This is a genomic window from Alloalcanivorax balearicus MACL04, from assembly GCF_025532145.1.
Lineage (GTDB): Bacteria > Pseudomonadota > Gammaproteobacteria > Pseudomonadales > Alcanivoracaceae > Alloalcanivorax > Alloalcanivorax balearicus.
Map to the genome: position 1 here is coordinate 1 of NZ_ARXS01000033.1, position 50,118 is coordinate 50,118.

Annotated in this window: 30 protein-coding genes; 15 read left to right on the forward strand and 15 right to left on the reverse strand. The window is 59.0% G+C overall.

Annotated elements, in window-relative coordinates:
* Together MA04_RS19340 and MA04_RS19345 are read right to left on the reverse strand one after the other, a co-directional pair.
* Positions 1-730, reverse strand: a 730-nt coding sequence (locus MA04_RS19340) for a helix-turn-helix transcriptional regulator (RefSeq protein WP_262462293.1), incomplete at its 3' end; no start/stop codon positions are given.
* 224 nt (positions 731-954) lie between these two features.
* Positions 955-1,209, reverse strand: coding sequence for a hypothetical protein (locus MA04_RS19345; protein WP_262462294.1), 255 nt, complete (start codon positions 1,207-1,209; stop codon positions 955-957).
* A gap of 524 nt (positions 1,210-1,733) precedes the next feature.
* On the opposite strand from MA04_RS19345, the gene MA04_RS19350 reads away from it, so the two are divergent.
* The 8 genes from MA04_RS19350 to MA04_RS19385 all read left to right on the forward strand — a co-directional run bounded on the left by MA04_RS19350 (position 1,734) and on the right by MA04_RS19385 (position 19,574).
* Positions 1,734-2,396 (forward strand): HEPN domain-containing protein, encoded by a 663-nt coding sequence (locus tag MA04_RS19350; RefSeq protein ID WP_262462296.1) that lies wholly within the window; start codon positions 1,734-1,736, stop codon positions 2,394-2,396.
* 61 nt (positions 2,397-2,457) lie between these two features.
* Positions 2,458-3,804 (forward strand): hypothetical protein, encoded by a 1,347-nt coding sequence (locus MA04_RS19355; RefSeq protein ID WP_262462298.1) that lies wholly within the window; start codon positions 2,458-2,460, stop codon positions 3,802-3,804.
* Positions 3,795-6,671: a helicase-related protein gene (locus MA04_RS19360; protein WP_262462300.1), complete on the forward strand. Its 2,877-nt coding sequence runs from the start codon at positions 3,795-3,797 to the stop codon at positions 6,669-6,671. Before MA04_RS19355 ends, MA04_RS19360 begins: the two co-directional genes overlap by 10 nt.
* A gap of 82 nt (positions 6,672-6,753) precedes the next feature.
* Positions 6,754-6,969 (forward strand): hypothetical protein, encoded by a 216-nt coding sequence (locus MA04_RS19365; protein WP_262462302.1) that lies wholly within the window; start codon positions 6,754-6,756, stop codon positions 6,967-6,969.
* Positions 6,970-7,047: 78 nt separating this feature from the next.
* Positions 7,048-8,172, forward strand: a complete 1,125-nt coding sequence (locus MA04_RS19370; protein WP_233925919.1) for a metallophosphoesterase family protein — start codon at positions 7,048-7,050, stop codon at positions 8,170-8,172.
* A complete protein-coding gene (locus MA04_RS19375; RefSeq protein WP_262462305.1) occupies positions 8,169-10,805 on the forward strand; it encodes an AAA family ATPase in 2,637 nt (878 codons plus the stop codon). Before MA04_RS19370 ends, MA04_RS19375 begins: the two co-directional genes overlap by 4 nt.
* A gap of 1,251 nt (positions 10,806-12,056) precedes the next feature.
* Positions 12,057-16,727 carry a DUF3320 domain-containing protein gene (locus MA04_RS19380; RefSeq protein ID WP_262462306.1) on the forward strand — a complete coding sequence of 1,557 codons (4,671 nt, stop codon included), beginning with the start codon at positions 12,057-12,059 and terminating at the stop codon, positions 16,725-16,727.
* A 234-nt stretch (positions 16,728-16,961) separates the two neighbouring features.
* On the forward strand, positions 16,962-19,574 hold the full coding sequence (locus MA04_RS19385; RefSeq protein WP_262462307.1) for an AAA family ATPase: 2,613 nt from the start codon (positions 16,962-16,964) through the stop codon (positions 19,572-19,574).
* Positions 19,575-20,095: 521 nt separating this feature from the next.
* Here MA04_RS19385 and MA04_RS19390 read toward each other — a convergent pair.
* The 5 genes from MA04_RS19390 to MA04_RS19410 are packed head-to-tail and all read right to left on the reverse strand — an operon-like array spanning position 20,096 to position 27,389.
* Positions 20,096-20,926 (reverse strand): WYL domain-containing transcriptional regulator, encoded by an 831-nt coding sequence (locus MA04_RS19390; RefSeq protein ID WP_233925915.1) that lies wholly within the window; start codon positions 20,924-20,926, stop codon positions 20,096-20,098.
* Positions 20,923-21,783 carry a DUF7281 domain-containing protein gene (locus MA04_RS19395; protein WP_262462310.1) on the reverse strand — a complete coding sequence of 287 codons (861 nt, stop codon included), beginning with the start codon at positions 21,781-21,783 and terminating at the stop codon, positions 20,923-20,925. The genes MA04_RS19390 and MA04_RS19395 overlap by 4 nt, the downstream gene beginning before the upstream one ends.
* A complete protein-coding gene (locus MA04_RS19400; protein ID WP_262462312.1) occupies positions 21,773-23,095 on the reverse strand; it encodes a hypothetical protein in 1,323 nt (440 codons plus the stop codon). Before MA04_RS19400 ends, MA04_RS19395 begins: the two co-directional genes overlap by 11 nt.
* Positions 23,092-23,721, reverse strand: coding sequence for a condensin complex protein MksE (locus MA04_RS19405; protein WP_262462314.1), 630 nt, complete (start codon positions 23,719-23,721; stop codon positions 23,092-23,094). The genes MA04_RS19400 and MA04_RS19405 overlap by 4 nt, the downstream gene beginning before the upstream one ends.
* Positions 23,721-27,389: an ATP-binding protein gene (locus MA04_RS19410; RefSeq protein ID WP_262462316.1), complete on the reverse strand. Its 3,669-nt coding sequence runs from the start codon at positions 27,387-27,389 to the stop codon at positions 23,721-23,723. The genes MA04_RS19405 and MA04_RS19410 overlap by 1 nt, the downstream gene beginning before the upstream one ends.
* A gap of 265 nt (positions 27,390-27,654) precedes the next feature.
* Between MA04_RS19410 and MA04_RS19415 the strand changes: the two genes are divergently transcribed.
* Complete coding sequence (locus tag MA04_RS19415; protein ID WP_233925910.1) at positions 27,655-28,068, forward strand: DUF6088 family protein; 414 nt, start codon at positions 27,655-27,657, stop codon at positions 28,066-28,068.
* Complete coding sequence (locus MA04_RS19420) at positions 28,034-28,969, forward strand: nucleotidyl transferase AbiEii/AbiGii toxin family protein (RefSeq protein ID WP_262462318.1); 936 nt, start codon at positions 28,034-28,036, stop codon at positions 28,967-28,969. Before MA04_RS19415 ends, MA04_RS19420 begins: the two co-directional genes overlap by 35 nt.
* A 129-nt stretch (positions 28,970-29,098) precedes the next feature.
* Here the strand turns inward: MA04_RS19420 and MA04_RS19425 are convergent, their stop codons facing one another.
* The 4 genes from MA04_RS19425 to MA04_RS19440 form a co-directional block, all read right to left on the reverse strand.
* The gene (locus MA04_RS19425) at positions 29,099-29,914 is read right to left on the reverse strand and encodes a hypothetical protein (protein ID WP_262462320.1); all 816 of its coding nucleotides are present in this window, start codon (positions 29,912-29,914) and stop codon (positions 29,099-29,101) included.
* A gap of 91 nt (positions 29,915-30,005) precedes the next feature.
* Complete coding sequence (locus MA04_RS19430; RefSeq protein ID WP_262462322.1) at positions 30,006-30,455, reverse strand: hypothetical protein; 450 nt, start codon at positions 30,453-30,455, stop codon at positions 30,006-30,008.
* An 87-nt stretch (positions 30,456-30,542) separates the two neighbouring features.
* Positions 30,543-31,454 (reverse strand): DUF4238 domain-containing protein, encoded by a 912-nt coding sequence (locus tag MA04_RS19435; RefSeq protein WP_262462323.1) that lies wholly within the window; start codon positions 31,452-31,454, stop codon positions 30,543-30,545.
* 576 nt (positions 31,455-32,030) lie between these two features.
* Positions 32,031-33,407: a tyrosine-type recombinase/integrase gene (locus MA04_RS19440; RefSeq protein ID WP_262462324.1), complete on the reverse strand. Its 1,377-nt coding sequence runs from the start codon at positions 33,405-33,407 to the stop codon at positions 32,031-32,033.
* 787 nt (positions 33,408-34,194) lie between these two features.
* Between MA04_RS19440 and MA04_RS19445 the strand changes: the two genes are divergently transcribed.
* The 4 genes from MA04_RS19445 (at position 34,195) to MA04_RS19460 (ending at position 38,677) form a co-directional block, all read left to right on the forward strand.
* Positions 34,195-36,801: a YdbH domain-containing protein gene (locus MA04_RS19445; protein ID WP_262462325.1), complete on the forward strand. Its 2,607-nt coding sequence runs from the start codon at positions 34,195-34,197 to the stop codon at positions 36,799-36,801.
* Entirely contained in the window at positions 36,798-36,998 is a 201-nt protein-coding gene (locus tag MA04_RS19450) for a YnbE family lipoprotein (RefSeq protein ID WP_022993674.1), read from the forward strand. Before MA04_RS19445 ends, MA04_RS19450 begins: the two co-directional genes overlap by 4 nt.
* A gap of 39 nt (positions 36,999-37,037) precedes the next feature.
* Complete coding sequence (locus MA04_RS19455) at positions 37,038-37,364, forward strand: YdbL family protein (protein ID WP_240342819.1); 327 nt, start codon at positions 37,038-37,040, stop codon at positions 37,362-37,364.
* 212 nt (positions 37,365-37,576) lie between these two features.
* Positions 37,577-38,677, forward strand: a complete 1,101-nt coding sequence (locus MA04_RS19460; RefSeq protein WP_163127236.1) for an OmpA family protein — start codon at positions 37,577-37,579, stop codon at positions 38,675-38,677.
* Positions 38,678-38,818: 141 nt separating this feature from the next.
* On the opposite strand, the gene recD is transcribed toward MA04_RS19460, so the two are convergent.
* The 4 genes from recD to MA04_RS19480 form a co-directional block, all read right to left on the reverse strand.
* A complete protein-coding gene (recD, locus tag MA04_RS19465) occupies positions 38,819-40,747 on the reverse strand; it encodes an exodeoxyribonuclease V subunit alpha (RefSeq protein WP_262462329.1) in 1,929 nt (642 codons plus the stop codon).
* The gene (recB, locus tag MA04_RS19470; protein ID WP_262462331.1) at positions 40,737-44,360 is read right to left on the reverse strand and encodes an exodeoxyribonuclease V subunit beta; all 3,624 of its coding nucleotides are present in this window, start codon (positions 44,358-44,360) and stop codon (positions 40,737-40,739) included. The genes recD and recB overlap by 11 nt, the downstream gene beginning before the upstream one ends.
* On the reverse strand, positions 44,357-47,770 hold the full coding sequence (recC, locus tag MA04_RS19475) for an exodeoxyribonuclease V subunit gamma (RefSeq protein ID WP_262462333.1): 3,414 nt from the start codon (positions 47,768-47,770) through the stop codon (positions 44,357-44,359). The genes recB and recC overlap by 4 nt, the downstream gene beginning before the upstream one ends.
* A gap of 62 nt (positions 47,771-47,832) precedes the next feature.
* Positions 47,833-48,435, reverse strand: coding sequence for a LysE family translocator (locus tag MA04_RS19480; protein WP_163127240.1), 603 nt, complete (start codon positions 48,433-48,435; stop codon positions 47,833-47,835).
* Between the two features lie 163 nt (positions 48,436-48,598).
* On the opposite strand from MA04_RS19480, the gene MA04_RS19485 reads away from it, so the two are divergent.
* Positions 48,599-49,996, forward strand: coding sequence for an aminotransferase-like domain-containing protein (locus MA04_RS19485; protein ID WP_163127241.1), 1,398 nt, complete (start codon positions 48,599-48,601; stop codon positions 49,994-49,996).
* Positions 49,997-50,118: the final 122 nt, after the last annotated feature.

Here is a 50,118-nt window from a genome sequence, read left to right on the forward strand (position 1 = left end):
ACGCATGCACCGATTTTAGGGGATGGTTACACTCGCCGATGGTGGAGCTGGTGTCCAGCACTTTGGCTTGCTGGATGCGGTGCAAGGCGAAGCGGCGCAGGTCCTGGTAGCCGTCCACGTTGGCAATCAGATAAGTGATGCTGTGGCGGTTGACCAGGCCGGCCGGATTGAGGATCAGTTCGTTGACTTTGGACTGGCTGCGACTGTGGTAGGTCACCGTCAGCTGCTTTTGTTCCGCCACGGCGGTGGAGACGCTCTCCCAGACCTGGGGTTGGAGTGTCGCGGGCAGCAAGGCCTTGCCGTTGGGCAGGCTACGCACACGTTTGCTCCATTGCTGCATGGGGTGTTGCTTCAGACCTTCCAGGTAGTGCCGGGCGGTTCGGAATCGGGGTGCCAGGTAATCAAGCACATTTTGAGGCAATAGCCTGTCCAGATGCTGCTCGACCAGGTAATAGGCGAGAGCGCCCGGTGGACTTTGGGCTAATTCGGGGCGATCAAGATCCGTATTCTCGGCTTTGAACCAGCGATAAGGGGTTTGCTCGTCGTGGCAGCCTATTGGGAAATACTGAGCGAGTTTCTTGAGATCCCGCTGCACCGAGCGTCCGCTGATCCGGAAGCCCCGTTCCCGCAGTTTTTCTTCCAGAGTGCCGGTGCTGATGCCTACGTCATTGCGAGGAATCAAGGCATAGAGAACCAGCATTCTAGCTAGGGTGTCTGAGGGTGAAGCCATGTTCATGGATATCCCTGTTGTTCTTTAACAACGTCCTTTCTGAGACGTGGATCACATTTATACCGGCTTCGATACGAAAAAACCAGCACACAAGAACTGCGCTCTTGCCGTTCCGCCTTGGTCTTGTGGCGGAAGGGATACCGGTAAGGCGATGGTGTCATGGTGCCGCGACAAATCGTGTCGCGGGAGCCGAATATGCGGGGTGCATTCGGGAGAGCGGAAGCTCATCTTTGCTTTACCCCGCCCCTGGAGCCTGACTTCAAAAAGTCGTCTATCAGACCTCTAATCACGGCATCCGCCTCGTCGTCGTCCGGCAACTGGCCTCCGTTCAAAATCAAGTGGTAACCCAGTAGCTCACCAAACCGCGCCACCACTTCCTCTTCGAAAACGCCATCGGTGCCGGGGAGGTGCAATAGGCAGGCGGGAAGGCGGTTCCAAATTCGTGCCAGGTAACCACTGCTATGGGTGATCAACGCCATGCGTGTGTCTTTCCAGCGGAGAAGAACATCCCGGGCCCGGTCCGGGTTGCGGCGCGATGTCATCAATCCTTCATAAAGAAACGCACCCCAGATAGCGCTTAGAGACGGAGAGAGGGGCGGTCTTTCTTGGCCAGCGTTGGTGTTGGCTCCTGGGCGGTGGAGGCGTTTGGCGCCCATTCTCATTGTCATCCCGAATGCAATGGCTGGTTCCGTGGTGCTGAAATCCCCGTGGCGAGAGAGAATCCTTCGCATCGAATTGTGGAGCATCGTTCTTATCCATCCCGGTTGTTTGTCGTCTGCTAATGGCATCGCCGGCCGGTGGCGGAACATGATTCGGCTCGGATGCGATAATGAGAGTATGAGTGGTGGGGGCGACAGTTCCTGTCGCGAAGAAAGTGGGAGCTGCCGGACTAGCTCAAATCAACGTATGTGATAAAGTTCACACTCGTACAACGAAAAGCCCCGCGCCAGACAGGCGCCCCCAGGCCGCGATTGGGGACGGCATGGCAAGAAGGGACAGCAACATGGAAAGCCGACACCACAATCTGAAAACCCGACAACGCCGGGAGCGTCATGGCTACCCGGACAGTCTTTCCCTGCGTGTCCACCGGGCCCTGAGCTGGCTCGACCGTGCCGAGCAGGAAGCCGACCCGGACAGCCGCTTCATTTTCCTGTGGATTGCTTTCAACGCCGCCTACGCCACCGGCATCGACGATCGCGTTCATCTCAACGAGCAAGCCACCTTCAACGCCTTCCTAGAAAAGCTCTGCGACTTGGATGGCGAAAAGCGCCTCGATGAGCTGGTGTGGGAAGCCTACCCGAACGCCATCCGCGTGCTGCTGGACAACCCCTATGTGTTCTCCTGTTTCTGGGACCACCAGAAAGGTGTCCTGACCGAGGCCCAGTGGAAGCGCAGCTTTGATGGTGCAAAGAAGGCGGCGCACACCGCTCTGGCTCGGCAGAAGACCCCAGCCGTGCTCTCCATCGTCTTCAGCCGCATCTATACCCTGCGCAATCAGATCATCCACGGTGGCGCCACCTGGAACGGCCGCGTTAACCGCGACCAGATCCGCGACTGCGTGGCGATTCTGGCGGATCTGGTGCCGGTGGTGATTGGCATCATGATGGATAACCCCCGTACGCTCTGGGGAGCGGCGAGTTATCCGGTGGTTTTACACGAAGGATGATGGACATGGGTTGCCCTAAGTCGGTATGGCGTCAAGCGAAGTACCCAAGGCTGGCTTGATCATGAATACCGCGATTCTTCAACAAGCAGAACAACTGTTCCGGGCAGGCCGCCGGCAGGCCGCTGTGGACATGCTCGAAGAGCATATGCACTCCTGCCCCGCCGATCGCCAGGCGGCAACTGTGCTGGGTCGCATATACGTGAACCTCCGCCAGCCTGAGAGGGCGGCGTACTGGTTGCGACTTTCGCTTCAAATGGACCGCCAGGGTGTGTTGCGCGCACGCGGCTCGGAACAGCCGCTGGATGAGCCTCTGGGGGTCGACGAGCTCGACCATATCCATGCCAGCACTGACACCCCTGCCGAATTCGACTTCGCTCACGAGTATGGTTTCGATGCCAACCCGTCAGATCAGGTTGGTACCCCCACGGAGCCGAGGAGAGAGACAGATCCGGCGCCCAGCGGGCTACCCCTAATTACGGCTGACGATGATGAGGTAGCGTCAGAAGACGGGGCGGACTTTACAGAGGAAGACCTGGCTTTTTTCGCCGCCTGTGAGGAGAGCCAGAATGGCGATCAGGAGGTGCTACCTAAAGCCACTGCAGATCCGCTGGAAGGTGATTACGATTCATACCCCTCGAGCGAAGGCGGCGCGTTGCTCGACGATGAGGACCTGGATGAGCTCCCCCCCGCTCTTGAGGATGCTGCTCAGGCGGACGAAGACACGGACTGGGTAATACATACCCTCAGTTTCGATCCGCTGGATACCTCTGAAGAGGACACACTCGAAGAGCTTCCGGTGAGTGCCGCAGTGGTTAGCGACTACCGCAAGGCGCGGCAGGTCGCCGCCGAGCTCGCCACGGAGGCTGGCTGGTCACTCGATGATTTGGCGAAGCTGGTTGAGGTGCTGCTTCATCATCGCAGCAATGCTAAGACCCGCGCGGCCCTGCGTCAGCTGCTTATAAAAGACGACGTCACCCCGGATGAGCTGACCATAATGCATGACTTGCGGCTTCAGTGGGGTGGAGGGGGGTACAACCGTTGTTTTCGCAGCGGAAAGGCGGAGGATGGCTGGCCGAACGTCTCCTGGCAGCTCGCTCTGCGTCTTCTGCGTGAGCTGCAGGCGGACTCTGCCGAGGAAATCCTGCTGTTTGTGGAAGATTGCTTTCAGCAATGGAATGACTCGCCCCGGATGCTGAACGCGTTTCCTATATTCGCTTATTACCTGAACAATGTTATCGAACACATGCGTCGTGTTGCCGAAAACTGTGGTGAGCGGATGCCGCCCTACGTTGATTTCGACCTGTTCCCTGACTATGAGGGCGATTACGACAGTTGGCGACTGGGGGGGTCTCGTTTCCCCTTTGGCTATAGCATTGATACGGTCATCCCGGAAAGTGAGTGGTTGTGATCATGATTACACCAGTTCTCGATGCCTTCGTTCGGCTGGAAACGGATACTGCGGGCCAGTCGCCCGGTTTGGTGCGGTCTGTTGGTGAGCAGGGAAGTGAAAAGGTCAAGGTATATTGGCCGAGAAAGAAAAACACCAGCTGGCACCGGGCCGACGAATTGACTTCCGGTTTCCTTGCCAAAATGGAAGTGTTGCATGAGCCAGTGAGCCGAGCACAGCAGTCGTTGGGCTGGGGCGTCGTGGTGGCCACCCGCGACGTGGCCGGATTCGCTCAGGTCCTCGTTGAGTTTCCGGACGCAGGCGAGCGCCGCTGGCTACCCTGGCAGCGCCTGCGCATGGTGCGGGGGATCGCTCACGCTTTCAATACCGTCCGCTTCGAGCAGGGTGATGCCGCTGAACGCCAGCGGCTACGCCTTCTCGCCTGGGCAACCCGCTTGTGGAATGAAAATACAGGCGCGCTCGCCACCTTCGATATTGACCCTTTGCCGCACCAGATACACCTAGTCCACCACATACTGGCTTCCGGGCAATATAACTGGCTGATCGCGGATGACGTCGGCCTCGGCAAGACCGTTGAAGTCGGTTTGCTTCTGTCGGCCTTACGACAGCGGGACGAGGCTCGCCGGGTATTGATCATTACCCCGGCCGGTCTAACCCGCCAGTGGCAGGAGGAAATGTCTGGAAAGTTCGGTCTGGATGAGTTTCGTATTTACGGCGATGACTTTCTTATCAATGAGCCCCGTCACTGGAAAATGTACGACAACGTGATTGGCTCCATGGACCGCCTGAAGCAGGAAAAACACCTAGAATCCCTCCTGCAGGCAGAGTCTTGGGATCTGATCATTGTCGATGAAGCCCATCGCCTCTCGCGCCGTCAATATGGTAATCAACTCGATGCCAGCCAACGCTATGACATGCTCGAAAAACTGCGTCAACACACTGAATCAGTGCTGCTCCTCTCAGCGACCCCGCACCAGGGTAAGCAGGACAGCTTCGTCGGGCTGCTGGAGTTGTTGCACCCGGAACGCAAGGAAGAGTTCGATACCCTCTCCCTCAACCCCGAGATAATCGGCGAAATGGTGTTCCGCAACTACAAAGCGGATGTCACCGATATGGAGGGCAAGTTCATTTTCCATGGCAAAACCGTGAAGCAGATCGAGGTGCCACTCTCCGAGCAGGCGCGGGCCTTTGATGAAAATCTGCGTGGCTACCTGCGCCGTGGCTATGCGGCAGAAGCAGCAGATGGTCGAACCACCAGCCGCGCTATTGGCTTTGTGATGACCGTATACAGGAAACTGGCCGCCTCCAGCGTGGCAGCTATCCATACCGCGCTGCTTCGGCGTCAGGCGCGCTTGCGAGGCGAACTGCTGGAACAACGTTGCCGCGAGGAGGACGAGCGTTACCAGGGCGAACTGGAGGAGCTGGAAGCCGAACTGACTCAGGCCACCCCCTTCTTCGACGGCGAGGAGGAGCTTTTGCAGGACCTCATCGACGAGGCCGGGGCCCTGGCCCAGCATGACATCAAGCTTCAGGCCTTTATGGACGGCCTTGTAAGCACTGTCCTGGGCCAGAATTCGTCGGAAAAGATCCTGATCTTTACCGAGTACCGCAGCACCCAGGCCTGGGTGCAAGACGCACTCAAGCAGCGCTTTGGTGAGCAAGCTAGTGTGCTCATCCACGGCGGCATGGCTATGGATGAGCGCCGGGAGGCGATTACCAGTTTTGAGGAAGAAGCAGGCGCTCAGTTCCTGGTTTCCACCGAAGCGGGCGGCGAAGGCATCAACCTCCAAGAGCGCTGCTATATCATGGTCAACTATGACCTGCCCTGGAATCCGATGCGTCTGGTGCAGCGTATCGGTCGCCTGTACCGCTATGGCCAGAAGAACCGCGTCGTGGTGTTTAATGTTCACCAGTCTGACAGCGCCGATGAACAGATTCTAGATATCCTCTATAAGCGGCTGGACAGAGTGGCTGAAGACATGGCTACGGTCCAGCGCCACGAATTCAACGAAGCCATGAAGGAAGACATTCTCGGCGAACTCGCCGATTTGGTGGATATTGAAGAGGTGCTGGCCACCGCCAGTCGCGAGCGTGTAGAGCGTACCGCCGAGCGTATCGATGAAGCACTGGGTCGTGCCCGCGATGCGGCCGGCAAGCAGCAGGAACTGTTCCAGCATGCCGCGGGCTTCGACCCTGAGGAAACCCGTGGTGAGCTGGCAATCACCGTTGTTCACCTGCAGGCCTTTGTCGAAGGCATGGCGAACCTGTTGGGCATCGACATCGTCGAGCGCACACACAAGAACCTGGTGTGGGACCTGCGCTTGCCCGAGGCACTACGCGAAAGCTTCGGTGTCAGCAAGACCCGCTGGAAAATCACCTTCGACCGCATGTTGGCGGCGCGCAACCAGGATTGGATGCCGATCAACATGGATAACTGGTTCTTCCGCCGTTTGCTGGACATCGCTGTGCGCTACGACTTTGGCGGCACGGCGGCACTTACCGACGGCCTGCAAGGTCAGGCCCTGTTTGCCGGTGTGGCCCGCTGGCAAAATGATCGCGGCCGCCGTGCGCGCCAGGAGCTCGCCCTGATCAGCATTGACAGCGAGCGGGCGCATCTCAACCCCGCCTGGGCGAGTGATTGGCTGGTGACAGCCCGCAGCTCGGTAAATGGCCAGATCCCCGACAAACATGAGGCAACGGCCGCTTTCGAGCTTGCTGCTGCCCGTCTTGAAAAGATGCTGGCCAACCAGGCCGGCAGGACACTTTTGCCCGACCAGCCTCAGTGGCTGGCTGGCGGCTGGCAGACAACTGGCCAGCAAAGCCCACAGACAAACGCATCACAGGAACCACCCGATGAGCAATATTGAGCAGATTAAGGCCGCCATCCTTGCCCAACTGCCGGAGGACGGCACTCAGATCGGCAACCGGAAGATGTAGACCCAGCTGGTGATGGTGGATGAGCTGAAGCTCACCATTGTTTTCGGTCGCATCTACACCCTGCGCAACCAGATCATTCATGGTGGCGCTACCTGGAACGGCCGCGTTAACCGCGACCAAATCCGCGACTGCGTGGCGATGCTGGCGGATCTGGTACCGGTGGTGATTGAAATCATGATGGATAACCCCCGTACGCTCTGGGGAGCTGCGAGTTATCCGGTTGTTTGAGGTGAAGGGTGATGGATATGCGTTGGCCTGAGCCTGAGCGGCATCAAGAAAAGGCTCAGGCAGTGGAAGGAGATAGAGATGTCTCGATTTCTTCATACCGCTGACTGGCAGGTGGGCCGTCAGTATTCCAATTTCGCACCCGATGACGCGGTAGCGCTGGCCGAGGCCCGTCTCTCCGTCATTGAGCGGATCGCCGATTTAGCCAGTGAAGAAGCTGTGGACGCGGTGCTGGTCGCGGGCGATGTTTTTGACGCGCAGACGGTTTCAGACAGAACCATCCGGCGCCTGTTCAATGCGATGAGCCCCTACACCGGTCCATGGATTCTGATTCCGGGTAATCACGACGCGGCTCTGGCGGAAAGTGTTTGGACGCGCGCCCAGCGCCTTGGGGCCGTGCCGGATAACGCCCATCTAGCCCTGAGGCCCAAGGTACTGGAGTTCGCCGAGGCAGGTTTCGCCGTCCTGCCGGCACCTCTGACCCAGCGTCACACTCAGACCGACCTGACAGGCTGGTTTGATCAGGCAGAGACCCCTCTGGGACTGCTGCGAATCGGCCTCGCCCACGGCAGCGTCCAGGGAATACTCGCGGAAGAGGTGGACTCGCCCAACCCGATTGCGGCCAACCGGGCGGACACTGCCCGGCTGGATTACCTGGCTCTCGGGGATTGGCACGGCTCCAAGGAGATCAGCCTCCGCGTCTGGTATAGCGGCACTCCGGAACAAGACCGCTTCAAGGGAAATGACCCGGGCAACGTTTTGTTGGTTGATATTCCAAAGGCAGGCGCGGAGCCCCGTGTGGAAATCCGCCCGACAGGTCAGCACCCCTGGATTCAGATGACAGAGCGCTTGGCTGTCTCGTCGGATCTGGATCAGCTTATTGCGAAGCTTGAGCAACAGCCGGAGAAGGCGGTAGTGGCCTTACGCCTGGAAGGCGAAATCACCTTGCTCGGTAAACAGCAACTGGAGGGCTCGCTGTCGGTGGCCGAGGCTCGATTCCGTAGCCTGCGCTACGACCTGTCCGATCTGAGTTTGCTGGCGACCGACGAGGATATCGCCGCCCTTCATGCCGACGGGTACGTCGGCGAGGTGATCAGTGAGCTGCGTGACGAGCAAAACGGCGATGCCGGTGAGATCGCCAGAGAGGCGATGGCGATTCTTGCTTCGATGTTGCTCGAAAAGCAGGCCGTCGGAGGTGACGCATGAGGCTGCTACGTCTCAAGGCCGAGCAGCTTCGCCAGTTCCGCGACCCGGTTGAAATACGAGACCTCGAGCCCGGAATCAACCTGTTTATCGGCCCGAATGAGTCCGGCAAAACCACTCTGGTGCGGGCGATCCGGGCGGCTTTCTTCGAGCGCCATAAGTCATCCAGTGTCAACGACCTGCAACCCTGGGGCGATTCGGCGGCCGCACCGACCGTGGAGTTGGACTTCGAGTGGCAGGGCCAGTCCTGGAAGCTGGTGAAGAGCTTTCTCAAGAAAAAGCGCTGTGACCTGACTGTGGACGGCACTGTCTATAGCGGGGATGAGGGAGAGGAAAGGCTCTCGAACCTGCTCGGATATGAATACGCTGGAAAAGGGGCTAGCCAGCAGAAGCACTGGGGTATTCCTGGCTTGCTTTGGGTTGAGCAAGGGTCAGGGGAGGAAATCCAGGGCCCCGTGGAATTCGCCGGCGAGCATTTGAAGGCCGCCCTCGGCGGTAACCTTGGCGAAGTGACCAGCAGCAGGGGCGATGCGCTGATCAATCAGGTTGCGGCGGAAAGAGCCAAGCTGCTGACTGCAACGGGCAAAACAACGGGCGACTATGCGAAAGCGATTGCGGAAGTGGACAGGCTTCAGGAGCAGTTTGAAGCACTGCAGGACCGCGTCCGGCAATACCGCGAGCAAGTGGATCGCTTGGGGCAGCTTAGAGAGGAGAAAGCCCGGGCCGAGACGGATCGTCTCTGGGAAAGCTACCGCCAACAGGCCAAAGACGCGGAAGCCCGACTGGCGGAAGTCATGGCTTGGCAAAGAGACCAGGATCGTGACCAGCAGGCCCTTGAAGAGTGTCAGACCAGCATTCAGACGACGTTAGAGCTACTGAATGGGTTTCAGGACAAACAGACGGAGCTGGCGCGGCGCGAGGAAGAGAAGGGCGAGGCAGAGCAGAAACAAGCCGACCTTGAGACTCGAAAGCCAGGTCACGAGAAGGCAGTTGCAGAGGCGGGGCAGGCGCATAAGGCTGCTCGCAAGACATTAAAGCTTGCGCAACAGCATCAACAACGCAAGGAGTTGGCTCGCGAGCTGCAAGGGATCGAGGCGGATCTGGAAAGCGATACGGCCAAACTGGCACGAGCGCGGGAGTTACATTCTGTCCTTCTGGAAAACCGTCAGAAGCAGCAATCCCTGGAAATTGATCCGCAAGCGGTTGAGCGCCTGAAAGGCGTTACGTCGGAGCTGGACCACCTGGCTATCCAGCAGGATGCAGTGGCGACTCGACTGCAAATCGACCTGACCGATGATCAGAGCATCACCCTGAATGGTGAGAGGGTGGTTGGGCGGAGTGAGCATCTGCTCATTGAGCCGGGTGAGGTGGCCATCGAAGGCGTGGGGACCTTGCGGGTGCTGCCGGGCGGTGAGGATGTTGCCGAGATAGCACGGGCCCGGCAGAACCTGACCGACGACCAAGAGAGCTTGCTGTCCCGGCTACGTGTGACTTCCCTGGCAGAGGCAGAAGGTCGGCTTAAGCAGCTGCAGGAGTTAAAGCAGGCTATTCAGCGTGATGAATCGTTGCTCAAAGAGTCCGCGCCAGAGGGCCTGGAGGCCCTGTCTGATCGCTTGCGGTTAAGGCAGGCGCGTAAGGATGAGCTGGCCTCTCAAATACAGGCTCTTCCAGAGCAAGATGACAATAGCTCGCCCCTGTCGCTTGCCGAGGCTCAACTCGAATCCGCGCAACAGGTCCTTGAGTCGGCGGAAGCGGCTAGGCAGAAGCTCACGGGTGATTTGTCATTAGCGGAGCAGGCGCTCAATCGTGCCAAACAGGAGTGGGAGCGTCTTAATAACGAGTTGCAGGCCCCGGACCGGAAACAGCGCGAAAAACAGGCTAGCGATCGACTGATTGAGTTGCGCTTGAAGGAAAGTGGCCTCAAAGAGCGGCTCGCGGAGCGTGAAAAGCAGATTGATCAGGCGCAGCCAGATGTCCTTGAACAGGATTTCGAGCGCTTCAACAAGAGCGCGGATGCGGCGGAGCAGCAGCAAGAAAACCGAAATCGGGACCTGATAAAAATCCAAGCGTTCCTGGAGGCGGCCGGCGCGGAAGGCTTGGAAGAGCAAAGTGCCGAGCTGGAAACCGAGCTGGATCGGGCAAACCGCCGAAGGCGTGAGCTGGAACGCCGGGCCAAGGCCTTGGATCTACTGCTCACCCGGCTGACAGAGCATCGTCTGGAACTGACGCGCCAGCTGCAGGCTCCCCTGCAGCGGCACCTGAACCGCTACCTTCAGCTCCTGTTCCCGGAAGCCAGCCTCACCGTGGATGAAAATCTTATCCCGGAAGTACTGATTCGCCAGGGGCTGGGCGGTGAAGAGCGGGGAAAGTTCGAGGAACTGAGCTTCGGCGCCCGGGAGCAGACGGCCCTGGTCAGCCGGCTGGCCTATGCGGATCTGCTGCTCGAAGCGGGCAGACCGACCTTGATCATTCTGGATGATGCCTTGGTCCATAGCGACGCCGAGCGACTGATAGCCATGAAGCGTGTGCTCTACGACGCCGGACAACGGCATCAGATGCTGCTGTTTACCTGTCATCCGGATAACTGGCGGGATATGGGCGTGATTGCCCGGGATGTGGAAGAATTAAAGGGATGACTTTCTTAGGGGCTCATATAGTCGTTCTGGCAAAAACCGGGGTTGACTCCGCCAGCACAAAAAGCGGTCAGTTGATGCTCGATAATGTTCGGTTGGGAGGGGACGGCCATGGCTGACCAGGAAACGTCAAAAATCAAGATCCACGCGACCCTGGTGGAAAAGATCAACTTTGCTTGCCACCAGAGCGCCTTCGCGGTGCTGCGGGAATTGCGGATAGAGAACCTCGACGCGGAGCAGGATCTGTCGGATCTCTCCATTGTTCTGGAAGCGTCGCCGGGGTTTGTGAAGTCAAAGACCTGGACGGTGGATCGTCTTTCTGCGGGAGGGATGCTCGCGATGAAAGACCGTGACCTGGAGCTGGATGGCGGGTTTCTGTTTGGGTTGACGGAATCCATGCGGGGCACAGTGACGATTCGTGTCTTGCAGGGTGGCGAGGCGCGGGCTGAATCATCGATCACGGTGGAGTTGCTGGCCCGTAATGAGTGGGGTGGAGCGGGCTATATGTCGGAGTTGTTGGCGGCCTTTTGTACTCCTAATGATCCCGCGGTGGACCGTTTGCTGGGGCAGGCCAGTCAGATTCTGCGTAAAGCTAGAAAACCAGACGGCATTGATGGCTACACCACTGGCAGCCGTGAACGAGTATGGATGTTAGCAAATGCTATTTATGCCGCCATAGCCAATATGCATTTAAGCTACGCCTTGCCCCCGGCAAGCTTTGAAAACGACGGTCAGAAGGTGCGGCTGCCGAGCCATGTCGAAGACAGCAAGTTGGCCACATGTCTGGACACGACCTTGTTATTCGCCGCCGCTCTGGAACAAGCACAGCTAAATCCGTTGATCGTACTCACAAAGGGGCATGCACTGGTTGGTGTATGGCTTGAACAGCAAGAGTTATCCAGCATCATAGCCGACGATGCAGAGATTTTGCGCCAACGCCTACCGTTGAAAGAATTGATTCTGATCGAAACGACGCTTCTGGCTAACCAGCCGGTGGTGCCTTTCTCTAGAGCTGTGGATATTGGAGAGAAGACTGTTTCGCTGGATAAAGATCATGAATTTGTGGCAGCTGTCGATATACGTCGAGCTCGGGCTCATCGCATCAACCCAATTAGTTTGACACTGCCCGAGCCGAACAAACCGAGTGGGCCAGTTGGTAAACGGCAGACAGGGGCCGGAGTTATAATAGACCCACCACCACCTCTTCCCCCTGGGACGCCGGGCCCTCAAAGACCGGAGGGACCCGAAAATCGATTGGAACGCTGGCAGCGCAAGCTGCTGGATCTGTCCGCCCGCAACCCTCTACTCAATCAAAGGCCCAACAAGAGCAACCTGACGTTGGTCTGCGATGATCCGGGAGCGCTAGAGGATATGTTGGCGACCGGTGCTCGCATCTCCATCGCACCGTTTCCCCGGCTCCAGAGCCAGGATCAGGACGAGGACATCCACCGTCAGCGTACCGGCGAGGAATTGAAGGAGGTCTATGCCCGTGATGCCCTGGCCAAGAAGCAAGTGCTGGTCGAACTGACCCAGGAGGAGCTGGAAAAACGGGCGGTGGAGATCTATCGAAAGGCGCAGACCTCTCTGAAGGAGGGCGGCTCCAATACCCTGTTTCTGGCGGTGGGGTTCCTGTTGTGGAAGCCGAAAGATAAGGACAGCCGTCGTTACCGGGCGCCCTTGATTCTGTTGCCGGTCTCCCTGGAGCGAAAATCCGTACGCGGCGGCGTGAAGATGGTCGCGAATGACGATGAGCCGCGTTTCAATACCACTTTGCTGGAGATGGTGAAGAAGGACTTCGGCATCGATATTCACGGCTTGAGTGGCGCTCTGCCCGAGGACGAGAGCGGGGTGGACGTGACCGGTATCTGGACCCGGGTGCGTCAGGCCATCAAGGAGGTGCCGGGCTTTGAGGTGGTGGAAGACGTGGTGTTGGGCCACTTTTCCTTTGCTAAGTACCTGATGTGGAAAGACCTGGTGGACCGCTCAGAGGCGCTGAAGGAAGGCCCGGTGGTCAAGCATCTGCTGGATACCCCCCGCGAAGCTTATGGAAGTGATATCCGCTTCGTGGACGCCAAGGACATCGACCGGGAGTACACACCGGCGGATCTGCTGACGCCGCTACCGGCGGATGCCTCGCAAATGTCGGCCATTGCCACGGCGGATCGTGGCAAGGACTTCGTGATCATCGGCCCGCCCGGCACGGGCAAGAGCCAGACCATCAGTAACCTGATCGCCCACATGCTGGGCAAGGGTAAAAAGGTGCTGTTCGTGTCCGAGAAGACCGCGGCGCTGGAAGTGGTGCATCGGCGGCTACGCGACATCGGCCTCGGTCAGTTCTGTCTGCAACTGCATTCCAATAAGGCAAAGAAGGCCGATGTCTTGGACCAGCTGCGCACCTCTTGGAACAGCGCGTCCCAGTCGTCGGACACCGATTGGAAAGCCGAGGGCGAGCACCTGAAGGTCCTGCGTGATCGCCTCAATCACGTCGTAAATGCCTTGCATCAGCGGCGCCGTAACGGACTGACCGCGCACTACGCCATCGGCGTGAAGGTTCGTGACGGTGATCTGGCCGCCAGAGTAAAGCTGAGCTGGCCCAACGCGGATTACCACGACAACAAGCAGCTGCAACAGCTACGGGAGATGGCCGCGCTGTTGAGCGTTCAGGCCGGGGCTGTCGGTGATCTGGTGGATCACCCACTGAGTGTGGTCAGCAATTACGACTGGCGGCCGCAATGGCAGGAAGAGCTGGTCAGTGTCGCCAGGAAGTGGCAGGCCAGTGCGGATGCCCTGGGGACCCATCTCGACGCGCTGACAAAAGCCCTTGGCATCAGCCTGGGCGTGGTGAATCCGGCCAAGCTGTCGGCAATGGCCGAATGTGGCCAGGTGCTGCTGGATGCCTATCGCCAGCAGGCGTCCTTCGCTCTGGAGCCGGGTGCGTCGGATCGTCTCGATGCCCTGGAAGAAGCGGTCTCGCAGTTGAAGACCTATATCGCTACTCAGGCCGAGCTCAGTTGTAACTATGAGGCGTTGGCCTGGAAGAAGCTCGATGCGGTGGATCTGGGTAAGGCCTGGGGGGACGCCAATGAAACCTGGTGGCCCAAGAGCTGGTTCGCCAAGCGCAAGGTCATCAAGCAAATGCGAGAGGGTGGGGCCCAGGGCGTCCCGGACCCGAATAATGATATCCCGGTGCTCAAGCAGTTGCGGGAAACCGGGGGCAACATCGACCGCCTGGACGGGGTCCTCAAGGGGCTGCGGGAGTGGGATTCCTACAATTCGGACCCGGAGGCCATGGCGGCCTTGAAGCAGCTCGGTTCCCGGGCCCGGGTGGCCGTCGGCAAGCTGGCGGACGATGCGGAGTCCCTGGCGGCCATGCGTGGCAAGATCCGTACCCTGCTTTATGACGCCAACGACCTGTTGGCGCCGGAGGCATCGGTCGGTCGGGCAATCAATGAGTTCAAAGCCGCGCTCGAGACGTTCAATACTCTGAAAGCCCGTTTTGAGGAGCTGGTCGGCGCGTCGCTGGAAAGCCGCTTGCCTGCCGACGTCCCCGTCCTGGAGGCAGTGGATACGCAATGCGCGGAGATCGTGGATCACCAGGTAGTCCTGAGGGACTGGTGCGCCTGGGTGCGTCGTCGCTCCGAGGCGTTGGACTTGCAGCTTGGCCCCTTGGTGGAGGCTATCGAAACTGGCGCGGTAGCCGCCGACCGGATCGAAGCCGTGTTCGAGGCGGCTTACTGCGGCTGGTGGTCCTCCGCCGTCATTGGTGAAGACGACACACTGCGTACGTTCTCGTCGCCGGAGCATGAGGCGGCGATCGAGAATTTCCGGGAGCTGGATACCCGGTTCAGTGACCTGACCGCCAAATACATCGCCGCCAACCTGGCCGGGGAAATCCCGGATCAGGAGGGCACCAGGAAAAACTCGTCCTGGGGCGTCCTTCGTCACGAGCTGCAGAAAAAGACCCGGCACAAGCCGGTGCGGGAGATGATGGAGACCATCCCGGACGTGGTGACCACGCTGGCGCCTTGCTTGATGATGTCTCCGCTTTCCATCGCGCAGTTTCTGTCCGCCGGGCAGGCATTGTTCGATGTTGTGATCTTCGACGAGGCCTCCCAGATCACCGTTTGGGATGCGGTGGGCTCACTGGCCCGGGGTAAACAGGTGATCGTGGCCGGCGATCCCAAGCAGATGCCGCCCACTAACTTCTTCTCCCGTTCCGATGATGACCCGGAAGGGGACTTTGATGGGGAAGGGGATCTTGAAAGTATCCTCGATGAGCTGATCGGCGCCAGCATCCCGCAGCGGATATTGAATCTGCATTACCGCTCCCGCCGCGAGAGCCTGATTGCGTTCTCCAACAGCCGCTACTACGACAGCTCGCTGGTGACCTTTCCCGCACCGGTTCATCCGGATAAAGGGGTCTCGCTGGTGCGGGCGGAGGGGTTTTATGCCCGTGGCAAGGCGCGCCATAACCAGGGCGAAGCCAAAGCCATCGTGGCGGAGATCGTCCGTCGCCTGACGTCGGCGGATCCCGCGGTACGCGGTCAGTCCATTGGTGTGGTGACGTTCAATACCGAGCAGCAAAGCCTGATTGAAAACCTGCTCGACACGGCACGTTCTGAGGACCCCTCCATTGAATGGGCCTTCTCGGAAGAAGATACGCTGGAGCCGGTGTTCGTGAAGAACCTGGAAACCGTGCAGGGGGATGAGCGGGACGTGATCCTGTTCAGTATCACTTACGGCCCCGACGAGGCCGGCCACGTGACCATGAACTTCGGCCCCCTCAACCGCACCGGCGGCGAGCGACGTTTGAACGTCGCCATGACCCGGGCACGCTCCGAAATGATGGTGTTCTCCACCATGCCGCCGGAGCGTATCGATCTCGCCCGCACCCAGGCCCGTGCGGTGGCGGACCTGAAGCACTTCCTTGAATACGCGGAGCGGGGCGCGCCCGCCCTCGGCGAAGCCGTCCACGGTTCGATAGGGGATTTCGAGTCGCCCTTTGAAGTGGCGGTGGCCCGAGGGCTACAGGACAAAGGCTGGACCGTGCATCCGCAAATCGGGGTCTCCGCCTATCGGATCGACATGGGTGTCGTCCACCCGGATCTGCCTGGCCTCTATCTCGCCGGGATTGAATGTGATGGCGCCATGTACCATAGCTCCGCCTATGCCAGAGAACGAGACAAAATCCGTCAAGGTGTCCTGGAAGGGCTGGGATGGACCCTGTTCCGCGTGTGGTCAACGGACTGGTGGACGAACCGAAGCAAGGCGCTGGAAGAGCTGGACCAGGCTCTGAACCGACACCTTGAGGCCATACGGGCGGATCGAGTCAAGAAGGTCGAATCGACTGATCAGGCCAAACAGGCCAAAGGTGGGCTTTCTCAGACGCCATCGCCCAAAGGAGCTATCGCAACCGATCCGGACGGCATCGTGAATCGGTACGTCCGTGCTAATCTGGCTGGCTTCCAGGCCGATCCGGAGTTGTTCTACCAGCCCACCTATGATGACCTGCTCAAGGAGATGGTGCTCCATGTCATCGACCTGGAAGGCCCTATTCATGAGGAGGTGCTGGTTCGCAGAATCGCCCGCGAACATGGCTTCCAGCGGGCGGGCCGGCAGATCAAGGACCGAGTCATGCAGATCGCGGAACAGCATCGTGCGGTGACCCAGGAGGGCGTGGGCAGCTTCCACTGGCCTGAGACGAGCGAAACGGCCGCCAAGCGATTTGCCCGTACCCAGGGAAGAGACGATGAAACCAAAAAGCTCGATTATATCTGTGCCGAGGAAATCAACGAGATCCTGGCGGCTTGTGGCGATGCGGGGCAGTTCACGGAGTTCTGCCAGGCACTGGGTATCGGCCGACTAACCCAACAGATGAAATCCAGGCTGGAAGAAGTTTTTCCGCCTAAACCGAAGGTATTGTAAGTGATAGTGAGTATTAGTCGGTTTGCTGGCTACGGTGGCAATGCCAGGAATAGTGATCCGGCGAGTTTGTAACTCATTGAATTTTCTGGTTTTTTATAATGAAGGTATAAAGTCGATGTCTTTGATATGAAGTTGGCGCCTTCATTGGATATTCGAGCCGGTATTTCTAATGCCTGCTATGCAAGATGAAGAAGGCTCTACGGAAAACAATAATTTAATCACGTTGGAATCCACATGGCACTCCTTAACGACATACTCAAATGGACCGAATCCCTTCCATCATGGCAAAGGGATGCATGTCGTCGCCTCTTCCAAAAAGAAAGTGGCTTAATAGAATCGGATTACGACGAGCTTTATTCGCTTCTTAAAAAGGAAAAAGGGATAGAGGCCGACGATACATTGGAGCCAATGCCATTGGTAAATGAGCATCTTCCTACGGAATTGGCTCCGGGGGAGACCGTCATTCTCGCTGGTCTGCGCGACCTAGAAAATGTCAACCAAATTCCAAATGGCCACGCCCTTTCCTTCTCCGAAGATGGAATGACCGTGATCTATGGAGGAAACGGATCAGGTAAGTCAGGCTACGCTCGAGTTATCAAGAGGGCCTGCCGGGCGAGAGATCAATCTGAACCGATCCATCCGAATGCAAATGATCCAGTGGTCGCCAGCATGGAGCCAAGAGGAAAGTTTGACGTGAAAGTAGGGGGCACTCTACTTGAGGTTGAATGGTCGCGTGACGCTACTCCTCCAGACTGTCTTTCATCAATATCCGTCTTTGATTCAAAGTGCGCTCGCTCATATATTACAACAGAGCAAAATGTTGCTTACCTCCCCTATGGACTTGATATTGTGGAGAACCTGGCGAACCAAGTTCTTCCGAGAATATCAGAGAAACTTGAAACGGAAATCAAAGGAATCGACGTTAGCAAACTTCCTTACGAGCATCTCCTCGGAGAAACAGAGGTTGGAAAAGCAATCAAGAACCTCTCCGCTAAATCAGAGACGGATGCGATTACTGCGCTCGGAACTCTCACAGGGAACGACACCAACCGAATTGCTGAGCTCAAAGCTACTCTCAAGGAACAAAACCCTTTGGCCAAGGCCGAGGAAACCCGCCGTTCAGCGATGAGACTCAAGTCCTACGCTGATAAGCTGTCAAAACCGTTGATTTGGGTCAGCGTTGGAGCGGTTGAAAAGCTTAAGAAGCTCGCAGAGGAGAAAGTTATAGCTGAGGACGCGGAGAAAGCAGCGGCCGACGCTTTACGCTCTGGTGAAGAACTGCTTGAAGGAACCGGAGATCAGGCTTGGAAGCTTCTCTTTGAAGCCGCTAGGCGCTACTCGACGGAAGCTGCATACCCGCAGGAAATATTTCCGCCATCTGTTGAAGGTGATGCTTGCCCTTTGTGTCAAGAAAGCATGCCAGAATCAGCGATTAACCGCCTAAAAAGGTTTGACCGGTATATTCAAGACGATGTTGCAAAGAGCGCCGACATGGCTCGCAATATGGTTGAAACAGCTAAGGAGAAGATAGAGACGGCTGATCTCCATATCGTCGCTGATGCCGCCCTTAGCGATGAATTAAAGGAACTGGATGACTCTATCCATCAAATAATCACCGCTTTTCAAGCGTCGATTAAGACTCGTCGGCATGCGATGCTCCAATGCCTCGTAACAAATAACTGGACTGATGTCCCTGCTCTTGTTGAATCTCCAATAGCACGAATTCGGCGACTTGCCGCGCAACAACTCAGGACCTATCGGAGGCTGGTGAAAGCGTCTGACCAAGCGAAGAGGGAAGAGCTCGAGAAGGAACTTAACGAGCTTTCTGCTAGACAAGATTTGTCTATGAGTTTGAAGGCTATAATGGAGTTGATTGGTAGAATGAAACGAAGGTCTGCGCTCGAGAAATGCAGATCAGATCTGAAGACAGGCTCGATTTCGAATAAGTCTAAGAAATTTGCTACGGTTGCGGTCACTGAAGAACTTAGAAAAGCCCTCAACGCTGAATTTCACGCCCTAGGTATCGGACATATTAAAGCGAAGCTAAAGGAACGTAGCAGTCGCGGGAAGATGTACCATCAGCTGTTGCTTGATCTTCCGGTTACAAGAAAAATCGATGAGATACTTAGTGAAGGTGAGCAACGAGCTATCGCGCTGGGCGCATTTTTTGCGGAGCTGGCCCTCGCTAACCACTCGTGTGGAATTGTTCTGGATGACCCTGTTTCATCTTTGGATCACTGGCGGCGGCGCAATGTTGCCCGCAGGTTGGTAGAGGAATCCAAGAAGCGACAGGTAGTCGTGTTCACTCATGATACCTCTTTTCTTGGTCAGCTTCGTGACGAAATCGAGGCCGCTGCGGTCCCCAGCTCAACATCGTTTTTGGAGTGGAAAGATGGCTCCCCTGGCTATGTGAATGAAGGCCTCCCTTGGGACCATCAGGGATACAAAGCACGAATCAACGCTCTCGAACAGGCGCAGAGCAAGCTTGCCAAAGCGTGGCCGCCGTACCCGGGTGAAACAGAAATTACCGCGATGCGGCACGAATATGATCGGTTGCGAGCGACGCTCGAGCGCATCATCCAAGATGTTGTATTCAATGGAGTTGTGAAGAGATATCGGGACTGGATTAAGGTCGACTCTCTTGAAAAAGTTGTCGGTTTCGATCACGCTGAATATGAAGCCATTGCAAAACTGCATAAGCGTAGTTGCGACGTTGTGACAGCACACGATCCATCGTCTGCTAAGGCGGCAGCGGTTCCCACCGCGACAGACCTTGGGAATGACATCGTTGCGTTAAAGGCTATCGTAGACGCTGTTAAGGCCCGAAAGAAGGGTGCAAAAACATGAGGTGGCATAATAGGCGCTGCTGTCGGACAATTTCTTCGCTGCGCTACAAAATTGTTGCTGAACTCTGCGTTGGCCCATAAGGCCTAGTCTTTGCCATAATGCCAACTGACCTTAGGATGAAATGTTTAAACAAACCTTCCGCGACATCGACGGCGTGCTCTGGAAAGAGGCGGGTTGCGCCACGGAGCTGGATTACACCGAACAGACCTAGTGGATACTCTTCCTCAAGTATCTGGATGATCTGGAGCACGAGAGCGCCCAAGAGGCAGAGTTGGTCGGACAGCTTTTCCTTTTCGTCATTGACGAGTCCTATCGCTGATCGGCCTGGACGGCGCCTAGGACCGGCAGCGGCGAATTCGGCCGTGACCGGGCGCTGACCGGCGCTGATCTGAAAGATGTGCTGGCTCGCCTGCCGACGCAGAGAAACAGCATCATCGGCGAGGTGTCGCCGCACAATTGGATGCCGTCCTCCGTCTGACAAGACGTGCTCATCTGACGCTTGCATCTAACACAGCCTTGCATCAAGAGTTCCCAAAAAGAAAAGGTCGTATCTCCTTGTTATTTGCTACCACTATAGGGCGGGCGCGACCTGAGCCGGCAGCCTGATTGCCCACTATTTCCGCATTTAATGACTGCAGGACGTAGTGACACATGGATTGCCGGGGTCGTATGAGCAGGACCCCGTTAGTCATCCCATACTCGGCTTCCACCATTGTTCTCTCTTCAGTTGAAAGCTTCGGATTGGCAATAAGTTTAATTGTTGTCCGGGTATTCCAGTAGAGGTCTTTATCTCCGCTGACGTAGGTGACTCCTCGTACTGTATCCAGAGCAATTATACGGTTCAGGTTGAAGTCCCGGTAAGACTGAGTTCTTTTATCGAAGGCGCGGGCATGCCAGCGCAGGCCGGAAAAGGCGATCGCATGTGGGTGAATCCGACGTTCAATTCCTGCCGGGTGATTCCAGGAGCGGTAGGTAATGTCGATTGGGACCCGATTCAGGATCGCCGCCACAACGTCCTGAATGACGGGCTCGCGAACGGGAATGGGGCTTGCGGTGGCAAAGTCGAAAATGCCTTCGTGACGCTTGTGCCGTGAGCACAAAGCCACATATTCGTCCAGGCTGCCGTCACTGAAGTGGCAGCGAAACGAGCCGCTGGCGCGGTACTGCCGTCGGGAGGCGTCATATTCGATTCCCCCGAAGCGGGCCCGGTAGTCGCGGAAGTCCCTGCCCGCATTGGTGCGATCCAGGCTGAAGAGCTCTCCCAAGGTAGTGGCATTGCACCCGCCTTCCCAGCGAATCAGGAGCTCCAGGGCCTGATGGCGCGTCTCGCGCCGGTAGTCGTGATGGCTCATTTCAGACGCTCTAACGCTACCAGCTCCAGAGTCTTTCCGGCCGCCAGCAATCGTTCCTGGGTGAATCCCGCCTTTCGCTCGCCGAGAAAGTCCACCCGCTGAGCCAGAACGGAACCTGGTGTCACGGTGTTTTGGACCCGGGTCCACTGGTCTTGCTGACGGTCAAAATCCGCTTCGCTGCCAGGGAAATCTGCTAGCTCATCAATGTCAGGTAGGAGAACCTTCTCCGCCCCCAAATCCAGGGCTATCGCCAGACCGGCCGGATCGAAGTCAGGGTAGGCATAAAGACGGAGTCGGTGTTGCTGGGCCATGGCCTGGGCCCAGCTTTGGCCGCTGGCATGCTGTGTGTCGCCGCGGTACACCGCGAGCCACCGGTGTGGCTCCACCGCCAGCAGTTGATTCCGGAACCGGTGGAACGCTCGGCTGTTCTCGATCACCACCAATGCCCCTGCTTCAAGCGAGCGGATTGAATCGCTAGAGAGTGACAGGCAAGCATTCTCCACGGGCAATACCGGTAGCTCATGGCCGTTTACCCGCACACCCGGGCTCAGGGCTTGTACTAGCACCCGTTTGTCATGGGTTGGTCGGCTGGCATGCTTCTCGTGGAGGCTGTGAGCGGCTACCTCTTCCCGGTGTCCGGTGCCATAGTATTCCGGTGGTGTATCCCAAGGCACTCCTTCGCGTTCCAACCAGATCTTCAGCTTGTCCCGCTCTGTCGGCGTGATCACATACTCCCGACCCACGACCCGACCGTATCCCTGATTCGCCAGCACCTCATGGGAACGGTTAGCCCTGTGCTCACGTTTGGCCGACTGGGCCACAGTCAGAGCTGCCTGAATCACTCGTTTAGTCGGCATGGGGGGCTGCCCTTTCGTAGTGCACGGCCTTGGGCAGTTTTTCTTCAGGCACAGTGTCGGCGTAGATGATCAGGTCGTGGAAGCGTTCGGTACCGGACAGCGGGTGGTCAGCCCGGGTGATGAGTTGGCGCTTGATCTTCTCGCCGAGCAATGCGCCCTCCGCGGTGGAGGCGCCATCTTCAATGTGGGTGTTAAGCGCGTAAAGGAACGTGGCCACTGCCCAGCCGGGCAGGGCAGGATCGTCTGGCGCGGATTCCCAATATTCTCGAGCGCTTACGGGCGTCCTGGATGCTAGGGCCTCGGTAATCAGGGCATCGAAGTGCCGCAGGCCTTCCGGTGGCGCCACCGCCTTGCAGGTGACATCCGCGCCCTGGAACGTGGAAGCCGGGCGGGCCTGCGCCTGTGATGGCATGTTGAGCTTGGCGGCCAACTCGGCCACGTCCTCGGCATAGAGGGTAGTGTTCGCATTGGGCCCGAGGTCGGGCGCCGCCGCGAGCTGTATTGGGGTGATCCGGTTTACGCCAGGGCACTTGCCGGCCCTGGCGGCCGCTTTAGAGGGAAAGAACCCGGGATCCGCCTGGAACTTGGCCACCACCGCCCGAATTTTCAGGGCGCGCTCCTCTCGCTGCCGATCCTTATGAAGCCATGCCGTGATCTCGGAGTTGGCCACATTGATCCGTTCGATAACGGGGATGGTGCGAATCCGAAAATCCACCACCTGGCCCGCAAACCAGGAATCAACATCGAACGGCGCCTCGCGCAGCTGCTCCGTCACTAGGTGGTACTCCTCGGTGAGCTTGGAGAGTCTCTGGTGGTAGAACTCATTCATGCGACGGCGCGGGGCCGTCTCCGTTTGGGTGCCGATATTGTCATGCACCTGGCGTTCAGCCTTACGGGAGCCGTCATCGAGCTGGTCATAAATGCCGTCCAGGCACTCCTGCAGGTCAGTCTCGGCTATCTCAATCTGGTCCAGGTCACTGCTCAGTCGGGCCTCCCGAAGTGATTCAAGCAGGGTGGCAGCCAACTCCACATGGCCGCGCAAATCGGTATTGATCAGGCCAATCCGGTGGGGGCGTAACGCGTTATCGAAGGCTTTGCGCATGTCCGGACTCAGGGTCACAGCATCGCGTGCACTGTTGAGTCGCAGAATCTGCCCCTTGATGAGCCGATCCGCCCGCCGAGCATCCCCGTCCGCCAGCAGCACTTCACGCTTCTCGTAGGCATGGACGATCAGCTCTCGGGCCTTGTCCAACTGGCGAAGCAGGGCGCCCAGAGGATGTTGATCGAGCGGTTTGTCCTTATCGGCGCTCACAACAGGTCCTTTTGGCTATCGGCACCATGCCCGGGGAGCGGGAGCTCTTCGTTTTCCTGGATGAACACGATGATGTCCTGGATCAGCTCCACACGACCGGTGAAGGAATACACTTCTCCGTCCTGGCGGGCCGGCACCAGCAGTCCTTCATCCTTCAGGGTCTTGATCAGGGCATCTACCTGCTGCCGGGTCCCTGATTGCGGCTTGGATGTCTTCAGCTTCCCCAGCTGGTCGCGCAGGCTAGGGCTCACCTCGGCGGCAGCAACCACCTGGTTGGGGCGGATCACTTGCCCTGGGGCCAGCGCCGCGTCCGCGTCGGTCGCCTCCATCAGCAGATTGATGACATTCAGGTGCTCGCGCAGCGACACCATGATCTCCCGGAAAAGCCGGGTGGCATCGGCGCGGGCGGGCTCGTCCACACGCGTGTGTACCAGGTAATACCCGGCCCCACCGGACGTCTCAGCAAGTTCGTAGCCAAGGGCACGCACCCACTCATCGACCCGACTGTGCACCTCGCTGTCTTGCAGGAGCCGGGCCTGCTCGGGGGTGGACCAAGGACAGAGCACCTCCCCCCGTAGGAGCCGTTTCAGGGTATCTGTGTAGACCGGTGAGGGCAGATCACTCATCAGGAGACCTCCCTGTGTTCGGTGGGTGGGCCAGGCGGCACAGGTGCCACGCGCTGCCCGGGCCATTGCATCTGGATGAGGCGACGCCGGCCGTTATTGATCTCCAGCTCGTAGGCCTCATGGAAATACGCAAGATCGGCCGGGCGGAGGTCCGGCGTCGCCGTGAGCAGGGCGATATCGTGCTCCGCTAGCATCTTGAACAGCACCCGCCGGTTGGTGGCATCGATAGTCCCGAGCTCGTCAAGCGGCCAGAGCATCGTCACCATGTGCTTGCCGCGGACCAGATCCACGAAGCCCTGGAACAGCAGGATCAGCACGATGGCCGACAAGCCGTTGGAGGAAATATCCTCCAGCTGTCCGGCGTTCACCGCTGTCATGGGCCGGCCCTCAATCTCCAAGTGGAACTTGAAGCGGATGAGGGAGGAGAAGTCCTCCTGCTGGCCGCGCTTGTCCCGAATGGTTTGGCTGTAGGCCTCGATGGCCTGCACCAGCGCGCGGTCTGGTAACTGCCGTCGGCTGGATTTGGCCCAGGTGCGGTACAGCTCCGCCAGCCGCGTCAGGTCTTTCCAGAAATCGAGCTCGGACAGGTCGAGGGTGATCTTGGGCTCCACCCGGTCGATGAGATCGAAGTGCAAGTCCTGCTCCAGATGGGCCACCAGGTCCCGGTTGAACTTGCGCACCCCATTCTCAAATGCCTCGAGGCCCAAGCGATAGCTATCCAGTGTGCTGAGGTAATTGAACGCCACCAGCAGCTGGTCCTGGGCGAGCTTGTGGCTGCCACCTTCGAAGTATTCCTCAACGGCTTTCGCCTTGCTGACCACCGCAATGTCAGTGCCGGCCCAGTCTGCTTGGCGCTGCAGCCAGTAGTCGTGGCTGGGGCTACCGGGGTAACGCTGGAAGGCGTCCACGAAGACATCCACTACGCGGCCAAGACGATCCAGGTCTTCCTGAACCAGCCTGTGCTGCTCCAGGTATTCCCGGCTCAGGGGCTCGGCGGGCAGGGTGCAGTAGTACTCCAGATCCTCCTCCGGGGCGGTCAGGCCCACATTGCTGGTGGCCTCCCGGAGGGCCGCGCTGGTCTGTAGGATCTGCCGTGCCGTCCGTTTGTTCTGGAGTTCGCCGCGCTGGGCCGCCAGAGCCTGCTCGGTTTGGCGTTTTTCGTTCGTCCAGGCGGCCTGCAGGGCCTCGATCTGATCATTAAACTCGTCACGCTGGGCCCGCAGTTCCTCGGCGCGTTGTGTTGCCACGGCACAGTCCGGCCAGTCGTTCTCCAGAAACGCCTGGTAGGTCTCCACCTGAACTCGGTGACTCTCAAGCTGCTTGCAACGGGCCTTGAGCTCGCGGATCTCTTTCTCCAGCCTCGCGATGTCGTCAGGGTTAACCCCGCTTTCCGCAATGGCTGACTCCAACTGGGCTGTCAGTCGAGCCATGGTGGTCTCATGGTCGGTCTGGCGCTGATTCTTGGCCTCGGCGAGGGCCGCCAGTGCTCGCGCATGCTCGTTGGCGGCTGCCGTCAGCGAGGCCTCATGCGCCGCAGAAAGCTCGTAGCGGGCCGCGGCCTGCTCTTCGAGCAACGTTGCATGTTCGTCCTCAAGCTCGCAGAGCCAGGCCTTGGTTGCCTCCAGATCCGTTTCAAGACGAGCCCGCGCCTGGCGCTCGGCGTCCCGGTGAGTGGCCTTCGCAGTATCAAGAGAGTCTGCTGCCTCCCGGCGCTTGCGCCTGGCAATGTCCGCGGCGCTTTGTGCGGTACTGCTGGCCTTGTTTGCGGCCTCCCGGCGCGCGGCGGCCTGGTCCAGTTCTTTCTCCGTTTGGGCGAGGCGGCGCTCGGCGGCTTCGTGCTGGTGATGAGCGTCATCATAGGCAGCCTGCAGCGCCTCAGGCGCTTCTGGCGTCGGCAAGGACTCAACGTTCAACCGCACACCAGCAAAAACCAACGGCTCCGCGCCGGGCACCAGCGCCGGGGAGAGGCCGTTTTGCCGAAGCAGCGCCGGGTTGATCACCCGGCCCAGGGTGTCTTGCCAGTCGGGTAGTGACTCATTGAGGAACTGCATCAGGGACCCGGGGCCGCCTGCTAGAAACTGCCCAGCATGCGCGAGTTCCTCCTCAGCCTTGTCGGCCTCGTGCCGATCCTTGTCATACTGGTTGTTGACCCGGTCGAAGTGCGCCTGGGCTTGGTTCTTTTCCTCCAGGGCCGCCTGATAGGCATCAACCGTTTGCTGCGCCTCCTCATCCCTTGAACGATGCAGCGCCTCGGCTGCTTCAAGCTGGCGGACCACCCCGGGGTCTACCCGGGGGTGCTTGAGCTCAGTCTGAAGCCGAATCTTGTCCTCCCGGGCCTGCTGTCGCCGGTCCTCAAGATGTTGTCGGCCAGCCTGCTGGCGGTCATCGAGCGCCTCGCGGGCTTTATGGTAATCGCCGTCCAGCCGCTCTCGCTCGGAGGCCCGGCCCCGCTCGGTTTCAGCCACTGCCTTCTGATACTGGCTTTCAGCCTGCTGGGCGCGAGATTTCTCATCGGACATTGCTGCCTGAATGGGTCCTTCCACGTCGGCCAGATCTGCCTTCAACCTCTGGTGCTCGTCCCGGCGCGCATCCAACGTGGCCAGCTTGTCGGGGAGGGTGGCGATATCCCGTGCTTTTCCGGGCAGGTCATCTGCGTCGAACCTCTGTTTCCTGGCCCTAAGTTGACTCTCGATGGCCTCTTGGTCGTTAAGCTGCGCAACCACGGTGCCACGCTGACTGCTGGCCTCGGACACCTGGGCATCCACCGCGTGTCCGCGGGCTTCCAGGGCCTTCTCTTCTTCTGAGAGCTCCACGGCAAGCTCATTGATCTCCCCGCGCAACCGATCATCAAGCGCCTTGGCGGCGAGGGCGGTGGCGCTGCGCTTACCCTGGTGCAGCTTGAGTTCGCCGAGTGCCCCGGTCAGTTCGGGAAGGCGAGCGTGGAGGCCGTTCAAGGCGGAAAACGCGTCAAAATGCTCTACCAGCTCGGAGAGCTGCCGGCGGTTGGGCTCAAAGCTCGTTAGGTTGTGCTGGGCCTGAGGGCTTAGGTTGTTGCGTGCATAATCCTGGATGATCTGGGCAAAGTGTTCGAACGATACGTTGCGCTGGAACATGTGGGTGACCAAGGGGACAACGGCGCCCATGCGCGCATTGCGCGAAACCAGGCTGTAGCGCAGCTGGTCCCGGTGGGTCCCGTCAAGGAGGATCGCCCGGTACTCGTCATTGCTCTTGCACACGTAATGGGCTAGGCCGCGCTCCTTGAGGCGCGGGAGAAGCTCGGAGGATGGCAGGAATTTCTGAGCCTGCACGTTCAGGAAGAGTGATTCATCGTAGCCGCCGTCCACCAGGACCTGCTGGTAGGTGTCGGGCCCGGAGCCGGCACGAAAGATGGCCATTTTCCGGTCGTCGTCGGCCCCCACGTATTCGAACACCAGGCAAGAAGCCTCACGCGGCATGTACCAGCTGGCGAAGCTCTTGCGGCCGCTGGACGTCTTGGTGATAAGGTGCCGGGGGTGCTCCCCGTAGAAGATCGGTACTAGCCGCAGCAGCGAGGTCTTGCCGGCTCCGTTTCGCCCGTTGATGCTGGTGTGTCCAGAGACCGCCACCTCCGTGGCTCGGCCAGGCATGTAGCTGTCGATCAGGATGATGCGGGCTAGGCCCCTGTCCATGGTGGTCTCCTTACATGATGCAAAACACATCAGGTTATTAGAGGTCAGCATATAGAAAACACCACCCTGTTCAAGGGGGGGCCAAAAGGACAGTGTCGGGTTTCCGCGCAAGCGTCCTAACTTATACGGGAGTGACGACTTATTTGGGTTCGCGATTTTTCGTGGGATTTCATAAGGTGCTGATAGCGTTGAATATTATGTTTTCATTTCGTGTGTTATAGTGTCGTATAATTGCATGCCGTTGCTGTATTGGCAGGAGTGGGACATGGCGCTTAACTCATTGAAATCGAAGGTAAAGTACAGGATAAGTCGGAATGCTGGCGTGGTCTTTGTGCCCGCTGACTTTAGTGATCTGTCTGATCGGGACCAGGTTGGTCGAGCCCTGCGTGAGCTAGTGCGGGAGGAGGTGTTGATCAAGTTCGGGCGAGGCCTTTATGCCAAAGCTAGGCGTTCCTCGCTCAGTAACAGGCTTGTTCCGGTAAAGCCGCTGCCAGAGCTGGCCCGTGAGGCCCTGACCCAGAAGCTGGGTGTTGAAGTGGTCTCGTCTAAAGAGCAGGCGAGCTATAACAGCGGGCGTTCTACGCAGGTGCCCACCGGGCGGCTGATTGCTGTGAAGGGGCGTGTTTCAAGGAAGATGGCCTACGATGGCAAGTCAATCAAGTATCAGTATGTCTCCTGATCCCGACGTTATTGAGGAAATTGCGGCGGAGATGGGTATCGGTTCTGCCTTTGTCGAGAAAGACTGGTATTCAGTTCAAGCCTTGAAGGCTCTTGCCGAGCACGAGAGTGATGGGTTTCAGGCGATTTTTTCTGGGGGTACCAGTCTTTCCAAGGGGTATGGACTAATACAGCGCTTTTCCGAAGACTTGGATTTCCGTTGTTTGGCGTTGCAGTCGGGAAGTACGGGGCAAATGAGAAAGCTTCGCCGTGCGTACCGTAAAGGTATTCTGGGCGCGGTTGAGAGTGTTGACGTTTTGGTGCTGGATAGAGACCAAGTTACTGTTGCCAGTAACTACGTGAAATTCGAGCTTGGCTATCCGCAGAATCATGATACCAGTGCCGCGCTACGAGCAGGCTTGCAGATTGAATTCAGTTTTACCCAGCCTCGGCTGGAAGCGGAGGTCAGGCAGGTCCAGTCGTTCGTTTCGTACTACACAGAGACTGAACCTGAAGTCGAAATCTTGTGCCTGCCGCCGATTGAGACGGCCGCCGATAAGTTAAGTGCATTGACATGGCGTGTGCTGAAGCGTGATCGATCAGCCCACGGCGATGACCCTGCGATGATTCGCCATCTTCACGATATTGCTGCGCTGGTCTCTGTGATTAGGGAAGATCAGGAGCTGTTTGTGGATGTCGCAGAATCCTCATTTGAAGGCGATCGGCAGACCGGAAAGCGCGATACTCAGGCCCCGTTTACAGAGTCGATTCAGGAGGCCATCGAGTGCCTGGACAACGATGAGGAGTATCGCGAAGAGTACAGACAGTTTGTGGATGCGATGTCGTACGCTGACGATGATCAAAGTGTGGATTTTGATTCGGCTGTAGAGGTCCTGAAGGAAGTTGCCGTCCTGTTCGAGTAGGGATTGAAGTGCTGTCTCCCGACTAGATCCTCATCACTAGAATTAATGCATAACGCTTGCCATAAACGGCGCGAGGAACCAGCGTCCGGCGACCGAAGGGCGCGAATTTAATAGTGTGGTTATACACTTTTAGGACCGGCCCAGCTGCTTCGCCAATTTCCCTTTTGGGGACAGCTCAGAACCAAGTAGACCTCTCATCTGTTGGAATTCACAAGACTCACGGAATGATCGATACATGTAGATCATGTTTATGCCCAATCGGCTTAGATTAGATGAGAGCTCTTGGTCTGCCTCCGCGCCAAAAAAGACATTGAACTTAATACCTGGGATGAAGAACGATATATGCATATTCTCTTCAATGTCCCCAGAAGGAAGCGACATTATAGGAACCGGGTCGACATCGCCATCTACACACACGGTGATGTAGATATCCCTAGGGAACTCCGCCTTCTTTAGGAGATATTGCTCTAACTGTTCCTTGAAATGGTCCGGGAGAGCATTGCTCAGGCTAGCGATATCGTCATTGCTCCAATCTGCAGCGGTCACCCTCCAAACAATACTGGCAGCAAAATACATGAATTTTTCGGAGTTGAGCTTGAGAATATCTTTTGGAGCGAAGTATGAGGACCCATTCAAATGAATGCTCGGTGAGGAACTATCCAGAATTCGCTTGAGTTCGAACGCTTGCGCATTTTTCATGCATTTCCCCACCACATATTTCTCACCATGCCTGCTAAACCTGTCCTCGCACGCTCCGCACAACAACCGCTTTGTAACTTGTGAATTGGAATAATACGCTGATTGTTGACTTTTGCTGGCCCATACTGGGGCAGAGTCATGAGGATGAAACGTGCGAGTAATGGCCTTGTATATGCTTTTGGGCATCAGGTGGCTTTTCTTCAGACTCGAATACTCAGCACACAGCTCGCATTTCTCTTCGGTCATCTACGGCCTCATCGAATGTGTATAACGCCTGGCACATGTGCCGGTTTGGAGCCGCGAAGCGGCGGAAAAGCGGTCGCTATGATGCTGTTGGTTAGGGCGCGTATGCATCATAGAATGCCTCCCAAGAAATCTTGTCCACTCCGGTTTCGTTACAGGTGAATACGGTATCTACCGGAATCAATTCGCCGAACCCCAGAAATTTGTCTCTGTGAATAGATTGGAAAGCTCGGCTGTAGAATAGCACCGCATTGCTCGGGATCAAGATCGCATGCCGACAGTCATCACGGTTTGTTCGACCGGTTTCTTTCAAAAGCTCGCCGAAAATCTTGTGAACTGTGTTATAACGATCTCCGGAATCGTCGCTTTTTGCCTCGATCACCCAGTGAATCTTTGAGGCTGATTCGAACTCAACATCTGCGTACGTCTTTGAACGGCAGCTCTTGTTGATGATTTTGGCAACGCGCAGATCTTCGTCGGCGTCTTTTTCTAAGTGCCTCAGAAATTGATCAATTAGGTCTTGTTCAGGTGTACGGTTTTCCATCGATCTGCTCTTTCTTGCCCTAACGATCTGCATCAGCCGCGCGAGGCGCGAGCACCGGTTGTATAAAGTTGTTGTATTGATTTTTCCTCATTCGATCGCTTCCTTACTTGCTCCGAATAACTGACGGTGAGAGTGCTTGGCCATCATCCCGTTGAACCAAGCTACCCTGTCCTGCGTGACCAAAACTGTATCCTCTCTGGCCCACTCGGCACGATCTGTCAGATAGAGAGCTAGCCGAGGACTCATAGGGAAATACATGTCGAAATTATCTGGTGGAGAATACACGTCGTCCGGATTTGCATAAGTGTTTATAACCGGCTGATCTCCCGTAATAAATTGTCGCCCATCAGGCGCTGCAAGTAGCACGGCATTGTATCGATTTCTATCAACGATGAGACTGCTGCTCACGTTGGTAGCGGCGATATGGGTAAATACACCCCATATCCGCTCAAAATTGACACCGAAGGCGTTCGTAAGAAGAGGTAGCGTTCTCTCTTTGTTTCGCGCAGTTCTTAGGTACTGAACAGCTAAGAAGTAGATGAACTTCTGATATGATGCTTTGTCATTCAAGAACGATAAATCTCCCTCCTTCGCCAGCTCCAGGTATGGTTTGGCTAGCTCTTCAATTCCGTTGTGAAGATTCTCTTCGAGATTGATCTCCATTTCTTCTAGCTTTCGTGCCACATCGGGGTTCTCGAATCCGTTCTTCTCAGCAAACTGCTTGTAGTTGGTAAAGCTTCGAAATGCGCACAGCCATCCAAAATTGAGTTTGCGGAGGCACTCGTTATCAGCCTTCTCGATATAAGCAATCAAGAAACGGATATCTCCGTGGGTAAGTTCACGCATTCGATAAAAATCCCGCTGCTTGGCGACTCGGTCGACGTTCACGCGAAAACATCTGTCGGCCATGCGACACCATACAGCGCCGTTGTCGCTCCAAGCGCGGAGGAGGTACTTCCAGACGTAGTGCTGCTGACGCTTCTTCGGTTCACTGGTCATCGCAAGTTTGCCAAATCAATACAACAGGTATTAGGGCGCCGACTCGAATATCCAATGAACGTGCCGGCGCCATATCAAATTTATTGAAATTATCAGTATCCGATAAGATCAGAAAACCCAACGGCTTACAAACCTGTTCGCCATTTCAGCTCCTGTTCGTTTGACTTCTTCTTTTGCCAATAGTAGTGATGCTGTCTATATGGTCAGTGTCTAGACAGAGTGGTGAACCTCTGCTGGCTGGCTGACGTAGCGCGACCATATCTCATGACGTGCTTGTGTCGGTAAGCGGGAGCGAGATGGACGGTATGTCGCGTCGGGCTACGGGATGACCAAAGCGTTGGCGAGGTGGGTTGAGCCTCGTGTTGCGAATAGCGTTCTGATGTAGCACCAGCTTTCGAATACTTTGGTCAGACAGAGCGGGAAGAAGATAACTTTTTGATTTATAAAGAAATTATGATTTTGTAAATAGACGTCTCACATCCGATCTGCTAATGCCGGAAAGCAGCCCGAAATCGGTCACGATATAACGAAATGAGCAGTCACGATGGGCTGGAATATGAAGGGATGGCTAAACGCTTACAATAGTCTTTCTATATGCTCTCCTAGTAGCTGCCATGCCTCCGCTTTCTCTTTGGCGTAGTCATGGCGCAGGTAATGCCTCCGGACTTTTGAGCCGCCCAGGAGATGATTTTGGCAGCGATCTATGATGTCGAGCGGTACGCCGATCGCTTGCATCATTGTCGCTCCCGTGCGGCGCATGTCGTGTGGGGTCCATGCGCCATTTCGACCATTTGCCAGGACCAAGCTGTCATCATTATGTCGGCCGGCCAGAGGTTTGCTGCGATTCTTGAAGCGGCACTGCCGGTCCCCGATCAATTTGCTGACAGTCTTCGTGTTTACGTGGCTGTTTCCAGCTCTGTTTGGGAATAGGAAGGGGGTGTGCCCGGTTTCCTGGTGTAGCCGTTTGAACTGTGACAATGCAAAAGGCGATAGAAAGACATGATGGTCTTGCCGCTTTCCGCGATGCCCTTTGGTGTTCTGCGCGGGGATGAACCAGTGACCGGTATCAAAGTCGACATGCTTCCACTCCGCTTGAAGCAGCTCGCCGATCCGGCATAGGGTCGCCAGGCAGATCCAGACGGTGCATTGCACGCGCGGGTTTACCGGGCGGATGCCGCTGTATTTCTGGCCCGCCGGAAGGGCAGCGTAATCTGCTTCCAGTTTCTCGAAGATGTCTCGCAGCTCTCGAATCTCTTCGGCAGAGAGTACCCGCTCCCGTTCTTCCTGATAGTCGCTATCCAGTAGGGTCTTGACATCCACCAGATCGGCAGGGTTCCCGTCAGCCATCAAGGTGCGCCAGGGTTTCCGCTTCTCTGCCCAGCGCAGCATTTGCCCCAAGTCGTTGTTCAGAATAACGACGGAGCGGTTCAGGCCGCGAGCCTTTACGGTTCTGAGCACAGAGAGAAGGTCCTTATCGGTCAAAGCACGCAACGGCTTCTTGCCAATCAAGGGGAGTACGTCCTTGCCGAAACTTCTGCGGAGTTCGGCGTTGCTATCTTGCCGCGATACGCCATCGTCGAGCCAAGCTTCAAATAGCTCGTTCACCGTCCTGTTTTCCGACGCTTGGCGCTCGGCTTCGGCGATGGTTGAGGCAATGGCAGCTTGGGCTTCAATCCTGGCTGCCTTCTGGGCAGCGGTGGGGTCGATACCTTTGGCAACTGAGGCTTTGGCTTCGTCACGGTTGGTCCGAATCTGGGCCAGTGTTTTCTTGGGCCAACTGCCGAGGCGGTAATCACGCTTGACCCCATCCAGTTTGAACTCATAGCGAAACAGTACTGTAACGCCACGCACGCCAGCGCGGACCTTCGCGACCAAGCCGTTATCCTCGCGCAGTGTCTTGCCGTCATCCATTTCGGTGAGGGCTTCCAGTTGCTTAACCGTCAGTTTGGCCATGTGCTACTCCCTGCAGAATCTGCGGTTTGATAATTTTGCCCCACTTTTGCCCCACCGGATCGTCTGGCTGTCGGCGGATGTCAGCGGACTTGTGTAGACACAAGAACAGGCTGAAAGCCGCGTATTTGCTATCATAGAGGCCTCTCTGAAAGTTCGCCAGGGTCCGTGCTCATCCATATAGAAATTGCATGGGGTGCAAGGGGTCGGAGGTTCGAATCCTCCCGTCCCGACCAAACGAGAGAGAAAGAGCCCTGGTGATTTTCACCGGGGCTTTTTTATGGTTCATCGCGGTTTAGAGGGAAACGGCCTTACCCTCCATCAGGGACAGCACAGCCGTGTTACACCTTTGCGGGAACGTCGTGAAGCAGGTTCCGCAAAGGTGTAACACGGCTCTGCTTCGAGGTGCCAGACGGCCGTTTCTGGAAAGGTCCGTCGTCGTTGGAGTCCGGAACGCGGCGGTTCACTCGAAACGGGTCTGCATGGAGGCCTTACGGGACCCTGTTTGACAGGGACGTCAAACCGGGAGCTTACAGGGATGTATTTACAGCGATCCCGGAAGGCCTCCGTGCAGACCCGTGCCCCGATGGAGACACTCATTCCCGTCATTCCGCGATGAACCTTTTTTATGCCCTCCATCAGGGACAGCGGAGACACCTATTCCCGTTATTCCATGACGAGTGCCCACCCCGCCGCCCATGGCACTTTTGCCTCGGTTTGACCTCTATATTTCCTGATCGAGACACGCCATGCTTGGCGTGGGATACATTCGTTTCCGACAAGGATCTCCATGGCAGCTTGGTCGCGGCGTCGAATCGGGGTGGTGGCAACACTGGTGGTTCTGGTGTTGTTGCTGCTGTTACCGTTCGTGGTCGCTTGGAGTCTGGGCTGGCGCTGGCAGGGGATCGGCTGGCGCCAGGGGCTGGTAGTCACCGGATTGTGGCAGCGGCAGGGCGAATGTCGCCCCTTGTCTCTGCGGGGATTGCGTCTTTCCTCGCTGCGACCCATCACCGTCACTGCCGACAGCGTGTCGATTCGCCAATGTGATTCCGATACCGATTCTGAACCGCTCTCCGAATTACCCGACCTGCCGGCGTTGGATGTCACGGTGTGGGCACTTCAGTGGCAGGACTATCCGCCGTTATCCCTTGAGGTGACGCAGGAAAAAGGTCACTGGCAGGGTCGGGCCGGATTCCGCAATGGCGAGGTGTTCGGTGATTACCGGCAGGACAGCGGTGCATGGCAGGTGCATGGGCAAATCCCTGTGTCGGATCTGGATAGCCGCGCCATCGGCGCGGTGGAACTCAACGGCTCGGGGCAATGGCTTCCTGGAAAGCCGGTCCGGGCCCAATTGGCGCTGACCGGCAGCGAACTGGGTATGGCTGGTGAGGATTACCGGGCCAATCTGAATGGCACGGTCACCGTGGAGCAACCTCACTGGCAGGCGTCACTGACGCTTTCCGACCCGCTGGCGCTGCCGGCGGGATGGCGGGTATTGCCGGGGGAAGGGCTGACCGCCAGCGGGACCTTCGATGGCTTGATTGAACAGGCCAAGGGGCGCTTGGAAGCTCGGGGACCACAAGGGCAAGCGTTGCTGACCCTGGCCAGCGATGATCAGAGATTGGGAGCAGGACAGGGGCGTTTGACGCTGTCCGAGGAATTGGATGGCACGGTCGCTTTTCAGTGGCGGAGAGAGCAGTTGCTGGTGGCGCCGTTCGAGCTGACTCTGCCGGAGCAGGTGCGATTGAGTCTGCGGGAATCGGTGACGGTGGCGTTGGCCGCCGACGGAGAAGTGACGCTGCCACTGTCCGTGCATTATCAGGACGTCACCCTGACCACCAGTAACAGCCAGTTGCTGTGGAGCCCGGACGGCGTGCATTGGCAAGGAGGGGTGTCCCTGGCCGGGCAATGGCAAGGGTATCGTCTGGGCGGCGGCTGGCGCGGCCGGGCGGGCGCGGACGGTGTTAGTGGGGAGCCGCTCACGGTGCGTCTCGAAAACGCGGATCTGAGCGTGGAGGCCACGGCGCCGGTGGCGGAATTGAAGCCGCCATACTGGCCGGGGCAGGCGTCTCTCAAGGGGCGCTATCAGCGTCTGCCGTTCCAGGCCCGGATGAGCGGGCGCCGGGATGATCATGGGGCTTGGGCCGGCAGTCTGGATGCTGATGTGGACGCGGCTGATTACCTGGACCAGGGCGGTACGGCGCACCTTGATGGTCGCTGGCAGTGGCACGATGGCGTGTTCACTCTGGCCAGGGGCGCGGCGATTTCCGTGGCTCAGGCGGTGCAGGGAAAGACCCTGTTGAAGCCATTGTCGCTGACCGCGCGGACGCCGCTGCATTATCAGGATGGCGGTATCCACGGGCAACTGGCTCTGCGGGGAGAAGGGCTGGTGGCGGAGCGTTGGGAACTGCCGGTGCTCACCGGCACGGTAAATCTGGACGGACAGCGTGCCCGCGCGGAGCTGGCGGTGAAAGATTGGGATGCGTCACTGGCGGTCAGTGCCCGTCCCTTTGGCGCCGGTTATGCCGGTGACCTGTCATTGTCCTCCGCGTTGCGTCCGGAACTGAGCCGGGGGCTTGGTTTTACCCTGCAATCCGGGCAGTTGGTCGCGGACGGCGACTGGTTGTGGGACGAGGTCGTTTCTTTTGGAGTGAAAGCCAATGTCTCCGGGGCGGACCTGGACTGGGGCAGCGTGCTGGCGCGCGGACTGAACGCACGATTGGCGCTGGACTGGCAGGATGGCGAGGCCAATCTGAGAACGCGGGAGCCGATTTCCCTGGCGTCGGTGGATGTGGGTACGCCGATCACCAATATTCGCTTGAGCGGTCACTCGGACCTGGAGGTCTGGCGTTTCAGCGACATCCGAGCCGAGGTGCTCGGCGGTGAAGTGCTGGCGCCGAAGTTGCAGTGGCCGTCGGATCAGTGGCAGACGGTGGTGGTGACCGGTATTGACCTGAACCAGGTGGCGGCGTTGCAGAATGAACCGGCGGTATCGTTGTCCGGTACGGTGGGCGGCTATCTGCCGCTGCGTTTGTCGCGCAACAGCGTGGCGGTGCGGGGCGGACGGCTGTCCAACGAAGGCTCTTTGTCCCTGGAAGTCCCAATGACCTCGGCGGTCCAGGCCATGGCGCAATCCAACCAGGCGGTGGGGCTGGCACTGGATTCATTGAATCCGCTGTTGATCAGTCGCTTTTTTGCACAGCTGGATATGGAGGACAGCGGCTGGCTGGACGCAGCGGTCACCATCGAGGGCATCAATCCGCAACAAAATCGCCTGCCCGTGGTCTTTAATTACACGCACAAGGAAAATGTCAGGGACCTGTTGCGCAGCCTGCGCATCGGTGATCAGATCACCGATGAGATCATGAAACGGACGCCGATGGAGAGCACACAATGAAAATCAATCGGGGAGGGCGAGGCCTGTTGTTGACGGCTCTGATGTTGCCGCTGATGGCCTGTACGCCCCGGGTGGCACTGGAAGCGCCCAAGGAACCGATCACCATCAACCTGAATGTGAAAATTGATCATGAAATCCGGTTGAAGGTGGAAAAAGACATCGATGCGTTGTTCGAACAGAACGACGATCTGTTTTAACGCTTGCCAGGAAAAGAGTGCCGTTTAAGGAGGCAAGGCATGATGAAGATAATCAAAATCGCGCTGATGGTGGCGGCGCTGACGATGGCGGGGAGCGCCTTTGCATTGGAACTGGACCAGGCCAAAACCCAGGGGTTGGTGGGCGAGCAGCCCAATGGCTATCTGGGGGTGGTGAAGGCAACGCCGGAAGCGGTGCAACTGGTATCGGAAGTCAATGAAAAACGGCGCCAAGCTTACGAACGCATTGCCCGTCAGAACGGTATCACGCTGGAGCAGGTGGCTAATCTGGCCGGTCAGAAGGCCATCGGGAAAACCGCCGGCGGGGAATACGTCAAAACTCCGGACGGGCAGTGGGTTAAAAAATAATTCATAGGTCATTGTGATTAGTTTTGTATTTTTTCTAGTGATAAATGACCTTATTCACGGAAGGTCATTTGAAACGGAACGCTTAGGGAATGTTAGATGAGGTAAAAAAAGTTCCTCTTTTTCTCAATATTTACCTTTGCCTATCCTCATAAGGCGATGGCGGCTTTACATTGATCCCATTGTGGATCGATTTGTACCGATAGGAGCTTGCCATGAAAGAAAGATTGCTCGCAGCGGCGTTCATCTCCCCGTTGATGATTGCCGCCCCCGCCTTCGCCGAAAATGTACCGGATACTTATGGGTACATCGGTGCCAACGCCAGCCATTATTTCTTTTACGACAACGAAGCTTTCGGTGAAGATGTCGATGGCGGTGAAGACAACTGGTTCTATGGTGGCCAGCTTGGCTGGCGCTTCAACCCCAACTGGTCCATCCAGGCCTGGTACGAAGAATCCGATGGTGACGTGGAAAGCGATTACGATTCCGGTGCCCGCTGGGATGTACAAAGCTATTTCGCCAGCCTGCGTTACCACATGAACGGCACCAGCTTCCTGGGTTTTGAACCCTATGCCGGTTTCAACATGGGCGACCTGGTACTGGAAAGCCTCAACGACAACGCTACCGGCGATAAAGGCGACAAGCAACACGCCTTCATGACCGGGGTGGAAGTCGGTATTCAGCGTGCCTTCGCTGATCGCATCCTGCTGGATTTGGGCACCCGTCAGGCCTATGCGGCGGATCGGGATTTCTGGACCGGCCAGGTCTACGCCGCGGTTAACGTTCTGTTTGGTGTGAGCACCGCTCACGCAGCACCAGAACCGGAGCCGGAACCGGTGATTGGCGACCAGGATGGCGATGGCGTACCGGATGATCGTGATGCCTGTCCGGATACCCCGGCCGGTGCCGTGGTGGATGAGCGCGGTTGTCAGAAGTACGACACGGTTAACGATCAAAGCATGAACGTGATTTACTTCGGCTTCGATAAAGCGGACATCGGCGCCCAGTTCAATGACGAAGTACGTCAGGCCGCGGATAACCTGAACAAAGGCGAAAGCGGTTCCATCCGCGTGGAAGGCCATGCCGACAGCACCGGTCCGGAGGAATACAACCAGGGTCTGTCCGAACGTCGTGCCCAGGCGGTGAAAGATCGTCTGATTCAGGACTACAAAGTGGACGGCACCAAGATCACCACCAAAGGCTTCGGCGAAACCCGTCCGGCGGAATCCAACGACACCCGCGAAGGCCGGGCGAATAACCGTCGCGCGGAAATCTTCGTCGACACCGAACAGTCCGAACCGCAGTTCAAGGAGTAAGCGTCTGAACGGACAGGGATGTCCGGCGTGACCAGAAAGGGCGGCGTAAGCCGCCCTTTTTTTGTTCATCGCGGATGAGAGGGAACCGGCAAGCGCAGGTGTTCTTCTGGCCTTGGAGACATAAATTCGTAGCCCCTGTTGTTAGAGCCCCGGAAGGCCTCCATGCTCCCTGTTCAGTCGCTGCCACAGTCCGGAAGCGCGCCAGGTGCGCCGGCTGACGGCCTGGTTCAGCACTGTGCCTGAACCGCATTCGAGCAGGGTGAAGGTCTCCCGCGCCCGGGTCACCGCGGTATAGATCAGTTCCCGGGTCAACAGCGGATGCGGCCGGTCCGGAAGGATCAGCAGGGTATGTCGGAACTCTGAGCCCTGGGATTTGTGCACGGTCATCGCGTAGACCGTTTCCACGCCGCCCAGCCGGCTTGGCAATACCCACTTGATGCGGCCATCCGGTAATGGAAACGCCACTCTCAGGCCATCCGGATGGGCCAGGGTCAGGCCAACGTCGCCGTTCATCAGACCAAGCTGATAATTGTTGTGGGTAAGCATCACCGGACGCCCCGGATACCATTCATGTTCGTCCGCCAGGCCTTGCCGGTGCAGTTGCCGGGTCAGTTGCTGATTCAGCTCGGTGACGCCGAAGGGGCCGCCGCGCAAGCCGCTCAACAACTGCCGCTCGGTTAACCGGGCCAGCAGTTGGGCGGCCCAGTTGTCCAGTTCGTCACTGTCCGGTGTGTTGGCCGCTTCGAGCAGCAGCGCTTTCAACCCCGGATGCGAGGCCGTGCCGTCGATCAGGAAACGGTGCGGATAGTGAGGATCGCGGCGCAGGTCCACGCGCTGTAGTTGATCCGTATGTTGTCGGAAGACGCTGATGACACTCCGGTTATCACCTTGATTCACCGCCTGGGCCAGCGCGCCGATGCCGGGGCTGTCACGGAAGCGCCAGTTACGCCGCAGCATGGCGGTCTGTTGTGCCAACGGGCCGCCGTCGCCGCGCCAAGCGGTCAGGTCGGCTCCGCAGTTCTGTTGAATGAAGTCCACCGTGGTCGCGTCGTAGCCGCCCCGGTCGGCGTCGCGGCAAAGGTCACCGAGGACCGCGCCGGCTTCCACGCTGGCCAACTGGTCCTTGTCGCCCAGCAGCACCAGTCGGGTGTTGGCGTCCAGGGCGTCGAGCAGACTGGCCATCATTTCCATGTCGATCATGCTGGCTTCGTCCACCACCACCAGATCCGCGTGCAGCGGGTTATGGCGGTGATGACGGAAGCGGCGGCTGTCAGGGCGGGTGCCGAGCAGGCGGTGCAGAGTGCTGACCTCGGTGGGAATGGCCGAGCGCACGGTTTCCGGCAGCGGCAGCCGCGCCACCTGATCGCCGATGGACTGCGTCAGCCGGGTGGCGGCCTTGCCGGTGGGGGCGGCCAGACGAATACGCAGGGCGCGGCCCTGTTCCAGCGCCAGGCTTTGCAGCAAACCCAGCAGACGCACCACGGTGGTGGTCTTGCCGGTGCCGGGGCCGCCGGTGATCACCGTCAAGCGGGCACGGGTGGCCAGGGCGCAGGCCACCTGCTGCCAATCCACTTCGTCATCGCCGTCGACGAACAGCTTTGCCAGAGCGGCGCCTGGGGGGGCGGAGGGTTCGTGCCGCAGCCGTGCCAGCAGCAAGTCGGCGACCTTGACCTCCTGGGTCCAGTTGCGATGCAGGTAGAGACGGGAACCGTCCAGCACTAAGGGCTGACCAGGGCCTTCGCCAACCAGCTCACTGGCCCGCAGCAGCGCGTGCCACTGTTGCGGTTGCGGCGGCAGTAACGGCACCAGACCGTCCGGCATGCCCGCCGGCCATAGCCGTTGGGCCAACTCCGGCTCGTCCAGGTCCAGACACAGATGCCCCGCCGCCAGCTGCGCGCTGGTGAGCGCGGCGATCACCAGGACCGCCGGATCGGTGTTCGGTGCCTGCTGGTGCAGAAACCGCGCCACCGCTACGTCCAGGTCACGCAACTGACCCTGATCGCGCACTTGCTCCAGGGCACTTTGCCAGTCGACGGCGGCGAACAGATCGCCTTGTCCATCACTTCGCATGGGCGTCTCCCAGGAACAGCCGGTCCAGAGCCTCCACCAGCGCGGCCGGAGCGGCGCTGAAAACGGTGCCGGCGGAGGGCGCGCCGAGACCGCGAAGAAAGACGTAGACGGCGCCTCCCAGATGGCTATCCGGGTGATAGTCGTCGCCGAGGCGGCTGCGCAGTAAACGGTGCAGTGCCAGCAGGTACAGCGCGTACTGCACTTCGTAACGATGCTCCAGCAACGCCTCGACCAGCGCATCATCGCCGTAGGCGTCATCGTCCGGGCCGAGCCAGTTGGATTTATAGTCCAGCACGTAATAGCGGCCCCGGTGCTCGAACACCAGATCCATGAAGCCCTTGAGCATGCCGTTCAGGGTATCGGCTTCCAGGCGTGGCCGTGGCTGTCCGGGATAGAGATGCTCGCGGATCAGGGCATCCAGCCGTGTCACCGGCACCTGTTCGGCGGGCAGCAGAAATTCCATTTCCGCCACCGGCCGATCCAGGTCCCCCAGACGTACCCGCTCTTGCTGTAGCGGCAGGGGCGTCGTCAAAGTCTGGCGCCACCACTGCTTCACTGTGGTGTCGTGATCCTGCCAGTGGCGGGCTTCCAGTTGCTGGCCGACCCTTTTGTCCATCTCTTCCGGGGCGTCCAGGCAGGTCCGGAACCCCTGGTTGGCGGCATGCTCCAGCAAATCATGCAGCAAGGTGCCGGGCAGAGGGCCGCGAGGAAACGCATGCACCCCCGCCGTGGCGGTTTCCATCATCGGTTTCTGCACGGGTTCCGGCTCGGCTTCCGCCAGTTGATCGGCGCGGGCGTCGGCGGGAGCCAGCGGTTCCTCCACCTGCCGCAGGGCACTGTAGCTGGCGATCCACCAGGGCGTGCGCGGACGCCTGGGAAAAATTTTCTGTTCGCGCAGTCGGGCCACTGTGTTGACCGGCTGATAGACCTCGTCATTGCCGGGTGGCGCGGGCATTACCGTGATGGCATCGTCGCTCAACGGGCCCAGCGTGGACAGCAATTGATCATTGGCCACGCCCTGGGGGCCGAACAACAGCTGGCCGATGGCGCTGCGTGGCAGTTGATTTTGTTGGGCGCGGCCCTTGGCATAGGGCGCCAGGCCCAGGGTGCAGCTGTGGCAGGCCCGGGTCAGTGCCACGTAGAGCAAGCGCATGTCCTCGGCCAGACGCTCGTGATCGGCGAGACGCTCGATGTCGTCGTCCGGTTCCAGCGACACGACAAGATGGGCGTCGTCCTGTCCTTTACGGTGATAACGCAGGGGCGGCTTGCTCTTTTCCGCCGCGCGGAAACTGCAAATGAAGGGCAGATAGACCACCGGGTATTCCAGGCCCTTGGACTTATGAATGGTGATCACCTTGACCCGGTCATCGTCGCTTTCCAGGCGCAGAATGCTGTCGTTGTTGCTGCCGCGCTGATCGTTGACGGTGTCCTCCAGATAGCGGATCAAGGCCTGCTCGCCGTCCAACTGGGTGGCGGCCTGTTGCAGCAGCTCGGCAAGGTGCAACAGGTTGGTGAAGGCGCGCTCTCCGTCGAGACTGCGCTGTAGTCGTGCCGGCACCGAGAAGTCCATGAGCAGGCCCCGGAACATCGGCAGCACACCCTGTTGCCGCCATTGTTCGCGATAGCCGTGGAAGCGATTGACCATGGCTTCCCAGCGCACCTCATCCCGATTGATCCGGTCCAGTTCCTGGTAGGGCAATGACAGCGTGCCGGAGGCCAGGGCACTGCGTACGCGCACATCGGATTCCGGGCTGGCGCAGGCGCGCAGGATCAGCAAAAGATCCTGCGCTTCCGGCTGCGCGAACACGGAGTCTTGATCGGACAGGTAAACGCTGCGCACGCCCCGAGCGAGCAGAGCGTCGCGGATCGCCTTGGCCTCGGTACGATCACGCACCAGCACGGCCACATCACGAGGGCGCAAAGGCGTGAAGTGCTGGTCCTCGCGGAAGCCGGTGACACCCTGTTCGGCGCCACTGAGCAGGTGGGCGATCTCGGTGGCGCAACGGGCCGCCTGGTGTTGCCGATAAACGCCGGAGGAGATGGCTTTGTCGCTGTCTTCCACCCAGAGCGTGACGCCGGATTTGGTTTCTCCGTCCACCAACAGCGTGTCCTTGCGCCCCTGGGCCTCCACCGCTTCGAAAGGAATGGCGTTGTCCATCATGAAGACATCGCCGTGGCTGTCCTGGCTGTATTCGAACAAGCGGTTCACCGCCGCCACCATCGGCGTCGCCGAACGGAAATTCCGGCCCAGGGTATAGTGATGCCCCTTGGTGGCACGCCGGGCTTGCAGATAGGTGAACACGTCGGCGCCGCGAAAGGCGTAGATCGCCTGTTTGGGGTCGCCGATCATGAACCAGCCGGTGTCGTCGCGGTGCTCATACAACGCTGAAAAAATCCCGTACTGGGTGGGATCGGTGTCCTGGAATTCGTCGATCAACGCCACCGGGAACTGATCGCGGATCACTTGTGCGAGCCGGGCCCCGTTGTCGCCGTGCAGGGCGCCGTGGAGACGGCTCAGCATATCGTCAAACCCCATGGTGGCGGTTTGCCGGCGCATCCGGTCCACCCGTTTGCCGATCCAGGCGGCGGCGTGGGCAAGCAGGTCGGTGCGCGGCAACGCCGCTTGTTCCCGTTGCGCCAAGATCTGATCCAACTGATCACAGAAGGCGAAGCCGGGGCGATGTTCCTCGCCTTTCTTGGTCAGCTTCATGCCTGCTGTGGAGAAGCGTGCGAGCGTGTCGTAGTCCTTGTCGTTCAGTACCTCGCCGGCGGCGTAGCGTTCCAGCGTCAGCAGCATGCCCGGCAGGCTGTTGGCGCGGTAACTGTTGCCGTTGAGCCATTTGTTGTCACGGGCGCTGTGCACCCATTCGAGCAACGCCGGCAACTCGGCGGTGAGGGTGTCGCGAGCGTTTTGCTCCAGGGCCGCTTGCGGGCCGCTATCATCGAGCCAGCGTTGCACGCTTTCCGGCAGAGTGTCCGGATCGGTGCCGCTGAGACCCAGCAGCGGCCGGCATTGCGCCAGCAGGGCTTCCGGGTGGCCCAGCTTGTTGGCTTGCAGTGCATTGGCGGCGCTTACCGGGAACCGTGCTATGACGTTACGCCAGTAGTCGCAGGCGGCGAGCTGCTGTTCATCACTGGCGTCCTCCTGCAATTCCAGGCTGAACAGACTGCCGGAATCGAACGCATGTTGTTTGAGCATGCGGTTGCAGAAACCATGAATGGTGTAAATGGCGGCTTCATCCATCCACTGGGCGGCGGCGTTCAGCCGTTGCGCGCAATGGCGGCGTTGCTCATCGTCGGCGTAGTCGTCCAGCAAACCTTGGAGAATGACATCGGGCTTGTGAGCCTGGGGATCGGCGAACACCCGTGCCGCTTCCGCCAACCGGTCGCGGATTCGCTCCCGCAGTTCCTCGGTGGCGGCTTCGGTGAAGGTCACCACCAGGATTTCCGGCGGCAGCAAGGGTTGGCGGAACGCGGCCTGGCCGCCGTGCCCCAGCACCAGCCGCAGATACAGCGCCGCCAGGGTAAAGGTCTTGCCGGTGCCGGCACTGGCTTCGATCAGGCGCGTGCCGTGCAATGGGAAAGTGAGCGGCAGCGGGCGTGGCTGGCTCATGCGACCGGCCCTCCCTGTTCAGTCCATTGCGCCTGTTGGTAGAGCGGCGCGTAGAGCTGTTCGGTCCAGTGACAGAAGGCCGGCTTGTCGTCATGCCGCACCGCCAACATGGCGTCGAAGCCGGACCAGGCACGGGCGATGGCCGGTTCCCGGAATTGTTCACCGTCGCTGTTGAAACCAGGCTCGAAGACCTTGCGGGCCTCGGCCTCGCCTTTGTCTTTTTCCTCTCCGGCCAGCCAGGCGAAGGCGGTGGCACAGGCAATGGGTAACGGTTCGCACAGGGCCTGCTGCCAGGCCCGGCCGATGGCGTCGAGCCGTTCCCGCGCGGTGGCCGGGTCCATTGGCGCGAGGCTGTACAGGCCGTCCTGTCCCTGAATTTGCGTGGTCAGGGCGTGGCCGCTGGCGCAGGCGGCAAGGTGTATGACCCAGTCGGTGGTCAGCTTCTCCAGAGAGCCTTGCAGACGGCTGGTTTTCAATACCAGCCGTCGCGGCCGGGAGGCCTCGCCGCGCAGGTCCACCAGCCAGTCTTCCAGCGGCAGGCCGCCGGCGTCGAGCTGGATTTCCAGTTGCGGTTGTAGCGCGCCGCTTTGTGCCAGCAACAGGAAGTACTGCTGCAGGGGGCGTCGCAACGGCATCAACAAGGTGGCGCGGCTACCCTCGGCGAAGGGCGCCAACGGCAACGCGCCGCTGCCGGCCAGGCGTTCCAGAGTAGTGTGCATGGCCTCGCTGGCCTGATCCGGCCCGGCGCGCAATGCTTCGCCGAGCAACTGGTCCTGCAACTGCCAGCGCTCCAGCCCCTGCACACTGAACGGCTCGGTGTCGTCGAGGTTATGGCTGTCCTGCCGGAGCTGGGCTTTCAATCGTTGCTCGAAGAAATGCGCCACCGGCTGCTTGAGAAAACGCCCGAGAGCGGCGCAACTGACCGGCTCATTATTTTCCAGCGGCGGCAGCGGCAAGGGATTGTCTTCTTCCGCCGTCTCGTCGTGGGCGTGCAGGGGGCGCCATTCGTTGGCGTAGGTGGTCAGGTCGTCGTCGGCATCGAAGTAACGGCGGCTGAAAGGTTGCAGCGGATGCTGCACGGTCAGGTGGTCGGCCACATCACCACCATTGCCGGTGCTCTTATCGACGCTCTTATCGACGATCTGCCAACGCTGATTGAGATAGTCGCGCAACTGCGCCACCAGCACCGAAGGCGGCCGTTCGCTGTTGTCGCGGACATTGCGACCGGTCCAGCTTATGTACAGGCCGTCGCGAGCACTGAGCAGGGCCTCCAGAAACAGATAGCGATCATCGTCACGGCGCGAGCGGTCGCCGGGACGGTAGCGGCCCCATTGCCGCATCAGATCAAAGTCCATCGGTTGTTGTTGGCGGGGGTAGTCACCGTCCTTCATGCCCAGCAGGCAGACATGCCGGAAGGGGATGGCGCGCATCGGCATCAGCGTGCAGAAATTGATGCGCCCGGCCATGAAACGCTGTGACAGACTCTCGGCGTTAAGCGCATCCAGCAGCGGCCGGCGCGCCACCGTCAGCGGCAAGGTGCCGGCGAAGTCCGCTTCCTCACAGGCCGCCAGCCAGTCACTGAGGGCGTCGCGCAGGCCGGCATCCAGGGCCTGATCCTCGGCACTGTCCGGTGCGAACAGATCGTCCAGCAGGGCGGTGAAACGGGCCTGCCATTGTTGAACGTCGGCCGGTTCGCGCACCGCCCGCCAATGCCGTTGCAAGGTGTCCAGCAGGCGCGCAAGCCGCCCGGCCAGTTCCGCGCCCAGACCCGCCACTTCGTCAAGCGGCTCGATGCCGCGCCAGGCCGGGGCGTCGCCGAGCAGGTAGCCGGCCAGCATCCGTTTCAAGCCAAACGCCCAGCTGTTTTGCTCGAAGCCGGGAACGTCGAGGCTGTGTCGTTGCTCCGCGTCCAGCCCCCAGCGAATGCGGGCCTGTTCGATCCATTGCGTCAGTTGCGGCAAGGCGCTCTCTTCGATGCCGAAGCGGCGGCGCACTGCTGGCACGTCGAGCAGGTCGAGAATATCCGAGGCAGTGAAACGCCATTGCGGCAGATGCAGTACCGTTTCCACCGCCTGGGCCAGGGGCGAGGCGGCGCCGGCGCTGCGGTCGCTGAGCGTGTAGGGCAGGTAACGGGGATCGCCGTGATCCAGGCGGCCGAATACGGCGTCGATGTGCGGCGCGTAGGCCTCGATGTCCGGCACCATGACGATGACGTCGCGCGGCTTGAGATCCGGGTCGTGGGCAAACCGTTCCAGCAGTGCGTCCTGAAGAATTTCCACTTCCCGCTGGGCGCTGTGGGCGATGCGGAATTGCAGTGAGTCATCCACCCGCAGAGCAGGGCGCTGGTCGCGTGCGGGCAACGGCTCCAGTTCGAGAATGTCATGCTGCAGCTGTTGCAGCAGCGTTTCCGGCTCGCGGTCTTCGAACAGATCAATTTGATTGTGGAAGGCGGCCCGGTAGCTGTCGGGATCGTCGTGGTCGTAAAGCAAACCGATAAAGTCCCGGCCTTGTTTTCCCCAGGCGGCGAGCAGCGGGTTGACGCGGTTTTCCGGCAGGGCGGTCAGGTGCCGTTTGCGCTGCTCCAACTGCCGGCGCAGCAGATGCCGGTCCTCGACGATGTCCGCCCAGTAATGGCGGCACGGATTCTGTACCAACATCAGGATCTGACAATGGCTGCTGAGGGCAGCCAGCGCCTCCAACCCTTGTTGCGGCAGGGCGCTGATACCGAAAATCACCAGCCGGCGCGGCAACCCCGGGGGAGACTCACCGTTGCGCAGGGCGGAAACAAAGGCGTTGTGGATGGCACTGCGGCTGAGGGTGGTTTGCGTCGCGTCCATGTCCGCCAGTACCGCTCGCCACAGATGTGCCTGCCAGCGCTGGCTTTCCGGAAAGTCATCGAACAGCGCTCGTTCATCGGAACGCCGCAATCGATCCTCTCCCTGTTCCCAGTCCGCCAACCAGTCCGCCCGGTAGACCTGATAAGCGTCGTACAGGTCGGCCAATCGTTCCGCTAACTGGTGGCGTTTGCGGCCATCGGCGTCGTCGGCAAGAAAATGACGCAACGGGCCGAAGCGATCATCGTCCAGCAGCATCGGCAGTAGCCGATAGAGCCGCCACAGCAGTCTCGACTTATCGAACGGTGACGTACGTGGCACCCGGTCTTCGCCGAGCACGGTGCGGTAGGCGTTCCAAAGAAAGCGGGCGGGCATTTGAAAGCGGGTGCCGGCGGCGATGCCGAGGGCGTCGGGCCCGGCCAGCTTGAGCTTGAGCCATTGCGCCATGCCGTTGGATTGCACCAGCACCGTTTCCGTTTCCAGCGGCGCCAGCGGATAGCGTCCCAGCCACTCGATAAGCAGATCGGTAAGCGTTTCCAGACGGTTGCTGTGCAGCACCATCAGGCCGTTTTGCATGCCAGGTTCCCAGGACTGATTCGACGATCAGGCCAGTGTACGTCAGGCGGCGGGCCTTGGCATCACGACATGAAAGTGGGGTAGAGCGACAGCAACAGCAAGGCCGCCATGGCCAGATTGAAGCGGCCCAGTCTTTGCCCATGTTGCAGCCAGCCCTGTAAGGCCACGCCACCAAGATTCCACAGCGAAATCAGCGGCAGCCCGAGAAAGAAGAAACACAATGCCACCAGCATCAGGCTGGCGGAGAAATGCAGCGGATCGGTATAGGTGGCCACGGCGGTGACCATCATCATCCAGGCTTTCGGGTTGACCCATTGGAACAGGGCGGCCTGCCAGAACGTCAGTGGTGCGCCGCGGTGATCGCCACGCAGTGGCGCATGGCGGTGCCGTACCAACTGCCAGGCCAGATAGAGCAAAAAGAGCAGGCCGAGAACGCGCAGCGTCAACGACAGTTGCGGAAAGCGGGCCAGCAGTTGCCCCAGGCCCAGCGCCACGCACAACAGCAGGATCTGACAGCCCACCAGAATGCCCATGATATGCGGCAGAGAGCGGCGGAATCCGGCGTTGGCGCCGGAGGCCATCAGCATCAGATTGTTGGGGCCGGGGGTGCCGGTCATCACCGTCACGAATCCGGCCAGGGGCAGCAGTGTTTCCCAATATCCCATGTGACCTTCTTAAACAGGTTCTAAGAAAGGTCAGATTAAGCTTGCACGGGGTAGGGATACAGATATAAAAACGTCAATTTGAACCGGCACAGTTTAGGTGTGGGCCAGCTGTGCCAATGATGCTCGCCTCCTGAGCACGCCGCCTGAAATGGAGAACGCTGGCATGACCCTTTATCACCAACTGGCCGACCAGCTGCAGACGCTGATTGAAAAGCGTGTCTACGACGTTGGCCAGCGCCTCCCGGGGGTGCGCAGATTGAGTCATCAGCATAATGTCAGCGTGGCCACGGCGGTGAGCGCCTGCCGTGAACTGGAACAGCGCGGTGTGTTGGAGGCGCGCCCCCGATCCGGCTATTACGTGTCGCGGCCGCCGGCCCGTTTCGATGCGCCGCGAATGCGTCGCGCCAGTACCCGGCCGCGGGCGGTGAGCGGTCAGGACCGGGTGCTGGAACTGATTCAGGCGGTCAACGATCCGTCGCTGGTGAATTTCGGGGCGGCGGTGCCGGATCCGGATTTCATGCCGGTGGCGGCGATTGAGCGGGCCTTCCATTCGGTACTGCGGGAGCAGCGGCGCCGTTGTGTCGGGTATGAATTTCCTCCGGGCGCCCTGGAACTGCGTCAGGCCATTACCCGTCGTCTGGTGGCGCTGCAATGTCCGGTGTCGCCGGACCAGGTGCTGATCACCAACAGTTGCCAGGAAGCGGTGACCATTGCGCTTAAGCTGTTGACCAAGCCCGGTGATACCGTGGTGGTGGAATCGCCCACCTATTACGGGCTGTTGCAGGTGCTGGAATCGCTGGGACTGAAAGCACTCGAGATTCCTTCCGACCCGCGGCAGGGGATTTCTCTGGAAGCGTTGGCCGTGGCGCTGGAGCGCTGGCCGGTGAAAGCCTGCGTGCTGGTCACCAACTTCGCCAATCCGTTGGGGTCGTGTCTTTCCGATCAGGACAAGCAAGCGTTGCTGTCATTGCTGAGCCAACATCGAGTGCCTCTGGTGGAAGATGATATCTACGGTGATCTGCCGCTGTTTGGGCCGCGTCCGCGGCCGGTGAAAAGCTGGGACCGGGACGGGCTGGTTTACTATTGTGCGTCGTCGTCGAAGACACTGTCCGCGGGGCTGCGGGTCGGCTGGCTGGTGCCTGGCGGTCAGCAGCGGCGCGCCGAGTATCTGCAGTTCATCAATACGGTATCGGTGGCGACGGCCTCGCAGCTGGCGATGGCGCGCTATCTGGAGCGGGGCCATTACGACCGCTTCCTGCGGCAGCTGCGCGGCGAACACGCCAAGGCGGTGGCGCGAATGACATCGCGGGTGGAGCAGTTGTTTCCGGATGGGACCCGGATCAGCCGTCCGGCGGGTGGGTTCGTACTGTGGGTGGAACTGCCCGGGCAGATCGATACCACGGTGCTGGCGGAACAGGCCTTGCAGGAGGGGGTGAGTTTCGCGCCGGGATCATTGTTTTCCACCGGCAATAAGTTCTCGTCCTGCCTGCGGTTGAACTGCGCGGTGCGTTGGGACAATCGGGTGGAAAAAGGTCTGGCGCGGCTGGCGGCGTTGTTGTGACAGGCTGATCTCGTTGGTTGTCGACGAAACAATATCGCGACAGGTCTGTACAAAGGCCCTTCTGCCTCCCATAACATCGATCGTTGGTATGGAAGGGGCCACGAAGCCGCTGTGGGAGCTTG

Coding starts and splice junctions, on each gene's coding strand:
- MA04_RS19450 (WP_022993674.1), top strand. CDS start 36,798: ATGAAAATCAATCGGGGAGGGCGAGGCCTGTTGTTGACGGCTCTGATG.
- MA04_RS19390 (WP_233925915.1), bottom strand. CDS start 20,926: ATGAGCCATCACGACTACCGGCGCGAGACGCGCCATCAGGCCCTGGAG.
- recC (WP_262462333.1), bottom strand. CDS start 47,770: ATGCAAAACGGCCTGATGGTGCTGCACAGCAACCGTCTGGAAACGCTT.
- MA04_RS19410 (WP_262462316.1), bottom strand. CDS start 27,389: ATGGACAGGGGCCTAGCCCGCATCATCCTGATCGACAGCTACATGCCT.
- MA04_RS19455 (WP_240342819.1), top strand. CDS start 37,038: ATGATGAAGATAATCAAAATCGCGCTGATGGTGGCGGCGCTGACGATG.
- MA04_RS19385 (WP_262462307.1), top strand. CDS start 16,962: ATGGCACTCCTTAACGACATACTCAAATGGACCGAATCCCTTCCATCA.
- MA04_RS19345 (WP_262462294.1), bottom strand. CDS start 1,209: ATGGCGTTGATCACCCATAGCAGTGGTTACCTGGCACGAATTTGGAAC.
- MA04_RS19395 (WP_262462310.1), bottom strand. CDS start 21,783: ATGCCGACTAAACGAGTGATTCAGGCAGCTCTGACTGTGGCCCAGTCG.
- recB (WP_262462331.1), bottom strand. CDS start 44,360: ATGAGCCAGCCACGCCCGCTGCCGCTCACTTTCCCATTGCACGGCACG.
- MA04_RS19485 (WP_163127241.1), top strand. CDS start 48,599: ATGACCCTTTATCACCAACTGGCCGACCAGCTGCAGACGCTGATTGAA.
- MA04_RS19425 (WP_262462320.1), bottom strand. CDS start 29,914: ATGACCGAAGAGAAATGCGAGCTGTGTGCTGAGTATTCGAGTCTGAAG.
- MA04_RS19355 (WP_262462298.1), top strand. CDS start 2,458: ATGAATACCGCGATTCTTCAACAAGCAGAACAACTGTTCCGGGCAGGC.
- MA04_RS19405 (WP_262462314.1), bottom strand. CDS start 23,721: ATGAGTGATCTGCCCTCACCGGTCTACACAGATACCCTGAAACGGCTC.
- MA04_RS19480 (WP_163127240.1), bottom strand. CDS start 48,435: ATGGGATATTGGGAAACACTGCTGCCCCTGGCCGGATTCGTGACGGTG.
- MA04_RS19350 (WP_262462296.1), top strand. CDS start 1,734: ATGGAAAGCCGACACCACAATCTGAAAACCCGACAACGCCGGGAGCGT.
- MA04_RS19375 (WP_262462305.1), top strand. CDS start 8,169: ATGAGGCTGCTACGTCTCAAGGCCGAGCAGCTTCGCCAGTTCCGCGAC.
- MA04_RS19435 (WP_262462323.1), bottom strand. CDS start 31,454: ATGACCAGTGAACCGAAGAAGCGTCAGCAGCACTACGTCTGGAAGTAC.
- MA04_RS19430 (WP_262462322.1), bottom strand. CDS start 30,455: ATGGAAAACCGTACACCTGAACAAGACCTAATTGATCAATTTCTGAGG.
- MA04_RS19370 (WP_233925919.1), top strand. CDS start 7,048: ATGTCTCGATTTCTTCATACCGCTGACTGGCAGGTGGGCCGTCAGTAT.
- MA04_RS19415 (WP_233925910.1), top strand. CDS start 27,655: ATGGCGCTTAACTCATTGAAATCGAAGGTAAAGTACAGGATAAGTCGG.
- MA04_RS19445 (WP_262462325.1), top strand. CDS start 34,195: ATGGCAGCTTGGTCGCGGCGTCGAATCGGGGTGGTGGCAACACTGGTG.
- recD (WP_262462329.1), bottom strand. CDS start 40,747: ATGCGAAGTGATGGACAAGGCGATCTGTTCGCCGCCGTCGACTGGCAA.
- MA04_RS19440 (WP_262462324.1), bottom strand. CDS start 33,407: ATGGCCAAACTGACGGTTAAGCAACTGGAAGCCCTCACCGAAATGGAT.
- MA04_RS19460 (WP_163127236.1), top strand. CDS start 37,577: ATGAAAGAAAGATTGCTCGCAGCGGCGTTCATCTCCCCGTTGATGATT.
- MA04_RS19365 (WP_262462302.1), top strand. CDS start 6,754: ATGGTGGATGAGCTGAAGCTCACCATTGTTTTCGGTCGCATCTACACC.
- MA04_RS19420 (WP_262462318.1), top strand. CDS start 28,034: ATGGCAAGTCAATCAAGTATCAGTATGTCTCCTGATCCCGACGTTATT.